General features: G+C 63.8%; 49 protein-coding genes and 2 pseudogenes. 24 read left to right on the top strand and 27 right to left on the bottom strand.

Annotated elements, in window-relative coordinates:
- Nucleotides 1-105: 105 nt before the first annotated feature.
- From E3374_RS09490 to E3374_RS09480, 3 genes are all read right to left on the bottom strand, one after another.
- Complete coding sequence (locus tag E3374_RS09490; RefSeq protein WP_136688847.1) at nt 106-2,016, bottom strand: hypothetical protein; 1,911 nt, start codon at nt 2,014-2,016, stop codon at nt 106-108.
- A 110-nt stretch (nt 2,017-2,126) separates the two neighbouring features.
- The gene (locus E3374_RS09485; RefSeq protein WP_136688846.1) at nt 2,127-3,527 is read right to left on the bottom strand and encodes a hypothetical protein; all 1,401 of its coding nucleotides are present in this window, start codon (nt 3,525-3,527) and stop codon (nt 2,127-2,129) included.
- Between the two features lies 1 nt (nt 3,528).
- A complete protein-coding gene (locus E3374_RS09480; RefSeq protein WP_136688845.1) occupies nt 3,529-3,936 on the bottom strand; it encodes a hypothetical protein in 408 nt (135 codons plus the stop codon).
- Between the two features lie 357 nt (nt 3,937-4,293).
- Between E3374_RS09480 and E3374_RS09475 the strand changes: the two genes are divergently transcribed.
- The 3 genes from E3374_RS09475 (at nt 4,294) to E3374_RS09465 (ending at nt 6,452) form a co-directional block, all read left to right on the top strand.
- Nucleotides 4,294-4,737 (top strand): hypothetical protein, encoded by a 444-nt coding sequence (locus E3374_RS09475; RefSeq protein WP_136688844.1) that lies wholly within the window; start codon nt 4,294-4,296, stop codon nt 4,735-4,737.
- 23 nt (nt 4,738-4,760) lie between these two features.
- The gene (locus tag E3374_RS09470) at nt 4,761-5,465 is read left to right on the top strand and encodes a DUF47 domain-containing protein (protein ID WP_136688843.1); all 705 of its coding nucleotides are present in this window, start codon (nt 4,761-4,763) and stop codon (nt 5,463-5,465) included.
- 174 nt (nt 5,466-5,639) lie between these two features.
- A complete protein-coding gene (locus E3374_RS09465) occupies nt 5,640-6,452 on the top strand; it encodes a BtpA/SgcQ family protein (RefSeq protein ID WP_136688842.1) in 813 nt (270 codons plus the stop codon).
- Between the two features lie 29 nt (nt 6,453-6,481).
- Here the strand turns inward: E3374_RS09465 and E3374_RS09460 are convergent, their stop codons facing one another.
- The 6 genes from E3374_RS09460 to E3374_RS09435 form a co-directional block, all read right to left on the bottom strand.
- On the bottom strand, nt 6,482-7,393 hold the full coding sequence (locus E3374_RS09460) for a carbohydrate kinase family protein (RefSeq protein ID WP_136688841.1): 912 nt from the start codon (nt 7,391-7,393) through the stop codon (nt 6,482-6,484).
- A 224-nt stretch (nt 7,394-7,617) separates the two neighbouring features.
- The gene (locus E3374_RS09455; RefSeq protein WP_136688840.1) at nt 7,618-11,199 is read right to left on the bottom strand and encodes a DNA polymerase II large subunit; all 3,582 of its coding nucleotides are present in this window, start codon (nt 11,197-11,199) and stop codon (nt 7,618-7,620) included.
- 33 nt (nt 11,200-11,232) lie between these two features.
- On the bottom strand, nt 11,233-11,655 hold the full coding sequence (locus E3374_RS09450; protein ID WP_136688839.1) for a PPC domain-containing DNA-binding protein: 423 nt from the start codon (nt 11,653-11,655) through the stop codon (nt 11,233-11,235).
- Between the two features lie 132 nt (nt 11,656-11,787).
- On the bottom strand, nt 11,788-12,573 hold the full coding sequence (locus tag E3374_RS09445; RefSeq protein ID WP_136688838.1) for an OapC/ArvC family zinc-ribbon domain-containing protein: 786 nt from the start codon (nt 12,571-12,573) through the stop codon (nt 11,788-11,790).
- Nucleotides 12,573-12,959, bottom strand: a complete 387-nt coding sequence (locus tag E3374_RS09440; protein ID WP_136688837.1) for a DUF2073 domain-containing protein — start codon at nt 12,957-12,959, stop codon at nt 12,573-12,575. The genes E3374_RS09445 and E3374_RS09440 overlap by 1 nt, the downstream gene beginning before the upstream one ends.
- A gap of 6 nt (nt 12,960-12,965) precedes the next feature.
- Entirely contained in the window at nt 12,966-13,607 is a 642-nt protein-coding gene (locus E3374_RS09435) for an Era-like GTP-binding protein (RefSeq protein WP_136688836.1), read from the bottom strand.
- Nucleotides 13,608-14,697: 1,090 nt separating this feature from the next.
- Between E3374_RS09435 and E3374_RS09430 the strand changes: the two genes are divergently transcribed.
- Nucleotides 14,698-16,248 carry a Cdc6/Cdc18 family protein gene (locus E3374_RS09430; RefSeq protein WP_248299435.1) on the top strand — a complete coding sequence of 517 codons (1,551 nt, stop codon included), beginning with the start codon at nt 14,698-14,700 and terminating at the stop codon, nt 16,246-16,248.
- A 114-nt stretch (nt 16,249-16,362) separates the two neighbouring features.
- Here E3374_RS09430 and E3374_RS09425 read toward each other — a convergent pair whose 3' ends face one another.
- Complete coding sequence (locus tag E3374_RS09425; protein ID WP_136688835.1) at nt 16,363-17,082, bottom strand: S26 family signal peptidase; 720 nt, start codon at nt 17,080-17,082, stop codon at nt 16,363-16,365.
- 476 nt (nt 17,083-17,558) lie between these two features.
- Here E3374_RS09425 and E3374_RS09420 point away from each other — a divergent pair, with 476 nt between their 5' ends.
- Nucleotides 17,559-19,163: a DNA-directed DNA polymerase II small subunit gene (locus E3374_RS09420; RefSeq protein WP_136688834.1), complete on the top strand. Its 1,605-nt coding sequence runs from the start codon at nt 17,559-17,561 to the stop codon at nt 19,161-19,163.
- Between the two features lie 129 nt (nt 19,164-19,292).
- Complete coding sequence (locus E3374_RS09415; protein ID WP_136688833.1) at nt 19,293-20,588, top strand: O-acetylhomoserine aminocarboxypropyltransferase/cysteine synthase family protein; 1,296 nt, start codon at nt 19,293-19,295, stop codon at nt 20,586-20,588.
- Nucleotides 20,589-20,712: 124 nt separating this feature from the next.
- On the opposite strand, the gene E3374_RS09410 is transcribed toward E3374_RS09415, so the two are convergent.
- On the bottom strand, nt 20,713-21,732 hold the full coding sequence (locus E3374_RS09410; RefSeq protein WP_136688832.1) for an alpha/beta hydrolase: 1,020 nt from the start codon (nt 21,730-21,732) through the stop codon (nt 20,713-20,715).
- A 114-nt stretch (nt 21,733-21,846) separates the two neighbouring features.
- On the opposite strand from E3374_RS09410, the gene E3374_RS09405 reads away from it, so the two are divergent.
- The gene (locus E3374_RS09405; protein WP_136688831.1) at nt 21,847-22,443 is read left to right on the top strand and encodes a sugar O-acetyltransferase; all 597 of its coding nucleotides are present in this window, start codon (nt 21,847-21,849) and stop codon (nt 22,441-22,443) included.
- 166 nt (nt 22,444-22,609) lie between these two features.
- Here the strand turns inward: E3374_RS09405 and serB are convergent, their stop codons facing one another.
- Complete coding sequence (gene serB / locus E3374_RS09400; RefSeq protein ID WP_136688946.1) at nt 22,610-23,242, bottom strand: phosphoserine phosphatase SerB; 633 nt, start codon at nt 23,240-23,242, stop codon at nt 22,610-22,612.
- 77 nt (nt 23,243-23,319) lie between these two features.
- A complete protein-coding gene (locus tag E3374_RS09395; RefSeq protein WP_136688830.1) occupies nt 23,320-24,561 on the bottom strand; it encodes an MFS transporter in 1,242 nt (413 codons plus the stop codon).
- 142 nt (nt 24,562-24,703) lie between these two features.
- Between E3374_RS09395 and E3374_RS09390 the strand changes: the two genes are divergently transcribed.
- Both E3374_RS09390 and tsaA read left to right on the top strand, forming a co-directional pair.
- Nucleotides 24,704-25,441, top strand: a complete 738-nt coding sequence (locus E3374_RS09390) for a beta-ketoacyl-ACP reductase (RefSeq protein ID WP_136688829.1) — start codon at nt 24,704-24,706, stop codon at nt 25,439-25,441.
- 56 nt (nt 25,442-25,497) lie between these two features.
- Nucleotides 25,498-25,986 (top strand): tRNA (N6-threonylcarbamoyladenosine(37)-N6)-methyltransferase TrmO, encoded by a 489-nt coding sequence (gene tsaA, locus E3374_RS09385; protein WP_136688828.1) that lies wholly within the window; start codon nt 25,498-25,500, stop codon nt 25,984-25,986.
- 40 nt (nt 25,987-26,026) lie between these two features.
- On the opposite strand, the gene E3374_RS09380 is transcribed toward tsaA, so the two are convergent.
- The 3 genes from E3374_RS09380 to E3374_RS09370 form a co-directional block, all read right to left on the bottom strand.
- Complete coding sequence (locus E3374_RS09380) at nt 26,027-27,076, bottom strand: ABC transporter ATP-binding protein (RefSeq protein ID WP_136688827.1); 1,050 nt, start codon at nt 27,074-27,076, stop codon at nt 26,027-26,029.
- Nucleotides 27,073-27,861 carry an ABC transporter permease gene (locus E3374_RS09375; RefSeq protein WP_211194945.1) on the bottom strand — a complete coding sequence of 263 codons (789 nt, stop codon included), beginning with the start codon at nt 27,859-27,861 and terminating at the stop codon, nt 27,073-27,075. Before E3374_RS09375 ends, E3374_RS09380 begins: the two co-directional genes overlap by 4 nt.
- A 104-nt stretch (nt 27,862-27,965) precedes the next feature.
- Nucleotides 27,966-28,919 (bottom strand): extracellular solute-binding protein, encoded by a 954-nt coding sequence (locus E3374_RS09370; protein ID WP_136688826.1) that lies wholly within the window; start codon nt 28,917-28,919, stop codon nt 27,966-27,968.
- A gap of 106 nt (nt 28,920-29,025) precedes the next feature.
- Between E3374_RS09370 and E3374_RS09365 the strand changes: the two genes are divergently transcribed.
- Nucleotides 29,026-29,706 (top strand): TOBE domain-containing protein, encoded by a 681-nt coding sequence (locus tag E3374_RS09365; protein ID WP_169051820.1) that lies wholly within the window; start codon nt 29,026-29,028, stop codon nt 29,704-29,706.
- An 89-nt stretch (nt 29,707-29,795) separates the two neighbouring features.
- Here E3374_RS09365 and E3374_RS09360 read toward each other — a convergent pair whose 3' ends face one another.
- The gene (locus E3374_RS09360) at nt 29,796-30,344 is read right to left on the bottom strand and encodes a DUF7529 family protein (protein ID WP_248299434.1); all 549 of its coding nucleotides are present in this window, start codon (nt 30,342-30,344) and stop codon (nt 29,796-29,798) included.
- A gap of 84 nt (nt 30,345-30,428) precedes the next feature.
- Between E3374_RS09360 and E3374_RS17860 the strand changes: the two genes are divergently transcribed.
- The 5 genes from E3374_RS17860 to E3374_RS09335 all read left to right on the top strand — a co-directional run bounded on the left by E3374_RS17860 (nt 30,429) and on the right by E3374_RS09335 (nt 37,418).
- Nucleotides 30,429-33,173 carry a dipeptide ABC transporter ATP-binding protein gene (locus E3374_RS17860; protein ID WP_136688824.1) on the top strand — a complete coding sequence of 915 codons (2,745 nt, stop codon included), beginning with the start codon at nt 30,429-30,431 and terminating at the stop codon, nt 33,171-33,173.
- Nucleotides 33,174-33,292: 119 nt separating this feature from the next.
- Nucleotides 33,293-35,020 (top strand): ABC transporter substrate-binding protein, encoded by a 1,728-nt coding sequence (locus E3374_RS09350; RefSeq protein WP_169051816.1) that lies wholly within the window; start codon nt 33,293-33,295, stop codon nt 35,018-35,020.
- Between the two features lie 76 nt (nt 35,021-35,096).
- Complete coding sequence (locus E3374_RS09345) at nt 35,097-36,110, top strand: ABC transporter permease (protein ID WP_136688823.1); 1,014 nt, start codon at nt 35,097-35,099, stop codon at nt 36,108-36,110.
- Nucleotides 36,107-37,030: an ABC transporter permease gene (locus E3374_RS09340; protein WP_136688822.1), complete on the top strand. Its 924-nt coding sequence runs from the start codon at nt 36,107-36,109 to the stop codon at nt 37,028-37,030. Before E3374_RS09345 ends, E3374_RS09340 begins: the two co-directional genes overlap by 4 nt.
- Nucleotides 37,023-37,418 (top strand): DUF7268 family protein, encoded by a 396-nt coding sequence (locus E3374_RS09335; protein ID WP_211194940.1) that lies wholly within the window; start codon nt 37,023-37,025, stop codon nt 37,416-37,418. The genes E3374_RS09340 and E3374_RS09335 overlap by 8 nt, the downstream gene beginning before the upstream one ends.
- Before the next feature lie 16 nt (nt 37,419-37,434).
- Here E3374_RS09335 and E3374_RS09330 read toward each other — a convergent pair whose 3' ends face one another.
- The 3 genes from E3374_RS09330 to E3374_RS09320 all read right to left on the bottom strand — a co-directional run bounded on the left by E3374_RS09330 (nt 37,435) and on the right by E3374_RS09320 (nt 41,958).
- Nucleotides 37,435-39,429, bottom strand: coding sequence for a MutS-related protein (locus E3374_RS09330; protein WP_136688821.1), 1,995 nt, complete (start codon nt 39,427-39,429; stop codon nt 37,435-37,437).
- A gap of 65 nt (nt 39,430-39,494) precedes the next feature.
- Complete coding sequence (locus tag E3374_RS09325; protein WP_136688820.1) at nt 39,495-40,865, bottom strand: sensor histidine kinase; 1,371 nt, start codon at nt 40,863-40,865, stop codon at nt 39,495-39,497.
- 64 nt (nt 40,866-40,929) lie between these two features.
- Entirely contained in the window at nt 40,930-41,958 is a 1,029-nt protein-coding gene (locus tag E3374_RS09320) for an LLM class flavin-dependent oxidoreductase (protein WP_136688819.1), read from the bottom strand.
- Nucleotides 41,959-42,091: 133 nt separating this feature from the next.
- On the opposite strand from E3374_RS09320, the gene larE reads away from it, so the two are divergent.
- Entirely contained in the window at nt 42,092-43,093 is a 1,002-nt protein-coding gene (gene larE / locus E3374_RS09315) for an ATP-dependent sacrificial sulfur transferase LarE (RefSeq protein WP_136688818.1), read from the top strand.
- 22 nt (nt 43,094-43,115) lie between these two features.
- Here the strand turns inward: larE and E3374_RS09310 are convergent, their stop codons facing one another.
- Nucleotides 43,116-45,047 (bottom strand): twin-arginine translocase subunit TatC, encoded by a 1,932-nt coding sequence (locus E3374_RS09310; RefSeq protein ID WP_136688817.1) that lies wholly within the window; start codon nt 45,045-45,047, stop codon nt 43,116-43,118.
- A gap of 106 nt (nt 45,048-45,153) precedes the next feature.
- On the opposite strand from E3374_RS09310, the gene E3374_RS09305 reads away from it, so the two are divergent.
- The gene (locus E3374_RS09305) at nt 45,154-47,325 is read left to right on the top strand and encodes a twin-arginine translocase subunit TatC (RefSeq protein ID WP_136688816.1); all 2,172 of its coding nucleotides are present in this window, start codon (nt 45,154-45,156) and stop codon (nt 47,323-47,325) included.
- Between the two features lie 23 nt (nt 47,326-47,348).
- On the opposite strand, the gene E3374_RS09300 is transcribed toward E3374_RS09305, so the two are convergent.
- The gene (locus E3374_RS09300) at nt 47,349-48,560 is read right to left on the bottom strand and encodes an inorganic phosphate transporter (protein WP_136688815.1); all 1,212 of its coding nucleotides are present in this window, start codon (nt 48,558-48,560) and stop codon (nt 47,349-47,351) included.
- A 99-nt stretch (nt 48,561-48,659) separates the two neighbouring features.
- Complete coding sequence (locus E3374_RS09295) at nt 48,660-49,226, bottom strand: flavodoxin domain-containing protein (RefSeq protein ID WP_136688814.1); 567 nt, start codon at nt 49,224-49,226, stop codon at nt 48,660-48,662.
- Between the two features lie 97 nt (nt 49,227-49,323).
- Here E3374_RS09295 and E3374_RS09290 point away from each other — a divergent pair, with 97 nt between their 5' ends.
- Both E3374_RS09290 and E3374_RS09285 read left to right on the top strand, forming a co-directional pair.
- Nucleotides 49,324-49,500: a ribbon-helix-helix domain-containing protein gene (locus E3374_RS09290; protein ID WP_136688813.1), complete on the top strand. Its 177-nt coding sequence runs from the start codon at nt 49,324-49,326 to the stop codon at nt 49,498-49,500.
- Complete coding sequence (locus E3374_RS09285; RefSeq protein WP_136688812.1) at nt 49,490-50,191, top strand: queuosine precursor transporter; 702 nt, start codon at nt 49,490-49,492, stop codon at nt 50,189-50,191. Before E3374_RS09290 ends, E3374_RS09285 begins: the two co-directional genes overlap by 11 nt.
- 23 nt (nt 50,192-50,214) lie before the next feature.
- Here E3374_RS09285 and E3374_RS09280 read toward each other — a convergent pair whose 3' ends face one another.
- Nucleotides 50,215-50,985 carry a 23S rRNA (uridine(2552)-2'-O)-methyltransferase gene (locus E3374_RS09280; protein ID WP_136688811.1) on the bottom strand — a complete coding sequence of 257 codons (771 nt, stop codon included), beginning with the start codon at nt 50,983-50,985 and terminating at the stop codon, nt 50,215-50,217.
- A 499-nt stretch (nt 50,986-51,484) separates the two neighbouring features.
- Here E3374_RS09280 and E3374_RS09275 point away from each other — a divergent pair, with 499 nt between their 5' ends.
- From E3374_RS09275 to priL, 3 genes are all read left to right on the top strand, one after another.
- Nucleotides 51,485-52,228 carry a DNA polymerase sliding clamp gene (locus E3374_RS09275; protein WP_136688810.1) on the top strand — a complete coding sequence of 248 codons (744 nt, stop codon included), beginning with the start codon at nt 51,485-51,487 and terminating at the stop codon, nt 52,226-52,228.
- A gap of 164 nt (nt 52,229-52,392) precedes the next feature.
- Nucleotides 52,393-52,998 carry a DUF7139 domain-containing protein gene (locus tag E3374_RS09270; protein WP_136688809.1) on the top strand — a complete coding sequence of 202 codons (606 nt, stop codon included), beginning with the start codon at nt 52,393-52,395 and terminating at the stop codon, nt 52,996-52,998.
- A 69-nt stretch (nt 52,999-53,067) separates the two neighbouring features.
- Entirely contained in the window at nt 53,068-54,153 is a 1,086-nt protein-coding gene (priL, locus tag E3374_RS09265; protein ID WP_136688808.1) for a DNA primase regulatory subunit PriL, read from the top strand.
- Here priL and E3374_RS09260 read toward each other — a convergent pair.
- Nucleotides 54,150-54,401: a DUF7472 family protein gene (locus E3374_RS09260; RefSeq protein ID WP_136688807.1), complete on the bottom strand. Its 252-nt coding sequence runs from the start codon at nt 54,399-54,401 to the stop codon at nt 54,150-54,152. The two genes, priL and E3374_RS09260, sit on opposite strands and share 4 nt — an antisense overlap.
- A gap of 158 nt (nt 54,402-54,559) precedes the next feature.
- Between E3374_RS09260 and E3374_RS09255 the strand changes: the two genes are divergently transcribed.
- Nucleotides 54,560-55,270 carry an SWIM zinc finger family protein gene (locus E3374_RS09255; protein WP_136688806.1) on the top strand — a complete coding sequence of 237 codons (711 nt, stop codon included), beginning with the start codon at nt 54,560-54,562 and terminating at the stop codon, nt 55,268-55,270.
- A 7-nt stretch (nt 55,271-55,277) separates the two neighbouring features.
- On the opposite strand, the pseudogene hjc reads toward E3374_RS09255, so the two are convergent.
- Nucleotides 55,278-55,715, bottom strand: a pseudogene (gene hjc, locus E3374_RS09250) (Holliday junction resolvase Hjc); the annotation flags it as partial.
- A 64-nt stretch (nt 55,716-55,779) separates the two neighbouring features.
- Complete coding sequence (locus E3374_RS09245; RefSeq protein WP_136688804.1) at nt 55,780-56,646, bottom strand: universal stress protein; 867 nt, start codon at nt 56,644-56,646, stop codon at nt 55,780-55,782.
- Nucleotides 56,647-57,052: 406 nt separating this feature from the next.
- Between E3374_RS09245 and E3374_RS17970 the strand changes: the two are divergent.
- Nucleotides 57,053-57,173 (top strand): annotated as a pseudogene (locus E3374_RS17970) (RNA-guided endonuclease TnpB family protein); the annotation flags it as partial.

Here is a 57,173-nt window from a genome sequence, read left to right as displayed (position 1 = left end):
TTACGTGTCTATTACCCCTCTCGTCAAACACCTCAACACCACAGTCACTTTCTTTGTGTCCGACCACTTCAGCACTCATCCTTCTTTTCTTTGTGTTATTTTCCATCATACGTAATCATCCCCATCAAATCCATCCGATTCGCTGCTCCCAGCCCCACTTTCGCCCGTCCGCCAGCCCGCCGTCTTCACCGAGCCCTCGTTGCCCCAGCCCTGTATCTCCGACTTGAACTCTGATAGCTCACTCGTGAGCGAGTTCTTCAGGTCCTTCCCCTGGCCGATTTTCGACGTGATCGATTCCATTCCAGTCCCAGCGATCCCCTGGCCAGCGCCGAGCACTGCTGCACCTGCTACCGCGCCAGCCGCTACCATCGGCGCCGCGCCACCCGCTGCTGCTATCCCTACTCCAGTCCCTACCGCCCCCTTCACTGCATCTCCACCGAGCCCACGCAGGTATTTGTTCCCGTCATCACCCTGGGCATTGTCCACCGTCCGTGATTTGTTCATCACGTCGTAGAGCAACTTACCCCGCTCTTCGTCGTCCATCTTCGTCATCGCTTCGCCCATCTCCTCGCGCTCGATCTCCTCGAAGTGGATATCCGACGCCTTCGGGTTCTCCAGATCCGACAGTGACTCCTCGGACCCTTCGGACGATTCGGTGCTCTCTGTCGACGCTGAATCGTCCTCGGTAGATGTCTCGGACTCGCTCTCCGGTGACGCGTATTCCCCACCGGTCGTCGGCTCGGTGTATCCCTGCCAGTCGCTGTCGCCCTCGACCAGGCGGTCACTATCGAGGGCCGACATTGGCGTCTGCTCCAGGTCTGGCGCGGTATCGTTGACCGTCTGAGACTGACCCTCCTCGTCACGACCGCCACCGCCGCCAGCGCCCGCTGGGGCCGGTGACCCACCGCCAAACTGGTTGTTGACTGCCGTCCGGTCGCCGCCGCCGGTCATCCCACCGACCATGCCGCCACCTGCGCCAGCCGACACCGCACTGCTCGCCTTGCTCGCCCCACCCTTCATCGCACTCTTCGCTTTGCCCGTCATCGCACTGGCCGCACCGCCCATCGCACCGCTCAACCACTTGACGACGTACGTGATCGCCACCAGATTCATCGCCGTCACCGCCATCAACGGCATCGCCGCCGCCAGCAACGGATGCATGCTACTCCCCGACGCGAACGCCGCGTCAACTCCGCCCGAGTCGACCGACCCGCCGGCCAGCATCGCCAGCGATCCCGTCGCAAACTCCATCCCGACCGCGAACACGCCCGCGATCAGGATGCCACCGGGGATCAACATCCCCGTCGCTTTGAACAGCTTCTCGGCCACCGCTTTCGCGTACTTGAGTGGGCCGAGTTCCCCGATCCAGAACACGATCAGCAGTGGGTACAGGCCGTACGTCAGGTAGACGATCACCTTCCGCGCGATCAATACGACGAACATGACCAGTTGCCCGACAGTGACGATCAACCCCATCACGACGCCGAACAACAACAGTACGAACGACCCCACCCCACCCGTGCTCGGACTCGCCGACACTGTGAACGTCGTCGACTCCAGGAACATGTCGATTGTCGCGTTCGATACCTCGAAGGCCGCCGCGAACAGTCCCCGACCCCACAGCGTCGGTCCCCACCCCGGCGGATTGACGATGAACAACGACAGCGTGGCCGCCAGCGCACGCCCGGCAAACCGGTACGGATCTGACTTCTTGTCGTCCGGGAAGAACTGAAACATCCCGAGGTGGGCCAGCGCAAAGATTGTCAACAGCGCGAAGTAAACGTACACCGACAGCTCCCACATGTCCTGGAACTGCTTGAGTGCAGTGGACTCCAGATGCAACAACGCCTGCATCGACCCGTTGAGGAGATACCCGAGCAGCGTGAACACCGCGTTGAAAATCTGCGTGTTGATCCACTCGACGAGCGCGTCGAGACCGAAACTGATCAACACGACGCCGTTGCTGGGGACACCGCCGAGCAACCACTGGATCGTCCCCGCCAACGGCACCCCCATTGGTGTACGTTACAAATACGTGCCATATGCGTACTTAATGGTTGCTATGTCTGTCAAAGCCGATGTCACTACGAGTGAATCGCGGTTCCGACTGTACGTCTCACCTGCCGTTATCGTCGACGGTATTTCGACCGGCCCGATGTCCCGTCATCCTCGTCGGTCGCTGATTCGTCGCCGTCAAACTGGTTCCCTGAGAGCTGGGACTGTTGTAGCTGGGGGGCGTTGCGCTTCAGGACCGAATTGCGATCGCCACTACCCGTCCGTCCGCTCCCCCTGTCGGCGGGATTCGCCCGCTCGGCGGCTGTACTTGCCGCGGACTTCGCCTGATCTTTGATCCCCTGTGTGGCCTTCTTTTTGCCCTTCTTGGCTGCCGATTTGGCCCCCTTCTTGACGCCTTTCTTGCTCATCTCCTTGGTAGCCATCATCGCCCCCGACGCAGCGACACTTGCGCCACCCGACGCGACGGCGGCACCCAGTCGTGCGACCGACGTGATGCCACTGCCAATTGCACCCAACATCTGGACCAGCATGAGAGTCGGTAACAAACACGTTGCACCGATGACCATCAGTTTGAAGACGATAGTCGTCAGGTAATCGCTCGAAGAACCTGTCGCGAACACGCCCTCCGCGACGGGGGCACCCCCACTCGCCCCCTGGGTCACTGCGCCACCACCGAAGACGTGACTATTACCACTGATGAGGGCGATGCCCGTCGTGAAGACGGCCGCGAAGAGGATACCGCCGACCAGTGCCGTGATGGCCGTTTTGAACAGCTTCGAGGAGAGTTGCTTGCCGTACCGCAGTGGACCGGCGTCGGCCACCCAGAACACGATCAACACGGGATAGAGCCCATACGTGAAGAAGATGATGACCTGCCTGGCGACGAGGAGGGCGAGGAGCACGAACTCGAATACCAGTATCGGTACGCCGATGAAGAGCGCGAACCCGAGGAGAATGAATCCACCACCCAGTGCGCCGGCGAGGGTCTCGCTCTGAAACGAGAAAGTCGTCCCGACCTGCTCGAGATACACCGTGCAGATCTCGTTCACGACGACGAACGCCCAGCCGAACGCGCCCTTCGAGAAGAGATCCGATCCCCACCCAGGGGGGTTGACGATCCACAGAGAGAGTGTCGCAGCGAGCGCTCTCGAAAAGAATCGGGCTGGGTCGGTCTGCTGAGCGCCTGGAAAAACCTGTGCCAATCCCAGCATCGAGGCAGCATACAAGGTGAGGAAGCTGAAAAAGACGAGTGTCCCCACTGTCCAGATGTCTTCGAACGGCTGTAGCTGGGCCGGATCGATCGTCAAAAAGGAACTCGTAATATCCCCAAAGAGTTCGAGCATGAAATCGAACACGGCGTTGAACAGGTCGTTGATGATCGATCGAACCGTGTCCTTGATGCCGAACAGAAGAACGACTGTCCGCACGTTTTCCAGGACAATCATGTGTCCCAATCCCCCCTGCTTGCAGACTGCTTGTAGTATTGACTGCTGGACGTACTGCAGGAGCATCTCAAATCACCTCCATCACGTACTGAAATCCGAGGAAATTGACGACCAACAGTGGCGTGACCAGTTTGAAAAAGTCAACTATCAGTGTCGAAATGCCGCCAGGCGACCCGAACTCCCCCGCTGGCGGTTGGACCTGATCTGTCGTGCCTCCGGCGAACGTCCCGCCCGACGAGTCGTATCGATCGAAGTCGATCATTATTGTACTCGCCCAGATAAGTGCCGTGATGAGCACCCCGAAGATGAGGAGTTTCCCACTCGCCGCGATGAACTTCTTACCCATCTGATTCACTTTCGACCAGGGGCCGACTTCGACGAGTTGGAACCCCATCAACACCGGTAACAACGCGAAGGTGACGTAGACGACGAGCATCCGGACAACCAGGAGGATAATAAATCCAACCCCGGCCACTAGTAATACGCCCGATGCGATCAAGCCCCACAAAAGTGCCACGAACATGCCGAACTGATCGACGAGCTGTGTACTGATCGATATATAAACTCGGAAGAACCACGACGAGCGGTATGGTTCCGAGCGTGACTAGCCCATTAAACGTCAGTCAAAAGAAGAGACTGGTTCGCAAGATCTCCCCCGGTATCGGTACTATCCTCATATGATACAGAGACAATTACACATATATGTTAAATTTTACTATCGAACCAGCCCTGATCATCGAGATCGAACGGTTGTACCGTGTATCCAGAACGAGCCCTCGAGAGAAATTGTGAAACGACAGTATTGAAGGGATGATAGCTAGTAACAAATTGTATGCACCTCCGCGACGCTGTCGAAGCCGACGCCGAACACATGGCGTCGCTCACGGAGTCACCACCCGACGTGATGCGTAATCTCGTCCACGATCGGACGGTCCGCGTCGCGGTCGAAGTAATCGAAGCCGACGACGCGGTCGAGAGCCAACGTGACGAGCAGATCATCGGGGTCGTGAGTTTCGACGCCCGGGAACAGACCGTTCACGTCACCCAGATCGCCGGCTCCGAGCGAGTCTGTCGACGATTGCTCGAGGAACCAATCAGGTTCGCTCGAACAGAGAGGATGGCAGTCGAACTGCTGGTCCCAGAGGACGAGCAGGCCGTCCGGACAGCGGCCGAAGCGAAGGGGTTCATGGAGACCGGAAACGGACCGCGATTCTCGGGTCAACCGACGACTCGATTTAGACTCGCTCCGAACGACGGCGGTCAGGAACGCTCTTAACCGTCTCCGTTCGAAGCTACGATATGAGCGAGGATTTCGGAGTGGAACTCGAACGACGGACGGACGAATACATGGACACCCTCGACGAATGTGTCAGCCTGCTGCCGACGCTGCTCGAACAGTACGCTGGTGGTGACGACGTTGAGGAAATCGTCGAGCGTATCGGCGACCTTGAGAGCGAGGGCGATCGGATGATCCGGAGTATCACCAGCGAAATCACGAACTCCGATCCGGAGGACATGGGGTTGCTCAATACGCGGTTCAACTACAACCAGACGGAACTCATCGAGTTCTTCAAAAGGATCGACGTCCTGGCGAACCTCACCGAACGGATCGCCCAGGAGTTGCCGATCATGCAGCCGGCCCACGACAACGCGTGTTTCGAGGGACTGGCCGAGATGGCCGACCACGTCGCGAACATGACAGCGACGCTCGAAGACGTCGTCGAGCGGTTGGTCAAAGCCCTCGCCAGAACTGACGAAACCGAAACGCTGTACGACGATATCAAAGCGATCAGGGACATGGAGAGTCGCTGCGACTCGATCAAAGACGACGTCATCGCGACCGCCTTCGCCGACGAATCGATCGAGCAACCGCTGCTGTATCGCGAACTCGCGATCCTGTTCGATGATCTCGCCAACACGATGGAGGACGTCACCGATCGGATCATCCTCATCGCCAGCGACGAACCCGGTCTCGTCACCGAGATCGACCCGGCCGACGAGTGAACGTGACGCTCCAGGTCGTAGCTCACCCAGACCCAGGTTCCGGGCGGAGGAGATCGACCGACTGAACATATTTCTGCGCGCGTGACGTGATGTGGATATGGTCCACGACGGCGGCATCGCCGAGGAGTACATGGGCGGAAAACCGGGTACTACGATGGGAGGGCGGATCGACCGATGAGTCTTGATTTTGGTGGCGATCGTGCGGTCATCGGGATGGTACATCTGGCACCGCTGCCCGGCGCGCCGGCCTTCGACGGCGACAGGAGTTCGATCCGGGACGCGATGATTCGGGACGCGCGACGCCTGGCGGCGGGCGGCGTCGACGCCGTGATGGTCGAGAACTTCGGCGACGCGCCGTTCTACGCCGAGGACGTGCCAAAACACGTCGTGGCATCGATGGCGGCCCTCGTCGCCGACCTCCAACGGGAGATCGATCTGCCCGTGGGCGTCAACGTCCTCAGAAACGACGCCGAGGCGGCCCTGTCTGTTGCGGCGGCGGCCGGCGCATCGTTCGTCCGCGTCAACGTCCACTCGGGAGCGCGCCTCACCGACCAGGGCGTCGTCACCGGCCGTGCGGCCGAGACAGTCCGCCTTCGCGAACGGCTGGACACCGATGTCTCGATACTCGCGGACGTCGACGTCAAACACTCAGCCCCACTCGCCGAACGGCCCCTCGAGGAGGAAGTCGCGGAACTGCTAGAGCGAGGTCACGCCGACGGCATCGTCGCCAGCGGCGTCGGAACGGGCGAAAAGACGGACCGCGAACACCTCCGGGGCGTCGTCGAGGCCCGGGATAAACTCGACGTTGAGGCGCCAGTATTCGTCGGGAGTGGCGTCAGGCAGGCAAGTGTGGCCGAGACGCTCGATCTCGCCGACGGCGCCATCGTCGGTACCGCGCTCAAGCAGGACGGGGAGACGACCGCCCCCGTCGACGAGCAACGGGTACAACGGTTGGTCGAGGCGGCCGAAACCGGCGACAGTCGCTGACGGCCTGACGTGTCGGCGGACAGCCGAAATTACAGCTCTGGGAGATCCTCGCGAGTGGGGAGCGCACCGCGGGGGCCGGGTGCGGTACAGTTCTGGGCCGCCGCAGCAGCTGCCACCTGGCCCGCAACGCCTGCTGTACGGTCGCCAAGCACCCAGGCGTCGATCAGTGCCGCCGTGAACGCGTCGCCTGCGCCAGTCGTATCGACGACATCGGTCTCGACGGCCTCGATGTGAGTCAGTTCGTCCTCGGCCAGGTACGCGCCGTCGGCACCGACGGTGACCGCGACGCGGGCGGCCCCCGCCTCACGCAGTCGCTCGGCGGCGTCCCGTGGGTCCGTCCCGAGATACGAGCGGGCGGCGACCTCACCCACGACGAATAGGTCAGCGGTCCTCGCGAGGCGGTCGATCGTCCCCGGCGCAGTCCCGCGACCTTCGAGTTCCTCGATGGGACCGGCGAGATCGAACGCGAGGGCCTCGATAGCTCCCGATTCACGGAGGTCCAGGAGGTCGGTCACGACGGCGTCGGGAGCGTAAGCACTCGTAAACACGCAGTCGGCCCCGCGTACCCGATCGCGATCGGTCGCCTGGAGTCGAAGCTGTGGGACGCTATCGCCCCCGGCGACGATCATGCGATCGCCGTCGGGCCCCCGGAGGACGAGCGTGTAGGAAGAAGCGCCTTCGCCCGCACGGACTCCGGAGGTATCGACGCCGTGATCGCGCAGGGAGTCGACGATCGTCTCGGCCGCGTCGTCGTCGCCGACCCGGGAGAGTACCCCGACATCGTGCTCAAGGGCCGCGAGCGCACAGCCAACGTTCGCTGCGACGCCACCTGCCCGTTCGGTGGCGTCGGTGACGAAGGCACCACCGTCGGGCTCCGGCAGGTTCGTGAGCGTGTAAACGCGGTCGAGTACCGCGCTCCCGACCGTTACAATCGCGACCACGCTAGGCCACCCTCGATCGACCGCGACGACAACGCGACCTGCGGATCGAACCAACGATACCGGCGGACCGAAACATATCTCAGTCCACGCGATCGCGTGGCAAGAATCCGTCGGCGATCCTCATACGAATTGCTCTAAGTCATTACCATATCGACCGTCCGCAATCGGGCGGTCGTCACGTGAAATAGTTAGAGCAATCCGTATCAGTCCCAGCCCCGCAGACATCACATGAAATCCGCGATCCCGGTCTGTTTGCTCGTATCGTCCTCGAAGACGCGCTCGATCGAGCGTTCGAGGATCTCCAAGCGCTGTTTGGTGTACTCCCGGGCGCCGAACTCCTCGGCGACACGGATCGCCGTGTCGATATACTTGTTGACCGAGCCCTCGTGGACGGTCAGGTTGACGTCGCCGCCACACTCCCGGCAGTCCCCGGTGAGAGGGACACGACGATACTTCTCGCCGCACCCCAGACATCGCACATCCTGGCGCGAGAAGGCCCGCAGATTGCCGATCAAGTCCGGCAGGAAGTGATACTCGATGATGCGCTCGGCGACGTCGCTCTCGTCGACCGCCCGGAGTTTCCGGGAGATCTCGAGCTGGGCGTCCATCTTGTCCTCCATCGAACCGAGGGTCTTGTAGGCTGAGAGATCCGGCCCGAGGGCAATATCGCTGGTGTCGTGGGTGTGGTTGAACCCCGTGTACTCGTCGTCGGTCCCCAGCGTATCCTCGGCAATCGTGACGTCGACGTCTTCCGGATGGGCCATCTCCCGGGTTGCCTCGTACAGTTCCAGGGGATACTCCTCGACGATGTCGATGTTGTGGGCCTCGTCGTCGATCTCTGCGGGATCGATGCGGGAGGACATGACCAGGGGCGCGTCCATCCTCCCACCCCGCTGATCTGGCAAGAATTTTATACTAAAGTTCAAAAGTCCATCAAGGAGAAGCATTACACAATCTTCATCTCCGTCACAATTCCGACGTTTCGCCGCGTGAAAGTACGGATGGGCGTACCCGACGGCAGCCGAGGTGAAGCCGACCACGCGACCGACAGTCGCCGCGCTGGTGTGTGGCGCCATCCCGAAGACGAGTTCGCCGACGAGATCGTCACGATCTTCGAGTTCGTAGTACGGTTCGAGCCCGTAATAAGAGGTGAGCAAGTCGTCGATGAAGTCAGCGGTCTTGAGCATGTGCTCGGCAGCACCGTCCGAGAGGACGATGTCCTGAACGTTGAGTTCGACCAGCTGGTCGTCGTGGGTGAGCGGATCGCCACGAATGTCTTCTTCGTAGCCCAACTCGCGGAACTGCTCGACGGTGACGTCGAGTTCGGCTGGTCGAACCGACGTGACGGGAAGGTCGGTCATGTCGTAGCGGACCGTCCCATCCTTGAACGCGCTGACGTCGTGTTTGGCCCGGAGGATTCCCTTCTCCATCGGTTCGGGCGTCTTCTCCTTCGAAGTAAGTCCCTTGACACCTTTGAGCACGTCGAAGGCAACCTCGCGCTCGCCGACCGCGTCCAGGGCCTGCTGGTACTCCTGACCCACGTCGATCGTGGTCTCTCGCGTCGGCGAGGCCAGCGTCTCACAGCGCGGACACTCTGCCCGCCCGGACTCGTCGGGTTCGACCTCCCGGTCGCAGTCCGGGCAGACGTACACTGACTCGGTGACGCCGCCACAGTCCGGACACCGTGGGCGGTAGGTGTCCGTCCCGCAGTCGACACAGCGGCGACGGCCGACTTCGAGTTCGACCTCGCCGGGTGCGTCACCCATCTCGTCGGCGTGGCCGGCGGCCTTTGCGACGTCACGCTGGTTGCCGCCGGCCTCACCGATCGGGAACAGCGTGTGGACGGCAGGCGAGAGTTCCCGCTCCTCGGACTTCTCGGGGCGACCCATCCGGTTGCCGATCCGCGTGGGGGCACGCTCACGCACTTCGAAGGAGGAAATCTCGTTGACGGCCCTGATCGCGTTCTCGCCGTCGTCGTAGGTTCGGGCCCGTTCGGAGAGGTCGTCGATCGTCCACGTACGCGTCAGGTCATCGTCGAACCCCAGTGTCTCGACGAGCGGTTGCCAGGCTGGGACGATGAGCGAAGCGTCGGTCTGGGTATGGTCGACCAGCAGCGATTCGAGGGTCTTTCGAACGGGATCGTCGTTCGCCAAAACGAGATCGCCAGTCGTGGCGTCCGCCGACTGACGACCCGCCATCGCCGCCCCGTCCCCGGTGATGACCTCGCCGTCGCCGATCGCATCGGCCAGCACGTCGATCGCTTCGACGCTCACGTCGTGATAGAGGTGGGTGTATTTCGGGTGCAGCGGCGCGTCGTACTCCCGGGCCCACTTCAAAGCCTCCTCCGGGCCGGGATCGTCGAGATCGACCGCCACGGAGTCCGCCATCGCCCGGACATCCGCGTCGGTCTCGGCGAACTCCTGGCGCCACCACTCGACAGTGTAGGACGCGGGGGCGAGCGGGTGGTTGTTCTCGACGAACTCGCCGTAATTGACCAGGTACTCGCCCAGGTCGAGGACCTTCTCGACACCGTTGCGGACTTCCTTCGCTTCCTCCGGGTCGTCGATCCGTCGGACATCTCCGTTGGCGAGTCTGACCGTCGGTCCCTCGATGGTGTCGACTGGGACGATCCCGGCTGCTTTCCCGGGACGTTCGGTCTTGATCTGGGTCCCCGTCGCGAGGAAGTCGTCGACGAGGTGCATCGTCGCCGGGTGGATGCCGGCGGTTGCATTACCGTGATTGCGCGCGCGACCGTACCGCAGTCGAAACCCACCCGATTCGCTGGGGTGTGAGAAGACAGGACGTCCGGCAATAAGGTCTCTCAGGTACTTTTTCGAGGGTTCTGCGCGTGGTGGCGAGTTCTTTTCTCCACGATTTTCAATCCCCTTTGTTTCGTCTGGAGTTCCGTCTTCTTCCCACTCATCCTCATCGCCGTCCACCGCGTCCTCGTCGCTTTCGTCGTCTTCGCCGATCGTTCCATCGATGAGGTCCTGGAGCCAGGGCCACTCGACCTCCTCGAGCTGGCGGGTATAGCGTTGGATCTTTGGGGCCTTGAGGGCGATTCCCTCGGCCATGACGAGACACATCCCGCCGCGGGCACTGTTGGAGTCGACTCGTTCGAGATCCCGGTAACCCGAGACCTCCTCGTCGCCGGTGGCTTCGCCGTCGAGCATGATCGGCATGTGCTCGGCGATGTGGCGAGTCTCCTTGTCCTTCGGCGAGTACTGCAGTCCGGTGTCCTCGTCGTAGAGTTCGATCTCCTCGACGTAGCGGCCGATCTCCTCCTTGCGGGCGTGGTATTCCTCGATGTCCAGCAAGGTTCGCGCGTAGTCGGCGACGAGCACGGAGAGGGCCTGGGCAGTCCCACCGGCCGAGCGGATCGGGCCAGCGTAGTAGACGTTGACGAACTGCGTGCCGTCGTCGTTGTCGAGAATTTCGACGCGATCGATGCCCTCGATCGGGGCCGCGACGACGCCCTCGGTGAGCAGGGCGACGGCGGTCCGGACTGCGCCCTCGATCTTGCCCGCTTTCGTGTCGTAATCGCCCACCGATCCCTCGACGAAGTCCTCGACGAGGGCGAGTGCGGCCTCCTCGCGGGACATCTCACCTTCGAGATCACGGACGCGCTCTGCGACGCCATCGATCCCGAGGATGTTCTCGACGCGGTCTGCCATGTCCTTCGCGACTGGGATCTCCACGTCGGTCGAAGGGTCGTCACCGCGTTGTCGAGCGGTGCGGGCAACCTCGAGGGCTTCGTCGAGCCCGGTTTCTAAGCGCTCGAAGTAGCGTTCGTCGGCCTCGCGCATCTATCGCACCTGACGATCCATGTCCCCAGGCATCTACAACTCCCAGAGGTCCAGATCGGTCTCGTCGTCGTGATGACGTTCGAGGGACGTCTCGAAGGCCCTGACGTACAGTTCACCGGCAAATGTCGTGGCAGCGTCGAGATGACCCGCGAGGGAAGTGCCATCCCGTCTCGAGAGGACCGCGTGCGTGTGCGCGAACGGCTCGTCATCGAGCAGTGAGACGTTACCGACACAGGACGCGACCTCCAGGGGTTCGTCGAACTCGGCTGCGTCGTACTCCTCGCGGTCCTGATCGTAGTACCAGATGGTTGCGTCCTGAACGGCACCGAGGCCGACGAAGAAGGCCGCCTCGATCCCCTCTTTGGCGGCGAAGTCCTCTATCTGGGCGCGCCAGTCTTCGCCGTGGGCCAGACGGGCGACGAACTCGCGGTCGCCTGAGACTTCCCGATAGTGCATGTACGGGGTCACGGCAGGGACTCCGATAAGGATTGCTGTGCGAACGAACAGACCGGGACGATACGTCCGCGGATTTATCCGGCCAGGAAATATGTCCGCGGATTTATCCGGCCGGGAAATATGTCCGCGGATTTACCAGGATTCGGGAACCTGAATCTGATAGCGCCCATCCTCCTGGAGGGCGATGATGTACTCCTCGCGCTCGTAAAGTTCCATCAGGTTGAGTTCGTACTGGCCGGGTTCGACGATGCGGATGGACTCGAACTGATCGTTGAGTTCCTCCCGGAGTTCCTCGAGACCCGGGCGATCGATTTCGTCGTTATCCGACGGTTCGGTTTCAGAGCCCTCGACCCGGGAATCGGACGGTGACGGAGAGCCATCGGCAGGAGGAGCACCGGCGGCCATCTCGGCGGTTCCCGATTCGGGGAGTTCCTCGGGAGCGACGACGGCCGATCGCGCGGAGGTCTGGGCCACGTCCTCCGCCCTGGAAGCCGAAGCCCGCCGTTGTCGATCGGCGGACGTGGACTCGGCTCCCGCAGTCGGGGTCGTCCCGTCCGGCTGATCGTCTGTCGGTCCCGGGCCTTCCTCGGGCCAGGGCTCGAGTGGATCGGCGGCCTCGGGGGACGTGCCCGGGCCGTCGGGATCACTCCCGACGATGTCCTTGACAGTTTTCGCCGCATTACCGACCGTTTTCGCGACTGAATCGCCCGGAGACGGGCGTTCCGACCGGTCGACGCTCGGCGCAGGTTCCGAATCGGGGGTCGGTTCAGGTTCGGCTCCGGAAGACTGGCTCGAGTCGCCTGCCGAACTTTCCGGGAGAAACTGGAAGGTGTTACCGCCACAGTCGGGACAGCCCGACAGCATCTCCGTCGAGCCGTCCGCGAACGTCGTCCCGCAGTCAGTACACTGGTGGGGCATTATTTCCGGGAGACGAGAGCACTAATGAGGGTTTCGTCCTTGTGTAACGTCTCGATCTGGTTGGCCGGCCCGATCACCGTCAACTTCTTCGTCGATTCCTTGCCCATGAGGCGATCGAGGAAGCTCTGGTCGGCAGTCTCAGAGCGCGGGTAGGTCTCGATCTCGATCCCGTTGAACTCGTCCGGGCTGATCTCGGTCATCGTCACCTCGATCAGTCGGGACTCCTCGTCAGGGGTTAGCCCTTCCTCCAAGACGACGATGTTACCGTCCCGGACGCCATCAAGGATCATCCGGATCTTCTCCATGCTGGCCAGCCCGTCCATCCGCTCAGCACTGATGAGGTCGATCTGGACGCCATCGCGTGGTTTACTCGTTGCTTCAGCCATCCTCGATCACCCGAAGTACTCCGCGATCTTGTCGTAGACCTCGTCCATGTTGTCACCCTCAAGCGCCGACAGCGGGACGGTCTCGTGTTGAGGATAGGCGTTACGGATGCGCTTGACGCTAGATTCTTCGAGGTCGATCTTGTTGGCGAAGATCAACACCGGCAGGTCCTGGCTCTCGATGATGCCGATCAGCATCGTGTTGACCTGTGTGAAGGGGTCTTCCGTCGAGTCCAGAACGTAGATGACGCCGTCAACGTCCTCCCGTAGCCAGTGCATCGCCTCGGCGACGCCCTCGGTGGCCTCCCGCGACCGGCGGACGGCGTCGTCTTTCTCCATGTCGTGATCGAGGAACTCCGTGTAATCGACCTTGGTCGTCACCCCGGGCGTGTCGACGATGTCGATCTGGACGGACTTGCCGTCGCGTTCGATCTCGACGTTCTCCTTGCGACGGGCACGCCGTGTCTCGTGTGGAATCGAACTCTCGGGGCCGACTGCGTCGCCGGTCCAGTCCCGGGCGATCCGGTTGGCTAGCGTCGTCTTCCCTGCATTCGGTGGTCCGTAAATTCCAATCCGTTTGGGATCCTGTTCGGAAAACAGGGTCGATGCCGCGCGTGATATGCTGTCTCTGAGTTCTGTGAGCAGTCCCATCCTATCCTCCCGCGCCCGAGCGAATCGGGGCATCTGACCGATGTAGCACGTCGAATCCACTTAACTGTACGTCAGACATATATAAATATACCGATATATTAGGGATTGGAAGTCGATCGGAGAACTAGCCCGATCCGCCATGACTCTCCTTGACCGCGTTCGAACGCCCCTTGTCTCTCTTCCAGAGGACGCGCTCCACCCCCCACCCCTTCGTTTCAGGTGGAACACCACCGAACAACGAGATCACGATCACGATCTCGACGTTCAGGGCGAATGAATTCCGACACACCGTCCACTCTTCGGTTTACTCTATTCACTCTTCGATTTCCCGCGTTGATGGGTCCAAAGGTGTGATGGAATTTCATAACGAATACGAGAGTGGATCCGGAAGAAAGTAGATAGAGGGGATATCGGGGTTAAGACGGACTAGCAGTGTCGTCTGACGTCCGTCTTCGCTAGTGGATTCGTCCCTGAGCGGATCCGTCTAGAAATCCCTAGATTATATCTTCTCTCTCTCTCTACATTGAGATTACTGCAGTACGGTTTTGGTTTTATCGTATATATCATAAAAGTACCGATTCTAGAAGGAGACTTGCGACTGAAGTATTCCCCACCACTCTTTTGCGGAGTTGCAGTTGAAACGAAGGGGTGTGGGGGTATCCTGTCGGAACTCCCGTTCGCCCCGTGTTTCTCATCGACAGGATCAACGAGACTGTGACGCGGTCACGCCTGCGACCCTTCGAGCTGGGAAACGTGTCGAACTGGCAGATTTCACCAAACCTGGTCGGTTGCAACTGAACTGCTGGTTTCAACTGGTAACCCTCGGATTATCGGGTCTGAAACTTCAATATCATCTACATTTCCGTTCAGACCGCTTCGAGATCGACGTTCAGCCAAAACGTGGGGATGATACGGACGGGTGACCAGCTGAACCGAAATTTTTAATACTCTTTCACCCACCCGTTGTTGTGGTTCAACTGGACGCAGCCGTTTGTCCGAAATCTCTCGATATCGCTGCTATCGACTGTCTCAGGCCGGAATATCGGATTTGCGGGCGCATCTCCACCCGAAAAAGGGGGCACGTACGAACATGCAAGATACGGACGAAACTGACCTCGATGCTGACGCGGAAGAGACCGACGAGTGGGAACTCGACCCATCGGAGCGACCGTCGTCGTTCACAGACCGGGAACGCGACGGGCAACTGCTTGACGACATCGTCTTCGAGGACGAAGATTCGGAAGCGGACGAGGCCTCGCGGGGGTTGTTCGATGACCTCCTGAGCGGGGAACCTATCTTCGAGAACAAGGAGGTCCTTCGTCCCTCATATACACCTCGGAAACTCCCCCATCGCGAGGAGCAGATCAACAACATGGCGACGATCCTCGTCGCTGCCCTCCGCGGGGATACGCCGTCGAACATCCTCATCTACGGCAAGACAGGGACCGGCAAGACCGCAAGCGCGAAGTTCGTCAGCGAGGAACTCGAACGTACCTCCCAGAAGTACGAGGTCCCCTGTGAGGTCCAGTATATCAACTGTGAAGTGACCGACACGCAGTATCGTGTCCTCGCCCAGCTCGCGAACAAGTTCATCGAGCAAAACGAGGCACACATCGACGATCGAATCGACGAACTGGGGAAACTCACCGATCGCGCCGAATCCGATCCGGATGTGCTTGGGGATACGGACTTCTCTTCGATCGAGGGCGTCGAATCTCGGATCGAATCCTTAGAGAGCGATCGCGAGGACTTCGAGGAGGTGCCGATGACCGGCTGGCCGACTGACCGCGTCTACAACACCTTCTTCGACGCCGTGGATTACACCGAGCGCGTCGTCGTCATCATGCTCGACGAGATCGACAAACTCGTCGAGAAGAGCGGTGACGATACGCTCTACAATCTCTCCCGGATGAACTCCGAACTCGAGAACTCACGGGTATCGATCATGGGGATATCTAACGACCTGAAGTTTACCGACTTCCTCGATCCCCGAGTGAAATCCAGTCTGGGCGAGGAGGAAATCGTCTTCCCTCCGTACGACGCCAACCAGCTCCGGGACATCCTGCAGGCGCGCTCGGACGTGGCGTTCAAGGACGGTGCCCTATCCGAGGACGTTATCCCCCTGTGTGCGGCCTTCGCTGCACAGGAGCACGGCGACGCTCGGCGTGCACTCGATCTCCTCAGGACGGCAGGGGAACTGGCCGAACGCGATCAGACAGATCTCGTCGCCGAGGATCACGTCCGTCAGGCCCAGGAGAAGATCGAACTCGATCGGGTCGTCGAGGTCGTTCGCACGTTGCCCACCCAGTCGAAACTCGTCCTGTTCGCGATCATCCTCCTGGAACAAAACGGTGTGCACAACATCAACACCGGCGAAGTTTACAATATCTACAAGCGCCTCTGTGAGGAGATCGACGCCGATGTTCTCACTCAACGCCGCGTGACAGATCTCATCTCCGAGTTGGACATGCTCGGAATCGTCAACGCCGTCGTCGTCTCGAAGGGCCGCTACGGTCGCACGAAGGAAATCAGTCTCTCGGTCCCCCTAGAGGAGACCGAGGCGGTCCTCCATTCGGATTCGAGACTCGGCGACATCGAGGACGTCCAGCCGTTCATCCAGGCGCGCTTCGATCAGCAGTGAATGTTCCGAAACGATCCCGTGAACTGATGGTGGCTCCTTGTTCGAACTGATGGTGGTTCCTAGTTCGAAGAATCCCTGGCCGTCCGTCCTCAGAAATCAGTAGTGACCCCGTTTTTAGGGACCGACAGCGGCGGCCGTCGAGTTCGTCCGTGCTTGCGATCTAGCCCCTGTCTGGCCGGTCAGCAATCGGATCTCTCCCAGTATCGGAACGCGAACTTCGGCGGTACCTATGACCCACTCCGGTCTGACGGGACTGGTGATACGCATCGCTTGATCGTAGTCTTGACTAACAGACGTGCTGTCGCCTTTCGTGATGAAGCCAGAGTGAGGAGCCGGACAGTTCGCCAGCTCTTCGCAGGAGTCAGCGTTACTGACGTATTCCGGGTCCGCCTCGTCGTACCAATTCTCACCCTCCTCGACCCAGAACATCGCTCGGTGAATGATCGGTGTCTGTTCGGTGCTTCCGTACGGCTGATAGACGATCACGTCGCCGTACCCCTCGAACATCCGGTAGCCCGTTTCCCGTCCTTCACGAGCGGTCACAACACCGGAGTCCCCCTGTGCCCCGCCACCAGGGAATCGGTGTTCCTCCATGACGAACACGAGATCGCCTTCCTGAATGTGTGGCTCCATACTTCCACTCTCGATGGCGACCAGCGGGGGCCAGACGCCACTGGCGGCGAACAGGAACCCGCCGATGGCTGCAACGATGAGGATGCTACTTGCGATATCGAAGACGTAGAGAACGAGTCCGGACCGTGAGGAATCGTCTGTCGATTCACTCCTGTTCGGTGGTGGGCCTCGGTCCGTTCGACGATCGTTACGGCCCCCCATTCGGTCGAGATCGGATCGCTCCGAAGAGTGCTTTCGACTCGAACCTATGGAGGTTCGTGGCGACTCTCCATCGACGGGCCGTCGGTCCTGTTCCGGTGGCCCCTCGGACGACGGCGGATCGTTCCGGGACGGAGGGCTTCGATCGGTCCGGTCTGACGGAGGAGCATCGTCCTGCGGTGAATCAGTAGCTTCGGGGTGGACTCCCTCGTCGGGGCCGTTCACCTCGGACCGCTCGGAGGGACGGTCGTCGTCGACTGACTCGTGGGACGGATCGTCCCGGTCGGACGATTGTTGTTCGTCGCGGGGATCGCTCATCCGGCCGTCCGTTCGACCCCGAGGACTACAACCCTTCGCTTCCGACGCCCGTGATAGGGTGACCGACGCGAGTCCGGTCAGGCTACACGACTCCCGTGCGGAAGCTCTAACGAGCATGGCGACCGCCATGCTTTTGCTGGCACGGTCGCTGTGAACGTAGTGTGCCTCGCGAGACGCCCGCCCAGATCGTCAACGAACTCGCGAGTAGGGGGTACAACGCGGACCGAGAAGCCGTCACGATCCTCGCGGGGGCAACCGACACCGAGACGGCGATCGAACGCGCACTCGAAGCGGTCCCCGAAGGTGCACTCAAACTCTCCGTCGATCACGCTCGTTCCGCCGTCGAAACCGAGGCACGGAAGTCGGAACCACCGGCTCCCAGTGCCCCCGGCGAACCGACGGAACCGACGTCCGGATCGACGGGCGATTCGACCCCCTCTATTTCAATTGGAAGTGACGATCCGGCACCACTCGAAGGGGGGAGGAGTTCTCCAGGTGAAACGAAGGGGGTTTCGAGCGACCTCAATGGCACCAGGGATCCCGTGGAACCGACGATCACCGGGGACGTAACCGGTCGGTCGACCGGCACCGGCGAGTACTCGGATTTCCTTTCGGTGTTCCGTGATCGTTACGAGCGACTCTCCCGGAAACTTCGGGGACGGGTCAACCACCGGCCGACCAACGCCGTCGAGTCGATGCCGGGAGGCAGTGAGGCGGCGATCGTCGGGATGGTCGCCGACATCCGCTCGACGGCCAGCGGTCACTGGTTGGTCGAACTCGAGGACACCAACGGGACGTTCCCGGCCCTGGTGATGAAGGACCGGGACATCGCCGATCTCGTCGAGGAACTCCTCTTCGACGAGGTGATCGCGATCGAGGGAACGCTGGCTGACGACGGTGGAATCCTCTTTGCCGACGCGATCCATTTCCCGGACGTTCCTCGGACGTTCGAGCCCTCAACGGCTGATCGGGAAGTCAGCGCCGCATTGATCAGCGATGTCCACGTCGGCAGCCAGGAATTCGACGCCGATGCCTGGCGGGCGTTCGCCGAGTGGCTCCACACGCCGGAAGCTGAGCGCGTGGAATATCTCCTGCTGGCCGGCGACATGGTCGAGGGTGTCGGCGTCTATCCCGATCAGGACGAGGAACTGGACGTCGTCGACATCTACGAGCAGTACGAGACCTTCACGGAGCATCTCAAGGACGTGCCCGGGGACATGGAGATCGTGATGATCCCGGGCAACCACGACGCTGTCCGGTTGGCCGAACCGCAACCGGGCTTCGACGAGGAACTCCGCTCGATCATGTCCGCCCACGACGCGACGATCACGGGTAACCCCTCAACCGTTACCGTCGAGGGTGTCGACATTCTCATGTACCACGGCGTCAGCCTCGACGAGGTGATCGCCGAACTGCCCGAGGAGAAGGCCAGCTACGACGATCCCCACAGAGCGATGGGACAACTCCTGAAGAAACGCCACGTCGCTCCACAGTTTGGCGGTCACACGCGGATCGCCCCAGAGGAACGAGATTACCTCATCATGGAGGACGTCCCCGACGTCTTCCACACCGGTCACGTCCACAAACTGGGTTACGGGACCTACCACAACGTGTTGACGATTAACTCAGCCTGCTGGCAGCGCCAGACGAGTTTCCAGGAGAGCGTCAATATCGATCCGGACGTGGGCTATGCGCCGATCGTCCACCTCGACAAACTCGATGGGAGCGACGCCAGCGATTTTCTGACGATCCGCAGTTTCGGCTAGACCTGACCGCGCTCCCGCCTCGAAATCCTCTTTGGATACCGGCGAATCTAGACGGCTGTCGTCGACGGCGGTGAATCCGGGTGGACGTACCGCACTTATACAGTGTCGGATACCGTAGACCCGATCGCTATGAGCGACGACGACCGCGGATTCCACACTGACGCATTGCACGTCGGCCAGGAAGAACCCGACCCGGCCACCGGCGCACGCGCGCCGCCGATCTATCAGACGACCAGCTACGTCTTCGAGGACAGCGAGGACGCTGCCGCGCAGTTCGCCTTAGAGAAGGAGGGCCACATCTACTCGCGGCTGATGAATCCGACCAACTCGATCCTCCAGCAACGCCTGGCGAAACTCGAAGGTGGCGTCGGCGCCGTCGCCACGTCTTCTGGGATGGCGGCGCTCAATCTCGCGACCTTCCTGCTGGCGGATGTCGGCGACAACGTCGTCACCGCCTCGGCACTGTATGGCGGGACCTACACCTACTACACGCACACGGCACCGCGCCAGGGCGTCGAAGCCCGCTTCGTCGACACCCTCGACTACGACGCCTACGAGGAGGCCATCGACGAGGACACCGCCTACGTCCACTTCGAGACGATCGGTAACCCTGCCCTGGTGACGCCGGACATCGAACGTATTGCCGATATCGCCCACGATCACGGCGTCCCGCTGCTGGTCGACAACACCTTCGCGACGCCGTACCTGTCCAATCCGATCGAGCACGGCGCGGATCTGGTCTGGAACTCCACGACGAAGTGGATCCACGGGTCGGGCACCACCATCGGCGGCATCCTCGTCGACGGCGGGAGCTTTCCCTGGGACGAGTACGCCGAGGATTACCCCGAGATCGCGGAGGACAACCCAGCCTATCACGGCGTCAACTTCCGGGAGCGCTTCGGCGAGGCCGCGTTCACCTACGCTGCGATCGCTCGCGGGCTACGGGATCTGGGCAACCAGCAAGCGCCTTTCGATGCCTGGCAGACCATCCAGGGTCTGGAGACGCTCCCGATGCGGATGGAGCGCCATTCGGAGAACGCCATGGCCGTCGCGGAGTTCCTCGAAGACCACGAGGAGGTCTCCTGGGTCAACTACCCCGGCCTGGAATCCCACGAGACCCACGAGCAAGCCAGCGAGTACCTCGATGGCGGGTACGGCGGGATGATCACGTTCGGCCTCGAAGAGGGCTACGAAGCGGCCCGTAACACCGTCGAATCGACGGAACTCGCCAGTTTGCTGGCGAACGTCGGCGATGCCAAGACGCTGATCATCCACCCGGCTTCGACGACCCACCAGCAACTCTCTGACGAGGAGAAGGCCGCTGCGGGCGTCACCGACGACATGGTCCGTCTCTCTGTGGGGCTGGAGGACCCGGCGGACATCATTCACGATCTCGAACAGGCGATCACTTGGTCGACGCGTTGAAGAGGAACAGGTAATCACTCGCTCGACGCGTTGAAGAGGAACAGGTAATCACTCGCTCGACGCGTTGAAGAGGAACAGGCGATCACTTGCTCGACGCGTTGAAGAGGGGGGGGATTTCTCTTCTTCAGCGGATCGTCCGGGTCAGGAACTGCTCGATCGTTTTGGGGCCCGCCGGCGGTACGGCATCCAGTAGCACGTCCGTGGTCGAACCCTTGTCGCCGTGGGCAGTCGCGGTGATAGACTGGGCCGGCCGGGGATCGGCTGTGAGTCCGTCCATGGCCGAACGTTCGGACTCCGCTCCGAAGACGTGACCCTCGTCGTGAATTTCATACAACGTGGCGTCGACCCCGTGTTCGGCGAGTGCGTCGGCGAAAATCCTGCTCTGCCGGATCGGAACCACGTCGTCTGCGCGCCCGTGCATCAGGAGCGCGGGCGGATTGTCCGGTGTGACGTGCGCTCGCGGACTCGCGACTCTCGCTCGCTCCGGGTTGTCGTCGATCGGACCCCCGAGCAGGATCGATTCGACGCTCTCGGCCTGGTGTGGGAGTTCCAGGAAATCGGTGACGGGATACCAGGCGACGAGTGCCTGGAGGGCACTCGATCGCTCCGGAGCGACTCGTTTCTCGACCGCGTGTTCCGGATACGCCTCACCTGCGAGGTCCTCGACGTCGTCGAGTGTAGCGGCCAGTGCCGCCAGGTGACCGCCGGCCGAAGCCCCCCAGACGGCGACTTTCTCGGCGTCGAAGCCGAAGGTTTCGGCGTTGTCCCGGAGCCACCTGATCGCCGCCTTCACGTCGATGATCTGGGCCGGGAAAGCACCTTTCGGCGTCGGGTTGTCCGGCCCCGGCTGAAATTCGGGATCGGCGTCCTCTGGGATCGGGGCGAGACGATAGCTGACACTGGCGAACGCGACCCCCCACTCGGCTGCGTACCGTTCGAGATCCGGTGTGTTCTTTCGCGTCTCCATCACCCAGCCGCCGCCGTGAACGTAGACGACCAGGGGCGGCCGCCGGTCGGTTTCGGGCACGTACAGGTCGAGTTTCATCGCACCCGCATCGCGCTGGGCGTAGATGACGCCCTCGCTGACGACGGTGTTCACTCCATCCGTAGCGTGATTGGATTGTCCGGTCGATGATCCGGTCATTGTGCCTCTGCGTGTACCTCCCGTGTCGCTCCGCCGAGAGCGTTCCGGACAATCACTCTATGTGTGAAGAAAAAAGATAACAATTATTTTCACCGATGAGGTGGTACGTGTCGTATGCCGAGTGAACGGCACAAGAAGCAAAACGGTGAGATGTACGATCCGGGCGAGGAGACGCTCGTCGAAGAGAAGCGTCGGGCACGGAATCTCACCCACGAGTACAATCAGACAGCCGATGGAGAGATCGAACGACGCGAAGAGTTACTGTCGGAGTTGTTCGGGACCGTCGACGAGAGCGCACACGTCAACCCGCCGTTCGAGTGCGATTACGGCTACAATATCCATGTCGGTGAGAACTTCTATGCGAACTACGATTGTGTGATTCTCGACGCGTGTCCGGTCGAGGTCGGGTCGAACGTCATGCTTGCGCCGGGTGTCCACATCTACACGTCGACGCACCCGCTCCCCGCCCAGGGCCGACGCATCGACGACGACTACGAGGAGTACGCAAAACCCGTCACGATCGGAGACGACGTCTGGATCGGCGGGCAGGCGACGATCAATCCCGGCGTGACGATCGGCGACCGCGCCGTCGTCGCTTCCGGCGCTGTCCTCACCGAGGATGTCCCGGCGGATGCACTCGTCCAGGGCAATCCGGCCGAAGTTGTCCGAAAAATCGACCAGGACGCCGACTACGGACCCGATAGTGCCTGAGCACGTCTGTACCCCACACGATGGCGAATCACATCAGTAGTTGTGTTACCATATCTCGCCGACCCAGTGATGACCGATCCGACTCATACGGATTATTGTCGTGATGTACCGGTATCCGTCGACCCCCGGGTCGGCGTCAGCCGGAAATAATCTACAATAATCCGTATCAGAGGACGCCTTCCGCTACGAGGACGTCACGTAATTCGTCCATCGACTCGACTACAACGTCACAGGCCGGTTCGACGGCCGGTTTCGGGTCGAATCCGACAGCCAGGCCGGCGACTTCCAGCATCGGCAGGTCGTTGGCGCCGTCGCCGACGGCGACCGTCGAATCCATCGGGACACCGACGTCCCCGGCGAGATCGGCAAGTGCGTCGTCCTTGGTACCCTCGATCAGTGGCCCTTCGACGTCTCCCGTGAGTTGTCCCTTCTTGACGGGCAACCGGTTCGCGACGATCCGATCGACTGTGATGCCGGCGTCATCGAGCGCCGCGCCGACGCCGCGCTCGAACCCGCCTGTCAGAATCGCCGTCTGTACGCCCGCATCGTTCAACGTCGCGATCACGTCGGCCGCGCCGGGCCGGAGGTGGACCTGCGAGAAGGCGTCCTCGGCCTCCTCGTCATCTAGCCCCTCCAGTAGCGCGCATCGCTCCCGGAGGCTCTGTGCGTACTCGATCTCACCGTTCATCGCCCGCTCGGTGATGGCGTCCATCTTCTCGACCACACCACACTTCTCGGCAAGGAACGTCGTCATCTCGTCCCTGGAGAGCGTCCCATCGAAGTCGAAAGCGACTATCATGGCTTCGGGTTTGCGAGCCATCCTTTCAAAAGGCGCGGTTCGACGGTGTCGCTGTCCCGGCTGTCACTCCTTGCTCGTCACCACTCCCGCAGTGCCCCACGGCCGTGCTGGACCAGGAGGATTCCGAGGAACAGACCGACGCCCGAGAGTGCGGCGGCCCCGCCGAGGAAGAACACCCATTCGATCCCGAACGCACCCATCAGCCAGCCGCCGGCCAGCGGCGCGAGGACGCTGCCGGGCTTCCAGACAAGCGACCGGATGCCGAAACTGCTGGCGATCCCCTCGCCCTTGCCCTCGTCGGCGAACAGCGCCATGCTCGCGGGTTCCCGGAAGCCGTCGGCGATCCCGAGCAATCCGTTCAGGCCGATCGCCGCCAGGACGGCGCCGGTGATCGCCCCCACGACCGGGGCCTGGATCGAGAACACCCCTTCAGCACCCGAAATGAAGGGGAACGAAAGGGCGATCAGTCCGTAGGCACCCCCGCCGAGGACGATGAACGGCGTTCGGCCGAACCGGTCGGAGAGCTGTCCGGTGAACGGCTGAGTGAGCATGTTCGTGAACTTCTCGGCGGAGAGGACTGCGCCGACGACGACCGACCCGTAGGCGAGTCCGCCCTGTGTTGCCCCAACACCGACGAAGATCGGCACCCACTTTCGAACGAGCGTGACTGCGACGGCGTACTGGGCCCGGAACGTAACCATCGTCAGGATGCGTCGGTTGACCGCCAGATCCGTGAACGCAAAGCCCTCGATCGACTCCTCGTCTTTCTGGACGAATAGCCAGACGCCGACGGTAGCCACAGCCAGTAGCGCCGCGACCACCACGAACACGCCCGAAAAACCGACCCAGGCGTACAGCGCCCCGGCGCTCAGCGGTGCGACGATTCCTGCAGCCATCCGGTAGGCGTTGAATTTCCCGATATACGTGGCTCGACCGTCTGCAGGCGCCAGATCGCCGATGACCGCAAGCCCCAGGAGGCCGACTCCGGTCATCCCTAGCCCCTGGAGTAGACGGGCGCCAAGAAACCCTTCAATCGTCGAAATGAGCGCAAACGCGACGTAGGCCAGGACGCTCGTCACGAGTCCGACCAGCAGGATCGTTCGCTTGCTGTAGCGATCCCCTGCCCACGCGATCGGGACGATCCCGACCGTCCGGGCCAGTTCCAGAACCGTCACGAACACACCGATAGTAATCCCTGTCGCGCCCAGCGCCTCGATATAGTCCGGCAGTAGCGTCATCACTGCCATGAAGCCGAAACTGCCGGCAAAGCGCATCGTGTACAGCGAGGAGAACTGCAACCGGTCCCGACTGAGGTCCATCCCTTCGTCGGTCGCCGCCACCAGCAAAAACGTCTTACGAACCAGTTCTTCCGAATATAGAACGATCGGTCGTCATCGATCCGGCCCGGCCAATATTGCGTCACGCCCAAAAGGTTTCTCGCCCGCTCGCGTCGATCGATCCATGGAACCGAAAACGTGTGTGGTGACGGGGGCGTCGCGGGGAATCGGTCGCGGGATCGCCGAACGCTTCGGCGAGGCTGGCTGTTCAGTTGCCGTCAACTACCACAGCTCGGCCGAGGCGGCCCGGGCGGTCGTTTCGGCGGTCGAGGACGCGGGCGGGGCGGCCATCCCCGTCCAGGCCGACGTGACCGACCCCGAGCAGGTCGAACTGATGTACGAAGACGTCAAGGAAGCCTTCGGCTCGATCGACGTGCTGGTCAACAACGCCGGGATCAACCAGGATGTCTTTTTCGAGAACATGACTCACGAACAGTGGGGGGCCGTCCTCGATGTCCACCTCGACGGTGCGTTCAACTGCACGCAGACCTTTTATGACGACATCGTTGGGGCCGAGTCCGGCCGGTTGATCAATATCTCAAGCATCGTCGCCAAGGGCGGCAACCTCGGGCAAGCGAATTACGCGACCGCGAAGGCTGGTATCTTCGGCTTTACTCGCACGCTGGCCCACGAACTCGCCCGCGAGGGTTCGACGGCCAACTGCGTCGCGCCGGGGTTCATCGAGACCAGCATGGTGACCGATCTGCCGGAGGAGATCATCGAGCAGGTTCGGGAGGACACGCCGCTGGGCCGGATCGGTGACGTCGAGGAGGTCGCCGATGTCGTCGCCTTCCTCGCGAGCGAACGCTCGTCGTTCATCACGGGCGAGGTCATCGACGTCAACGGCGGCATGGATCTGTAAGTCGCCCCGAAACGCGGACCGTTCCATTGATCGGATGGGGAAACGATCGATCGCCCATGACGAACGATCATGTCACCTACGAGCCGATCGGGACGATCCACTCGCCGTTCGAGTCGGCGGTGGACATGCCGATCCAGCCGGCCGGGACCGACGCGCGCGGAACGGTCGAACTCCGGGACGCGTACGCCGAGGGTCTGGCCGACCTCGACGAGTTCTCCCACTGTATCCTGCTGTATCACTTCCACGAATCACCCGATGACGCAGCTCTTTCCGTCGAACCGTTCCTCGATGATCGGCCGCGTGGCCTCTTTGCCACGCGTGCCCCCACTCGACCCAACAACGTCGGCCTCTCGGTCGTCGCGATCCAGGCAGTCGCGGACGCGACGATCGACGTCACCGGCGTCGACGTGGTCGACGGGACGCCCTTACTGGACGTGAAACCACTCGTGGGGGCCTTCGACGTGCCCGAGAGTGTCTCGGACGGCTGGATCGCGGACAGCGACGACGCAGTCGCGGACCGGCGTGCGGACGACCGGTTCCGGTGAGGTGACGATCACCGGGCGCTCGAAATGATCTGGCCGTCGCTCACCGACCGTCGGCCCGACCGCGCGGGAAGACGTGTATCGCGGTCGGGTCGATCGCGACTGTCGTTCGTTCGCCTGCGGTAACCGCCTCGGCGGTCCGATCGTCGGTTCGGGCCGTGAGTCGCCCGAGTCCGTCGGCCGCGAGGAGGACCGTCGCGCCGTTCCGTCCCGGAACGACGCGCTCGACGTCGACGGCGAGGGTGTTCTCCCAGTCTGGCCCTCCCACGAACTCGATCGCCGCTGGTCGCAGGCCAATGGTCGCCTGCTCGATGCCAGCGTCGACCGCTTCTTCGACGAGTACCGTGCTTTCCCCGATCTCGACCGTTGTCACCTCACCGTCGTGCCGCTCGCGGACGGTCCCTTCGAGGAGGTTCTCGACCCCCAGAAAGCGCGCGACCGTCGGTGTCGCCGGGTCGTCGAAGACGTTCCCGACGGTCCCCGTCTGGCAGATCGTCCCGTCGAGGAGAACGGCGACGCGGTCGCCGACGACTGCCGCTTCCTCTTGGTCGTGAGTGACGTAGACGACCGGAACATCGAGATCGGACAAGACGTCCCGGAGGTCGAGGCGCAGCCGTCGTCGGATCGGGGCGTCCAGACTCGACAGCGGCTCGTCGAGCACCAGCGCGTCGGGATCGGTCACCAGCGTCCGCGCCAGGGCGACCCGTCGGCGCTCCCCGCCCGAGAGGGTCGTCGTGTCACGATCCAGCAGGTCGGCGATCCCCAGGGTCCGGACTGTTCCCTCGACGTCTGTCCCTTCGGGCGCGCCGAACCGGAGGTTCTCGGCGACGCTGAGATGCGGAAAGAGCGCGGCATCCTGGAAGACCATCCCGACGTTTCGCTTCTCCGGGGGCAGTCCGTCGATTCGTTCGCCGTCCAGGGTGACGGTGCCCGATTCGGGAGTTTCGAAGCCGGCGATCAGTTCGAGTAACGTGGACTTCCCCGCGCCCGAGGGACCCAGGACCGTCGTGATGCCGTCCTCGACTGTCAACGAAAGCGGGCCCAGCGAGAAGTCCCCGCGGGTCGTCTCGATGCCGGCCAGCGCCAGGCTCATGGCGAGAACTCCAGGGGCCCAGCCAGCAGTCGAAGGACCAACACGACCGCCAGCCCGGCACCCAGCAGTGCGACCACGAGCGGGACCGTCGCGTCAGTCCCGTGGGCGACGAACGCAACCCAGATACGCGTCGGCATTGTCTCTGGGGGATGGCCCAGTAGCATCGTCGCGCCGAACTCCCCGAGCGCCCTGGCGAACGTCAAGACGATCCCGGCGACGATACTTCCCCGCGTCAGCGGTAGCGAGACCTCCCGGAACGTCGCCAGTGGCCCCTTCCCGAGATTCCGGGCGGCCCGCTCCAGGTCGGCGTCGATCGACGCGAACCCCGAGCGGGCGGTGACCACGAGAAAGGGCGCGGCGACGAACGTCTGGGCGAGGACGACCCCGGCGTAGCCCTGCGTCAGCGGCACGCCCAACGCCGCCGCGGCCTTCCCGATCGGCGTCAGCCGGCCGAAGGCACTCACCAACACGACCCCGCCGACGACCGGCGGTGTCACCAGTGGCAACACCACCAGCGCTTCCAGGAGTCGCTTCCCCCGGAAGCTGTACCGTGCGAGGACGTATGCCAGCGGCACGCCGAAGACCGTCGCCAGCAGCGTCGCCACCGGCGCGGTCACCAGTGAGGCGACGATCGCCGACCGGACGGCCGGATCGGCGAAGGCACCGGGCGTCGGGAGGCCATGTTCCAGGAGGAACGCGACGAACGGACCGAGCAGGTACGCCACCAGGACGGCCCCCAGCAGTGCAATGACGGTCCGCTGGCCGGTCGCGCCCGGCGTCGACAGGGTTCGATCCCCGCGCTCGGTGATGGATACCGGGACGCGATCGGCGACGCTTGCGACCGGGCCGTCCCGTCTGACGCGGTTCAGGAGCCATGGACCGGGGCCGGTCACGGCATCACCCCTTCCGGCACGTCGCCATGGCCGTTCGGAACCCCGTCGGGCACGACTAGCCCCGATTCCCGAAGCAGGGCCGGCCGCTCGGCGAGGAACCGGACGAATCGCCGTCCTGCCTCGGGGTGGTCGGCGTTCTCCGGAACGGTCGCGTTGTACCGGATCGGCCGTCCGGACAACGTTGGGCCGTCCGCAGTCGTGTAGGTTGCGGTGGCGTAGTGGTCTGCCAGCCGGGGGTCGGCGAAGTTCAGTTTCGGCGGTAGTTCGACGGCGGGTACGTCCCAGTCGTGGGCCATGTTCCGGTAGGCGACGGCGGCGGCCCGCTCGCCGCTCTCGACGGCCGCGAGCAGTTGTGGTTCCTCCGGCTCGATCACGGTATTGGCCCGGAGGGCCCCAGCCAGGCCCGGTTTGTCGTAGTAGCGCTCCGCGAGATCGAACAGCTGGATCGCCCGGTAGCCAAGCGGATCCAGGTCGGGATCGGTCCGAGCGACTCGGCCGTCCGCCGACTGGAGGACCGCATGCCAAGGTTCGCCGTCCGCGAGTCGCTCCCCAGCTTCGGTTTCGGGATTGTACGCGATCACGAGCGCGTTCGTCGCGAAGACCACGTCCCAGGTTGTCGTCGCCGGCCGGAGGCGATCACGCAACAGAGTTGCGTCAGCACTGACCACTACGTCCGGGCGGCGCTGGCCATCGACGACCAGCCGCATGACTGCACGGGACCCGTAGTAAGTTCCCTGGAACTCGAGGTCGGTCGCCCCGGCGAAAGCCGACCCGATCCGCTCCTCGAAGGCTGCCGCCAGACTCCCCGCCGAGAGGACCGACACCGTGCTCGCGCCGCTGGCGAGACAGCCCCCCAGCGACCCCCCTAGGGCCGCCGCCCCTGCGAGGAATCCCCGGCGCGAAACCCGCCCCGGATTCCCGGTACCCGGGTGATTGTCGCGTTGTGTCATCCGAGATATAACGACGATATGTCTTCTCGGACATAACGATTGTGCCGAACGCAACAGTTACCCCGTGGTGGAAACCTCTATGCCGGATCCGGGGCTAGTCGGCGGCATGGACGCGGGCTTTTCCGCCCACCTGCGGATTGACGGGGTGACCTTCGACGGCGAGGACGCCGCGCTGTTGCGGGCGATCGAGGATCATCGGTCGCTCAACGCCGCCGCGGACGCCCTCGGACGGTCGTACTCGCGGGCCCACCAGCGGGTGACCGATCTCGAATCGGCCGTCGGGCCGCTAGTCGAGCGTCGCCGTGGCGGGGCCGAGGGCGGCGGCAGCGAACTCACGGACGACGCCCGGGACTTGCTGGCACGGTTCGCCCGCCTGCAGGCCACACTCGAGGGAACGGCCCGGACCGAGGAGGTCGTGCTGTCGGGGACCGTCCGCGAGCGCGACGGCGAACTCGCCACGATCGAGACCGGTGCGGGAACGGTCCGCGCCCTGCTGTTCGAGGACGCGACGGAGGTCGAGGTGCTGTTCCGGGCCGACGCGATCACGCTCCACCGCCCCGACACGGCCCCGCCCGCTGCGGACACCAGCGCGCGCAACCGCTTCCGTGGCACCGTGACCGACATCGAGCGCGGCGAAGCGATCGCCCACGTCTCGGTCTCGGTGAGCGATGAACTGACCCTGCAGGTCGTCGTCACGCTCGCCAGCGTCGAATACCTGAAACTGGCGGCCGGTCGTCCCGTCGTCGCGACGTTCAAAGCGGCCGCGACGCGGGCAGTCCCGCGGTGAGTGGACGCCAGTGCCGGTGCGGACGTCGGGCGAACGGAGCGGGACTGTCCGTCACGGTACCGGGTCGTCGGGTGACGTCGCCCGCCGGTTCACTCCTCGGCGGGCAGGAACGGCGCGGGGTCGTCGTGACAGAATTCGACGTAGTCGTCGTCCAGTCGGCGACAGAACAGCCGGATCTTCCCGGCAGTCCGGACAGTTTCGAGGGCGTCGCTGGCCCGGGTACGATCGTAATACGCTGGCACCAGCACGGCGATACCCTCCTCTCGGGCTCGTTCGACGATCAGGAGATAGACTGTCGGTCCCTCGACCGCACGGAAAACCTCGACCTCGTCGAACCCGTGATCGGCGGCCATTGCTTCCAGGCGCTCGTACTCCGGGCCGGACAACAGGACGTCAAGTCCTGTCCGGTCCTCGCTGTCGACGAACACCGAGTCCCCCGGGTGGAGTTCCAGCGTTTCCCAGCCGTCCTCTCGGTAGGACTCGGCAGTCCCCGCCTGTTCGTCGAGTACCGTCTGCCAGCCGTCCCCAGCCTGTACGTTCCGCGGAACGCCGTCCACGGTCGGATCGCCGGTCGCCGTATCGAGCGACTCCTCGTCCGCGCCGCCGGGCGGGTCGTCGTCCGTCGAACCGTTGGGCATGTGCCTACACGGACGGTCACGGGGAAAAACGTTGCTCGTCCGCTCCCGCAAGGTATTTTTCCGCCGGTGCGCCAACTCATCCCAGTGACCGATCTCCTATCGATCTCGAACCTGCGGACGCAGTTCGAGACGGAACGTGGTACCGTCAAGGCCGTCGACGGCATCGACCTGACGATCGATGAGGGTGAGACAGTCGGCCTGGTCGGGGAGTCGGGCTCCGGGAAGAGCGTCACCGCCCTTTCGACGATGGACCTCGTCGACGATCCCGGCGAGATCGCTTCGGGCCGGATCACCTTCCGGGACACCGAACTGGCCACGGAGCTCGCCTCGACGTTCGCGGACGCGGTCGTCCCGTACCCTCTCGAAACGATCGGGGAGCTCCGTGACTGTGTCGCCGATCTCCGGTCCGACGGCCGGACGCCCGCTATCGCGGACCGTCTGCGCGACGCGACGTCCGTCCTCGGGAGCGATCCTGCGGATCTGGAAGCGGCGGTCCGGACGGCGACGAACGATCTCTCGGCGGGAAAGGATACTGGTCTCGTCGCCGCCGATCTCGAAGCGGCGCTGGACGCCGCGGCCGACGGGTTCGTCTACGTCGACGACGCGGCTCGCGAGCGCATCCGAACGGGAGTCGATCCCGCCGACGTCACGATCGAGACAGGTATCGTCGACCTGACGGCGGCCCCGGAGTCCGCGATGCGGGAGGTCCGCGGCGGCGAGATGGGGATGATCTTCCAGGATCCGATGACGTCGTTGAACCCCGCAGTGACTGTCGGCGAGCAGGTCGCCGAATCGCTGCGCCTTCACCAGTACGGCGAGCGTACGGCGGACACCTGGCTCAACGGGATCCGGGAAATCCTCCCGACGATCGGCGGTCGCGAATACGACGAGGAGGTGGCCGCCGAGGTGATCGAACGGCTCGACGAGGTCGGTATCCCGGAAGCCGCAGCGCGGGCCAAGGAGTATCCCCACGAGTTCTCCGGTGGAATGCGCCAGCGCGTCCTGATCGCGATCGCGCTCGCCTGCCAGCCGGACCTGCTGATCGCCGACGAACCGACGACCGCCCTCGACGTGACCATCCAGGCCCAGATTCTCGATCTCATCGACGACCTCCAAGACGACCTCGGGATGTCCGTGTTGATGATCACTCACGACCTGGGGGTCATCGCGGAAGTCTGTGACCGCGTCGCCGTCATGTACGCCGGTGAGATCGTCGAGGAAGGGCCGGTCGAGGAGATCTTCGCCGACCCGAGCCATCCCTACACCTACACGCTTCTGGAGTCCATTCCCACTGAGGACACCGATCGGCTGACACCAATCGAGGGTAACGTCCCGGACCTCATCGACATGCCCGAGGGCTGTCACTTCGCGCCGCGGTGTCCGTGGGCCAAAGAGGAATGTCTATCCGGGGAGATCCCGTTCGCCCAGCACGGGTCCGCGGACGTCGATCATCGTTCGAAGTGTATTCTCGACGACTTCGATCGCAGCGAATACGGTGTCTCGGGGGTCGCTTCAGCGGCTCACCACGAGATCGGGGACGTTCTTCTCGAGACCGAGGGTATGCAAAAGTACTACCAGCAGGATTCCGGCTACCTCGATCGGGTGTGGGGCGGCGGTCGGCCCAGCGTCAGAGCTGTCGACGGGATCGACCTCACCATCCGGGAGGGTGAGACCCTCGGGTTGGTCGGGGAGTCCGGCTGTGGGAAGTCCACGGCCGGCCGGGCGCTGTTGTACCTCGATCCGCCGACCGACGGGCGGGTCGTCTTCGCCGGTGACGACCTGGGCGATCTCTCGAAGGCCGAGCTACGCGAGCGCCGCAAGGACATGCAGATGGTCTTCCAGGATCCGATGTCGAGTCTCGATCCCCGAATGACTGTCGGACAGACGATCATGGAACCGTTAAAGATCCACGATCTCGCCGAGGGACGGCGCCGTGAGCGTGTCATGGAACTCATGGAGGCTGTCGGTCTCGAACGCGCTCAGTACGACCGCTATCCCCACGAGATGTCCGGCGGGCAGCGCCAGCGGGTCGGTATCGCCCGAGCGCTGGCGGTCGATCCCGACTTTATCGTCGCCGACGAACCCGTCTCGGCGCTCGACGTCTCCGTGCAGGCCCAGATCATCAACCTCATGGAAGACCTCCAGGAAGAGTTCGGCCTGACGTACCTCTTCATCGCCCACGACCTCTCGGTCGTCCGTCACATCTCCGATCGCGTCGCCGTCATGTATCTCGGCCAGATCGCCGAAGTCGCCGAGACCGAGGCCCTGTTCGAGAATCCGAAACACCCCTACACGCGTGCCCTGTTGTCGGCGATACCCGAGCCGGATCCGCTGGCGGACACGGAGGCCCGAACGATTCTCAAAGGCGACGTCCCGTCGCCGATCGATCCGCCGTCGGGCTGTCGGTTCCGTACGCGGTGCCCCGCGATCATTCCACCGGACGATCTGGACATCGATCAGGAGCGGTATCGCGAACTCATGTTCTACCGCCAGCGCGTGGAGGACCGGGACATCGACCTCGAAGCGATCCGGGAGGAGGCCGCAGTCGTCGGGGCCGGCGGTGCGGGATCCGGATCCGAGGCCGTCCCGGATGGCGGTGATGATCTCTCTGCGGTCCTGTTCGACCAGTTCTTCGGCGGTCCGCTCCCGACTGACGTCCGCGAGACAGTCGAACGTTCGTTCGACCGTCTCGTCGACGGCGACTGGGACGCCGCCGCCCGGATCCTGACTGAGTCCTTCGAGAGCGTTTGTGAATACGACGAGCCGACTCTGTCCGTGGAGAATGACCACCCTGTGGCTTGCCATCTACACACTTCTTCGGGAGAATAACTGACTGTCTGTCAAATATCAGTTTTTGTTGTGATCGAACATCCAGGAAACTACGATATTTGTGGAATAGATGCAGTGTCTGCGTCATGCTTAAGGGGTTTGGTTGATAGTGGTGTTGTATGGTACACGAAGACGATCAACAGTCCCGACGGGAATTCATGCGGGCTGCCGGCACTGCGACGGTCGCAGTGACGGGCGTCGGCACGACTGCCGGCTGCCTCAGCGGCGACGCCGACACGACCGAGGACGAGACTGCCGATGCGGGTGACGGTACCGGGTCCGATGAGGGGACCGAGACCGGCGGCGACACCGAGACGGAACCCACCGGGGCGACACTCAGATACGGACGGGGGGCACACTCGGAGACGCTGGATCCCCAGAACACCACCAGCGGCGAGGTGGCGAAGGTAACCAACCAGGCCTACGAAGGATTGATCGCCTTCCAGCCCGGCGAGGCTGCACTCACCGAAGCCCTGGCGACAGACTGGTCGATGGAGGGGGACTCGGTTACGTTGACCCTGCGCGAGGGCGTGACCTTCCACGACGGGACCGAGTTCACCGCGGCCGACTTCGTCGCGACCTATCGGCGCTTCGTCGACGAGGACTACGAGTACTACTTCGAGGACGCCTCCGCGTACGGCCCCTTCACGCTGGGCAACTGGATCGACAGCGTCGAGGCCGCCGGCGACTACGAACTCGAAATCACGCTCACCCAGTCGTATGCCCCGTTCCTCCGGAACCTGGCGATGTTCCCCTCGGTGGTCATCTCACAGGAGGCCATCGAGGGTGACGTCGACCTCGACCAGGAGATGGTCGGGACGGGCCCCTTCGAGCTGGCCAACCTCGACGACGCGAACGGCCGCATCCAGCTGACGGCGTTCGACGACTACTGGGGAGAGAGTCCCGACCCCAGCGAGGTGCTGTTCCTGACTCGCGGCCAGAACAACACCCGCGCCCAGGCCTTGGTCGAAGGCGAGATGGAGATAATCGACGGGCTCGACCCCAGCAGCATCGACATCGTCGAGGGCTCGGACTCCGCCGAGGTCCGCACGATCGAGGGGATCAATATCGGGTACATGGCCTTCAACATGTCCCGGATCGAGGCGTTTCGGGACCGCCGCGTCCGGCAGGCGATCAGCTACGCCATCGACACCCAGGCCATCGTCGAGAACATCTACGAAGGCATCGCCACGCAGGCCGACCAGCCCATCCCGCCGGCCCTGTTCGGCCACAACGACGACCTCAGCCCCTACGAGACCGACCGCGAACAGGCCCAGTCACTGCTGGAGGAGGCGGGTTACGGCGACGGCTTCTCGTTCTCGCTGACGACCTTCCAGAACCCCCGGGGGTACAACCCGGCCCCGATCCGGACCGCCGAGACCATCCGGACGAACCTCGCCGAGATCGGCATCGAGGTGACCATCGACGACCGACCGTTCTCGGATTACCTCACCTACACTAGCGAGGGCAACCACGAGGCGACCCTGTCGGGCTGGTACACCGACAACGCCGACCCCGACAACTTCTGTTACGTCCTGTTGCACCCCCAGTGTGAGGTCCCCGACGGCCAGGACTGGGTCTCCTGGGACACCGAGGGCTTCAACACGTCGAACTACGCGGCGTGGGCCAACAGCGAGTACATGGGCCTCGTCGAGGACGCCCAGACCACCGCCGACCAGGGCGAGCGCGCCGACCTGTACAGTCAGGCCGCGGCCATCGCCCACGAGGAAGCCCCCTGGGTCTACATCGACTACGCCCAGGAAGTCCGGGGCGTCGCCTCGACCGTCTCGGGGTATACCGTCGCCGCGATCGGCGGCCCGTACCTCACAAACGTCTCCGTCGAGTGAGCTAACCCATCAACACTGTTTCACGTAGCGATCCACGACGGGACCTTTTTGTCCATCGGCGTATCCCCATCGAACAATGGTATCGAAGCGGTTCGTCGCGAAACGACTCCTCCTGCTGGTGCCGGTGCTGTTCGGCGTTTCGACGCTCGTGTTCGCCATCCTGCACCTCTCGCCGGGCGATCCCGCGGTCGCGATCGCCGGCCAGCGGGCCAGCCAGGCCTTCATCGAGCAGGTCCGTTCGGACCTGGGGCTGGCCGATCCGCTCTGGCAACAGTACGTCCGCTTTCTGGGCGACGTCGTGACCTTCGACTTCGGGCAGTCCTACCAGATCCAGCGCGGGACGCCCGTCAGCTCGATTCTGGCCCAGCGACTCCCCATTACGATCGAACTCGCCGTTCTGGGCCAGATCGCCGGGCTGGTCTTCGGTCTGCCGCTCGGCATCCTCTCGGCGGTCAAACAGGACACGGTGACCGATCACCTGACACGGATCGGTGCGCTCAGTGGCATCTCGATCCCGATTTACTGGAGTGGCCCCCTGCTCATCCTGCTGTTCGCACAGTTCCTCGGATTATTGCCCACGAGCGGCCGGATCGGCTCCGAGTACTTCCTCGAACCCATCACCGGTCTCATCCTGGTGGACACGTTACTGACGTGGGAGTTTGACGCGTTCGTCTCCGCGGCGACCCACCTGCTGTTGCCCGTCGTGGTCCTGGGTATCTACCAGATGGCGCTGATTTCCCGGATGATGCGCTCCTCGATGATCGAGGTGTTGCGCCAGGACTACATGCGAACCGCCCGCGCGAAGGGCCAGGGCGCGAAGATCACCGTCATGAAACACGGCCTCCGTAACGCCTTTATCCCCGTTATCACGATCGTCGGGATCCAGTTCGGGACGCTACTGGGCGGGGCCGTCCTGACCGAGACGGTCTTCGAGATCAACGGCATCGGCACGCTGCTGGTCGATGCGATCAACCGCAGCGACTACCCGGTCGTGCAGGCGACCGTCCTCGTGTTCGCGGTCCTGTACACGCTGGTGAACCTGGTCGTCGACCTCACCTACTCGGTTCTCGACCCACGGATCGAACAATGAGCACCGAAACAGCCACCGGATCGACCGACGTCGAACGCTCGCTCCTCGAACGACTGCGTGCCAGCCCGTTCCTCTCGCAGTTGCTAGCCAACCGCCTGGCCGTCGTCGGGCTCTCGATCATCGGGTTCGTGGCGATACTGGCGATCTACGCGCGGTTGACCTACGACCTGGAGGGGCTGATGGCGACCCAGTACGGGGTCAACCCGGCCGAAACCCCGCCCAACGCCGAGTACTGGTTCGGGACCGACGGCCAGGCCCGAAACATCTTCCCGCGGGTCATCTACGGCGCCTGGTACGCGATGCTCTACGGGACCGTCACCGTCTTGGCCTCGACGGTGCTCGGGATCTCCTTTGGCATCCTCGCGGCCTACTACGGCGACCTGGCGGACAACGTCATCATGCGGACGATGGACGTGCTCTTGTCGTTCCCGTCGCTCCTGCTTGCGCTTGCGCTGGTGACGATCTTCCCGGAGGAACTCGGTCTCTGGCGGGCGGTCGCCGCATTGACGCTCGTCTACACGCCCCGCTTCGCCCGCGTCGTCCGCGGGGCCGCGCTGAAGGTCCTGGAGGACGAGTACATCGAGGCCACTCGCGCGCTGGGGGCGACCGACCCGCGACTGCTCGTCCGGCACGTCCTCCCGAACTGCCTGGCGCCGATCACCGTCCAGTCGACGCTGAACTTCGGGTTGGCGATCATCGACATCGCCGCACTCTCCTTTCTCGGGTTCGGTGCCAGTCCCGGCGAACCGACCTGGGGGATGATGCTTTCCAATGGCGTCGAGTTCGGCCTGTTCTCGGGCATCTGGTGGTGGTCGTTCTTCCCGGGATTCGTGCTCGCACTGACGGTACTCGGGTTTAACCTCCTGGGCGACGGCATGCGCGACGCCCTCGACCCTCGCATGCGTGAGACCGTTGACTGATCGTCCCGCCGGGGATTCGGCCGCCCGCTCCTCGACCGGGCGGGATCCGGCCCGCGATCCCGGCCGGTCCGTTCGTGCCGCCGCCCGGATCGTCCTTGCCGGGATCGCCGTCGGCGTCGTCGTCTCCCTGGCGCTGGTATCGATCGACACGCCCAAGGGCGCGACAGACACTGCCTTCGCCCTCGGCGCGCTCGTGTTCGGGTTCGGCCTCACGACCTGGGCCGGCGCGGTTGGCCTGGGCGAGACGATCGAGCGAATGCACGAGTACGCCGACACCACTTCGAGGTGGACCGAGGCGGGTGCCAGACGTGCCTTCGCCACGCTGACGTGGTTCGGGAGCGGTTGGCTGTTCGGTGCTGTCGGGACTGCGATCGCGCTCGGCGTTTGAGATTCCCCGGGACCCCCTACTCGAACTTCTCTAACAGTCGCCCGTAGAAGTCACCCTCACCGTCCCCGCGGTCATCGTCGTCGGCGAGTTTCTCGACGATCAACTCGGGCGTCGAGCGGGCCAGGGTGTCCGTTCGGGGCGTGCGATCGACCTGCAACTCGCCGTTTTCGAGACCTAGCGCCTGGATGCCGTCGACCCCAATCTCTCGATCGGCTGTCTCTTTGATCTCCCGGGCCAGATGAGAGACGAACACGGCCGTCTGGTTACGTTCGGCCAGCGCTTCCAGAATGCCGGCCATGATCTTCGCGCTCGCACCCGGTTCGGTGATGCTCTCGAGTTCGTCGACCAGCACCAGCGTCTCTCCCTCGCTCGCGGCGTCGGTGACCAACTTGCCAAAGGACCGGAGCGTACTCTCGAAGGCCCCCGCGTCGAGTGTCCCCTGGGTCTTGGCATGGTAGTGGAGCGCGTCGAAACGCTGGAGTCGAACCTGTTCGGCGGGTACCGGCAGCCCCATGTGTGCGAGGATTACGACCAGCGCAAGCAGGTCGAGCGTCGAGGTCTTCCCGCCGCTGTTGACTCCCGAGAGAAGTCTGACGCCCCCGACGTCGTACTCGACCGGCTCGACCTCCTCGAAGGTCACGTCCAGAAGCGGCGACCGCCCACCCTCGATGGTGACGCCGCTCCCATCGAAGTCCGGCAGCGTCGCTTCGAAGTCGGCGGCGAAACGCGCGATCGCCAGTTCGACGTCGAGTTCTAGCGCCGCCTCGACGAGTTCCTCGGCAGGGCCGCGCATCGACGCCAGGTCCTCGGCCAACTCCGCTTTGAGTCGCTCTGCCCGGCGGTCCCGGGCGGCCGTGAGCTCTTCCCGAAGTCGGGAGACGACACTCTCCTCGCGCTCGACGGGAAACGTCGGTTCCTCAGGAAAGGCTCGTCGCGCGACGTCGGTCACATCCCGGAGATCGAGCCCCTCGATCACGTGGTCCCGGGCTGCCTCGACGGCGTCTTCGTACTCGTCGGCCAGTTCCCGGGAGAGCACTTCGTCGACGCCAGCACCGCGCTCGACTAAGGACAGCAGGTCCGCGCCCTCGATGGTGACGTCCCGCTGTTCGATCGCCTCCCGGAGCTTGTCGTTGGCGACCGACTCGGCCTCGCTCACGGCAGCATCGAGGTCGTCGACGGCGGTCTGGAGCCGCTTTAGTTCCCCGTCGCCGGTCGGCGTCCCCTCCTCGTCGAGCCGATCCAGTGCGGCTTTGAGTGCGTCGAGGTCGCACGGGGGATCGAGGTCTGCCGCCCGGTGGACCGAAATCGCAGCCAGCAACCGCTCGCGGTTGTGCGCGAAGAAGGCGAGCGGGCGCTCGGGCACGACCGAGACCGGATCCTCGAGGGCGTCGGGCTCGACGCGGACGTCACCCTCGACGTCCACCCCGGCGAAGGAGTCATCGAGCGCCACCACGGTCGCGTACCCGCGGGCGAGTTCCGCCAGATCACGGCTGTCCTCGACGACCTCGACGCTCAACTCGGGGACGGCGTCCCGGGCCCGAGCGTAGGTCTCGCCGTCGGTCGTCGCGAGACATCGGTCCCGGACTCGCACGTCTCCCGGCCGCTCCAGCGGCTCGACGTCTGCCAGCGCCGCGAGGACGCCGTCGTCGGGGTCGCGCTCCATCGCGCGTTCGCTCAACTCCCGGACCTCCCCGATCCGGGACTCACTGGTGCTCGGATACAGCGTCTCTAAGCGGGCGGCGGCGTAGTCGGTGACGGTTCGCTCTTCGAGCAAGTTCAGCACCTCCCGGTAGACCTCCCGGGCGCGGGGCGTCGCGAGGAACCGCCCCTCGTCGTCGTGTCGCTCTCGGATCGCCGCCCGGACGATCCGTGCCGCCCTGCCCTGGCTGACGTCGGGTGCCCGCGCGACCCTGGCGACGTCGCCGGACTCTATGGCGCCCTCGGGGTCCTCGAGTTCGGCAAGCGAGGCTGCGGTCTTCTCACCGACGCCCGGGATCGCCGTGAGATCCATCTACTGACCTCTCGACGCCCCGTGAGAAAAAACCTCCCGGCCCGCCGGCGCCCGGTCCGGATCGATCAGGCCACGATGTCGACGTCGTCGAACTCGAAGCGCGCGCCCCCCTCGGTCCCGGCGGTCGCCGTCACCGTCCAGCCGTGAGCCTCGGCGATCCCCCGGACGATCGTCAACCCGAACCCGGTCCCACTCTCGACCGTCGTATAGCCCGGTTCGAAGATCGACTCCCGGTCGCCGTCCGGGATCCCTGGGCCGTCGTCCTCGACGTAGAACCCGCCGTCGGTCCGACCGATCCGGACGGTGACGTTCGGGCCGCCGTGAGTGACCGCGTTCCGGAACAGGTTCTCGAAGACGTGTCGCAGGCGATCACGGTCGGCCCAGATCGTGAACCGCTCGTCGAAGGACAGGGCCGCCTCGCCGGTCGCCACCGACACCCAGCACTGCCCGATCACGTCCGCGACCGCCACCGACTCGGTTTCGCCGACCGTCTTACCCTGTCTGGCAAGGGTCAGCGTGTCCTCGATGATCACCTCCATCCGTTCCAGCGACCGGTCTATCGGCTCGATGTGATCGCTGTCGATCTCCTCGGACAACAGCGCCAGTCGCCCCTGGGCGACGTTCAGCGGGTTGCGCAGGTCATGGGAGATGACACTCGCGAACTCCTCTAGGCGCTCGACCTCCCGGCGGAGCTGTTTGGATCGCTCTTTTCGGTCGGTGACGTCCTGTAAGGCCGCCACTGCCCCCTGGATCGTGTCGTTCTCGGCTTCCAGTGGAAAGTACTGAACATGAAAGGTCCGCTCGTTCCCGTCACGATCGACGCGTTCGGTCTCGTATTCCAGGGACTCGCCGTCGAGTGCCCGGTCGATGTAGGGCTTGACCTCCGCAAACTGCTCGGGATCCAGCACGTCCGCGACCGACCGGTCGTCGGCGCTCGCCCCTTCGATGCCGTAGAACTCCCGATAGCGCCGGTTGGTCAGGACGTACGTGTAGTCCTGGTCGATCGCAGCTAGCAGGTTCGTCGAACTCTCGATGGCCTGCTCGTACCGCCTGAGGCGGCGCTCGGTCTCGACGCGATCGGTGACGTCAGACCCGGAGACGAGCAGGTCCGTGACCGTCCCGTCGTCATCTCGCAGTCCGGCGACGTGCCACTTGATCCACCGGATCTCGCCCTCGCTGGTCCGGACCGTGTTCTCGTGGACGTCACTCTCTTCGCCCGACCGGACCCGATCCAGAACCTCGGTCAGTCCGACGTCGCTGCCGTCCGGGACGATCGTCTCGAACCACTCCGCCCCTTCCAGTTCGGACCGGTCGTAGCCCAGCACCTGACACCCCCTGTCGTTGATCCGTCGAACGACCCCGTCGGCGTCGAGGACGACCATGATCGTGGCCGCGGTCTCGAAGGCCTCCCGGGCGATCGCCTCGTCGGTCGCCATTGAGTCCTTTTGGTCCTTCCTCTCCTTTAAGCCCCCCTCTCTGGATCGGACTCGAAGTGCCCGTTCAGGACGACGTGAGCCCGATGCGCTCTGCCAGTAATTCGTGGGATCGCAACGCGTCGGCGTGATCGGAGACGACTTGCTGGATCATCACTTCCCCGACGCCCACTCGGTCGGCGAGTTGGTCGAGCAATCCCGTGAGGGTTTCCGGGCTCCCCGAGATCGCCCGCGGCCACTCGCCCGCGTCGAGGGTGGCTGGCGTCGGCTCGGGTACGCCGCCGAGTTCGTCGATCGCTTCCTCCACGGAGGGCGTCGAGCCGACGACCCCGCGGGCCATTCGCTCGAAGGACGCTTCGGCCACTGCCCGCTTGCGCGCTGCCTTCTCGTCGGTTTCGGCGGCGATCGCGTTTACTGCCACCATCCCCTCGGGTTCATCGAGGCCGCCACCACGTTCCGAGGGCTCGAAGTGCTCACGATAGGTCTCGAAGGCACGCGTCGCGAACTGCGGCCGGATGAACGCCGCAAAACAGTATCGCAGGCCGAGTTCGCCCGCGATTGTCGCGCTGGACGGACTCGAACCGAGTACCCACGGAACCGGGGTTCTCTCACCGGAGCGCGGGATCTCCAGATCGCTGTAGGGATGTTCGTCGGGATACTCCTCATAAAGGTGGGAGATGACTGCGTCGATCTTCTCGTGGTGATCTTCGTCGGGGTTCTCGACGCGGCGGTCGGTCCCGAGGGCGCGGTCGGCAGCCGGCGAGCCGTTCGCCCGCCCGAGACCGGCGTCGATCCGGCCCGGTGCGAGTCCATCGAGCGTGCCGAACACTTCCGCGACCTTGTAGGGACTGTAGTGGTTGAGCAGGACGGCACCCGATCCAAGTCGGATCGTGTCGGTCTCTGCGGCGAGGTGACCCAGCAGCACTTCGGGGGTGGTTCCCGCGAGAGTATCGGCCATCGCGTGGTGCTCGGCCACCCAAAACCGCGAGTAGCCGAGTGCTTCGGCCTGCCGTGCGGCGGCGACGGTGTTCTCGTAGGCGTCGGTCGCAGTGCCACTATCGGGGACCGGCGAGAGGTCGACGAGCGAGAGATCCATAGTGGAGTTGAGGGACGTCACGGGGTAATCGTTCGGTAACCAGCAGATTCTGACTGGGCGGACGTCGATCACCGATAGCGACTGGGTCCCCTGGACAACGGGCTTTTGCGCGTCCAATCCCTACCGCACGGCGATGGAATCAAGCCAGCGGACCGTCGAGGACAAACTCGCGGCGGCCCGTGCAGACCTGGCCGAGCGCGACAGTGTCTTGATCGCGTTCTCCGGCGGGGTCGATTCGAGCGTCGTCGCCGCCATCGCCGCCGATGCGGTGGGCGATGACGCCGTCGCCTGCACGGCCAGAAGCGAAACGCTCCCGGAAGCGGAACTCGACGAGGCCGGTCGCGTCGCCGAGGAGATTGGCATTCGCCACGACGTGGTGACGTTCTCCGAACTCGACAGCGACGAGTTCGTCGCCAACGACGGCGATCGGTGCTATCACTGCCGGTCGATGCGCCTCTCGGCGATGTTCGACCGGGCTCACGAACTCGGCATCGGCACCGTCTGTGACGGCACAAACGCCTCTGATCCCGGCGATGGTCATCGTCCGGGCCTCCAGGCCGTCGACGAACTCGACGCTTACTCGCCCCTGCTCGAACACGGCATTACCAAGGAGGAGGTCCGGGAAATCGCCGAATACTACGATCTCTCTGTGGCCGAGAAACCGTCGATGGCCTGTCTGTCCTCGCGCATTCCGACTGGACTGGAGGTCACCGAAGAAAAACTGACGCGCATCGAGAAGGCCGAGCGTGTCCTGCGGACGTGGGGCTTCGAGCAATTCCGTGTCCGCGATCACGACGGCATCGCCCGGATCGAGGTTGGTGCCGAGGAACTGGAGGCGGCCCTGGATCCCGAGTTCGTCCGGGCGGCCCGTGAACACATCGGCGATCTGGGCTTCGAACACGTTACTCTCGATCTCGAAGGGTATCGCACAGGGAGCGTCAGCCCGGCCAGCGAGGTTGAAGGAAGTGACCCCTCGGAAACCACGAGCGGGGAGGAACGACCCGCGAGTAGCGAGATCGAGCGTAGTGAGGTCTCGGAAACCACAAGCGGGGAGGAACGACCCGCGAGTAGCGAGTCCTCCGACGCGCTCACGGACGTCTTCTCCGCGGAGTACCCGGCGGCTGGCGATCAGTAACTGATAGCCGGCGGTGAGTGCGTCACCGTTCTAGGGGTAACTGCTCGTCCTCGTCCGGGCGGAGATATCGCCAGACGACGAGGGCAACTTCGAAAGTGACGATCAGGCCGACCGTCAGTGCCGCCGCTTCGATTGGTTCGAGCCCGACAGTCCCGGCCCGGTCCAGCAGGAACGGGTTCGGACTGGCGAGATAGCCGATCACCAGCGAGACGATCCAGACTGGCGTTCGGACGCGGAACAACGACACCCGACCGGAGAACAGTTTCCGGCGCCACGCGCCCACGGGGAGATACCGGCGTAACACGAACACGGCGAGTTCGTAGACGGCGATGAGCACTCCGCCCACGACGAGGGGCGTCATCCCGACCAGATCGTTCCCTTCGATGAATCCACGGAGGAGGCCGGGCAGTTGTTCGTAGTAGCCCTCGGGGACCGGTGTGTCACTGGCGAGGTATCCAGCTACGCCCGCAAGTACCCAGACGTACGGTCGGTGGGCAGCCACTGCGTCCGGGGAAGGAAGCAGTCCCTCGCTACCCGTCCAGGACAGCAACAGCAGCGTCCCCTCGAACAGCGCGATCATCGTCGCGGCGATGATGAACGGCGCCATCCCCGTTGGGTCCGGATTGAAGATGAAGGCGATCCCGGCGAAGGCAGCCCAGAACAGCAGCCGACGGTCGGCCAGCCACTGCCGGGAGGTGACGCCCATCATGATCGCGAGCATGATGAAAAGCGGGATCTGGAAGATCGCGGCGAAAAAGCCCATCATCAGGACCATCAGATCGAAGGTCTGGGTCAGGCCGAAGGCGATGTCGGCGGCGCCCTCCGAGTAGTACAGGAAGTACGTGAAGATCGCCGGCAACACGAGCAGGTACGCGAAGGCGATGCCGACCGTCGCCAGGATCAGGCTGGTCGGCACCGCGGCGAGGTAGTACCGGCGTTCGCGTGGATAGAGGCCGGGACGCATGAACAGGTACGTCTCGTAGACGAACGCCGGCAGTGCGATGACGAACCCCGCCAGGGTCGCCACCTTGAACCGGGCGAAGATAGTCGCCAGCGGTTGGTAGACGCGGGGACATGCCGGTTTGATCGTCGCCCCCTCGGCCATCGTGACGCCGGGGCCCGCGCCGACATCGACCATCGCGGCGGTAATCACGCCGACGGGATCGGTCGGTATCTGACTCGTCGTCGGACACAGCTCGTAGGTGCCCGGCAGGAACGAGTACCAGATCACGTTGATAATCTGCTCGCCGAACGGGAATATCACGGCACTCACCCCGGCCATCAACACGAGGACGACACCCAGCCGACGCACCATCTCCTCGACGTGATCCGCCAGTGGCATCTCCTCGTCGTCGGGTGCGTGTTCTCCGGCCTCCTCGAGTGAAGGACTCTCTCCGACCGGAGCCTCTCCCTCGGGGGGACCGCGATACGCCCGCCCTTCGGCGCTGGCGGCTCCCTCTTCACTCGGCCCTTCGGCATCCGGGACCAGACTCGGTCCCGTCTCCCGTCGGGGAGCATTCTTCCGGGTCGACTTCTCGTCCGCATCGTCGCTCCCTTCCTCTCTCCCGTCTCCTGCTTCCCCATCCCCGCCTTCCTCGTCGGTTTCTCCGTCGTCGTCTTCGGCTGCCCTTCCACCGTCCCCCTCACTGCGGTGGTCTTCGGTTGAGTTCTGCCCGTCGTCCCTCGTTGCTCCTTCGCTGTCGTCCTGAACCGTTCTCTCGTCGCCGCTCTCGCGTTGCTCGTCGGATTCGAATGCTTCCGGTCGCTCCTCGTTCGAGTCGGCGGGGCGGTCAGGATCCCGATCGTCGGGTTCAGTTCTCTCTTCGCCGGTGTCGGTATTCGTGTCCGTCGGTTCGTCGGCGACGCCGTCCCCGGGTTCGTCGGCCCCTTCCGACCCCTCTCTCGGGGGATCGGAGCCCCCATCACCGTTCCCGGAGCCGTCGCCGTCGGTCATCGTTCCGGCGAGTTAGCCCCCACCCGTTGTAAGCCTTCTTTTCGCCAACGCGGGCAGGGCGATGGATAAATTGATAACGAGGGTTCTGTTACCCACATCGAACGCCATGTCCGGCGCGCTCGACGATGGGACCCGCCGCACGCTCGCCAACGGCCGGGAGACCATGGGTGCGATGCTTCGATCGGCCCAGAAGGACCTCCAGAAGGTATTCATCGCGTTCGTGCTCGGACTCGTCGGCTCGATCTGGTTCCTGCGGGTGTACGTCTGGGACCGACTGAAGGCCGATCTGTTCTCCCAGATGGGCGTCGAGACCCGTGAGGCCACCCGCGTCATCGCTGTCACGCCCTTCGACGTGATCCTCCTGCAGGTGAAGATCGGGCTCGCAGTCGGGATCCTGCTGGCCCTCCCGCTTTTCGTCTACTTCTCGCGGGGCGCCCTCAGACGCCGGGGCTGGTGGCCCCAGACGCCGATCGCCCGCTGGAAACTCGTCATGCTGGCGCTGGCAATGGTACTCCTGTTCGTCGGCGGGATCTTCTACGCCTACACTGTCTTCTTCCCGATCATGTTCGCCTTCCTGGCGAACAACGCGCTCAACGCCGGGCTGACGCCGACCTATCACATCGTCAAGTGGGCACAATTCGTCTTCCTGCTCGCGCTTTCGTTCGGCATCGCGGCCCAGCTTCCGCTCGTGATGAGCACCCTCGCTTACAGCGAGATCGTCCCCTACGAGACCTTCCGCGACAAGTGGAAGTACGCCGTTCTCGGGCTATACGCCGGCGGCGCGGTGTTCACGCCGCCGGATCCGCTCACCCAGCTCATGTGGGCGACGCCGCTGGTCGGGCTGTACGCTATCAGCCTCCGGATCACGCGGACGGTCGTCGTCGCCAAGCGATCCAGCGAGCGGATCGACGTCACCGCCGCCCTCGCTGACCGCTGGAACGTCCTGGCCGGCGGCGGCCTTCTCGCCGCGGCCGTCGTCTTCGGCTTCTTCGCTCGCGGCGGTATCGCGGCCCTCAACGACGGCCTCGCCGTCCTTCCGTTCGACATCGGAGTCCCCACGCTGGGGGAGCTGACGGGACTGAACAACGACCTCGTATCTGCGCTGGCGGCGGGACTCGTGGCCGTCTTCGTCGTCGCCTGGCTGGGCTACCGGATCGTCAACCGGCAACTCAGCGAACTGGCCGGGCCGGCCGCCAGGGCGCTGGGCGATCCGAGTTCGATCGACCTGGACAACTTAGACCGGGCCGGCGTCGAGGCCGCGCCGCCCGAGGCGTTCGAGTCTCTCTCCGAGGAGGAGGCGCTGACTCACGCCCAGCGAGCCATGGACGACGGCGAGGCCGAGAAGGCCGAACTCATCCTCGAACGCTTCGACGAGGCGACCGAGCGGGCCGAGAGCGACGAGAGTGGGGCCGAAGCCACAGACGATGGCGGGAACGTCGTCTCCGAGACGACGGCGGGCGTCGTCGACGCATTCACCGAGGAGGAGACCACCGAGGACGACATCGGCGGGTACCTCTATGACCTGCGGTTCATCGTCGACTCGCTCACGTCCAAGGCCTTCCGGATCGTGGCCGTCTTCGGGGCCGTCCTGGCCGCGTCGTTCATGTACCTCTACTCCGGTGGGATCGGTGACATCCGCAACGACTTCGTCTCACGGCTTCCTCCGGAGATGGCCGTAGACGTCGACATCGTCGCACTACATCCCGTCGAGCACCTCATCTTCGAGATCAAGTTCTCGACGTTGCTGGCGATCGTGGCCGTTCTGCCGCTCGTGTTATATTACGTCTGGCCGGCCCTGGAGGAACGCGGTTTCGTCACCGGCGACCGTCGCGTGTTGCTCGTCTGGGGTGGCTCGATCGTCCTCGGACTGACGGCTGGCAGTTACGTCGGCTACACGTACGTCGCTCCTTCGGTGATCTCCTGGCTGGCCGCCGACGCCCTGGGAGCGCACATGGTCGTCGCCTATCGGATCAACAGCTTCGGCTGGCTGGTCGTGTTCACGACTGTCGGGATCGGCCTGCTTGCCGAGATCCCGGTGACGATGCTGTTGTTCGACCGCGGCGGCATCGTCCCATATCGGGCCATGTACAAGCGCTGGCGCGTGGTCGTCCTCGCGTTCTTCGCCGTGGCGGCACTCATGACGCCGGGCGGAATGTTCTCGATGCTACTGCTGGCGGTTCCAGCCTCGCTCGCGTACCTCTTCGGACTCGCCGTCCTCTGGGTAGTCACGCTCGGCGGCCGCCGGGGCGGCGGTCGACAGTTGGACGTGGCGGGCTGAGCCGTCGCCGATCGACCGCCCGCTCACAGCGCGAAAACGAGTTCGAACGTCACCACGGAGGCGACTGTCGCGAGTACGGGGACGATGTTCTGCATGAGGAGCACGCGCCCGGTCGTTTTCGGATCGAACAGTTCCGAGGCGTCCGGGATGTCGTCGTCGGCCCCTTCCTCGATCGGTTCCGGTTCCGGGTGGTCGGGGTCGGTCAGGCCCGGCTCTCCGACGGTGGCTTCGTCTTCGTCAGCGGCCAGCGCACCCACGGACACCTGCGGGGCCTCCCCGTCGGTGACGGCGTCTTCGAGGGTGACGGCGCGGGTCGCCCGCCCCCATCCCAGCCCGACGATGCACGTCGTCGCGATCACGACGAAACTCGCCGGGATGCGCGCCGCCGACAACGCGATGACGATCGACGACGCGACGACCGCGACGACGATCGCTGCCGTCAGCGGCAGGTCCGTAATGTCGTTGCCAAGCGTCTCCATCGTCCGGCGGGCGATAGTGAACGCCCCGACCGCCACCGCTACTGACCCGATGACGATTGCGACGTCCATGTCGAGTTCGCCCGCGGCTACCAGTGGTGCGACCGCGTTGGCGATGTTGCTCGTCCCCGAGGAGAAGGCCATCAGACACCCGATCGCCACGAGGACGATCGTCCCGAGGAGTTCCCGGCGACTCGTTCCCGATCCGGCGACCGGACGCGGGAGGACCCCTCGCCACTCGATGACTACGAGCGGCCCGTCGGACTGGTCGATCGCGATCAACCGTCGTAGGTGCGGGTAGAAGTACCGACCGACCACTGCCGAGATCCAGAAGCCGAGTATCGGCGAGGCGAGCCACCAGGAGACGATCCCGCCGACGACCGCCCAGTCGAGCGTCCCCGAGGCGACCCCCAGGCCGGCGATCGCGCCGACGGCCGTCATCGACGTCGAGGCCGGCGCACCCGAGACGTTGCCCAGCAGGAGTGCCCCACCGATGAAAAAGAGGACGACGATGCTGACCGGCAGGGTGAACACGCCCGGATCGGTCAGCAGGTCCCGTCCCAACGTGTCCACGACCCGGCGACCGATGGTGAACGCACCCAGGAAGAAACTTACCGACATCAGCCCGGCGGCGGCGACCTTTCCGATCGCACCCGCGCCGACGGCCGGCCCGAATGCCGGGCCGGTCGTCGCGCCGCCGACGTTGTACGCGACGAAGCTAGCGATCAGAACTCCGACGACGAGTAGTACTTCGACCATACTCTCACCAGTGCTCGTTTCGTCACTCGATACTGCTCTAGTCCCCATCAATCGCTCGGTCACAGCGGTGGCCGAGCCGTCACCGTCCGTGACTGATCTTCACTCCTCCCCTGGCGATCGTTCTCCGAGCCGCCCCTCCACGAACGCTGCGAAGTCGGCGGCGAAGGCGTCGACTTCTCCCCAGTCCGTGTACTCGTAATCCCGCGAGGTATCCGTATCGCCGCTCGATCGCTTTGCGATCTGTTTCATTAGCAGTCGTTTGAGGAATCCGTACTTCGAGTACCGCAACGCACCGCCGAACAGTCCGACGCGGTCGGGATGGAACCCGGTCGACTCCTCGAAGTCTTCGACGTAGTTCGCGGCCTCGGCACGCTCCCCAGGATCGTCACTGGCCGCCGAGAGCGATACCTGGAAGAACCCTGTCGGAAGCGCCCCGAGTACCTCGAGGTTCTCGGTGATGAACGTCTCGACCGGCGACTGGTGGCCGCCCATATGGATCGACGAACCGATCAATACGGCGTCGTACCCGCCGGGATCCGGATCGCTTTCGTCGACGTTCCTGACCGGCGCGCGATGGCCCCGTTCGGAGAGCCTGTCGCCAATCCGCTCGGCGATCTTCTCGGTCTGCCCCTCGCTGGTCCCATAGCACACGAGAATCTGTGCCATAGTGGATGTACGCAACCCATCGCAAAAAGGTTGGATGGTTGAGGGGTGTTCCGAACGAAAACACGACGCTGAAGTACTCCAGAGAGAATCTTCCAGTATGCCCAAGATAAGCGTCGAGGTGCCCGAGGAACTTCTCGCGGACTTAGACGACCACGTCGGCGAGGACGGCAAGTTCGTCAACCGCAGTGAGGCTATCCGGGCGTCGATCCGCAAGACGCTTGACATCCTCGACGAGATCGACCAACGACAGGGGAGGTTCGACGATGAGCACTGACCGGTCCTCACCACTCCCGCTCCCGCGGCTCGGGTTGATCGCGCTGTTCGTCACTGCCCTGGTCACGTCACAGGTCACTGCGAGCAAGATCGTCGGGATCGACCTGCCCGTCTCGATCCCGCTCGCCGGGGCGTCGGTACTCGTCCCCGCGGCAGCCTTTGCCTACGCGGTGACGTTCTTCGCCTCCGACTGCTACGCCGAACTGTATGGCAGGCAGGATGCGACCCGGCTGGTCAACGTCGCCTTCGCGATGAACTTCGTCCTGCTGGCGCTGGTCTGGCTCGCGATCGAAGCGCCGGTCTCTGGGGCCTCCCAGATCGACCAGTCGGCGTTCGCCGACGTACTGGGATCGAGTACCGGCATCGTCGTCGGAAGTATGCTCGCCTACCTCGTCAGTCAGAACCTCGATGTCTTCACCTTCCACTGGCTGCGCGACCGGACCGACGGTCGACTCCTCTGGCTGCGTAACCTCGGGTCGACGCTGACCAGCCAGGCCGTGGACACGGTGATCTTCATCACGGTTGCGTTCGTCGCCTTCCAGGGCATGCCCGTCGGCGACGCGCTCGGACTGATCGTCGGCCAGTACCTCGTCAAACTCGGCGCCGCGCTGCTGGACACGCCATTTGTCTACGCCGTCGTCGGGTTCGTCCGCCGCAGTGACCGCTCACCTTCGCCCGTGATGGGTGACTGATCGGCTTACCCACCCCTCTTCTCTCATTCGACTGGCTGAGCGAACGCATACCGCGGTTTGACGTCGTCAATCCGGACCGTCACGGTCTCGCCCTCACTCGCGCCCGCGACGAACAGCGTGAACCCATCGACCTTCGCGATCCCGTCTCCCTCGCTGCCCTCGTCGACGATATCGACCTCCACGGTGTCACCCTCCCGAACGGGTGCCGTCAGGCGACTTTTCCCCACGAGATACAGTTCCGAGGACGAATCACGTGAGGCATCCGGGCGTACCTCCCGGACGTACTCGAACTCCGCTTTGACGTCCTCTTTCAGGGCCTCCAGATCCCGACCGTCAAAGACTTTGACCGCGAGGTCACCGCCCGCGTCGAGTATTTCGAGGGCCACGTCCAGTGCCTGGCGGGCCAGGTGGACCGAGCGGGCGTGATCCAGTTCGTACTCGCCGGTGACGTTCGGCGCCATGTCCGAGAGGACGAGGTTAGCCGACCCGACCGCGTCGGTGATCGATTCGACGGTCGACTCTTCGGTGATGTCCCCCCGGATCGTCTCGACCGGGGTGTCGGAATCTTCGAGTGGGTCGATGCGCTGGCGATCGACGCCCACGACGCGGCCGTTTTCGCCGACGCGTTCGGCAGCCACCTGTAGCCATCCGCCGGGAGCCGCTCCGAGGTCGACGACGGTCCGGCCCTCGCCCAGCAGATCCGCCGTTTCGTCGAGTTGCTGGAGCTTGTAGGCTGACCTGGCGCGATACCCCTCCTGTTTGGCCCTGTTGTAGTATTCGTCTTTCCCACTCATGTGTCTCTTCTCCCGTCCGGATCCGGGATGATCGACGGCGAATCCGCGCTCATACGTGTCCAGACGCCGTCGAACGGGAAATGCACGTCGGATGGAGACGCTGTGGACTCGTCCGGAGCACGTCAGGCATTGCTCGTTCCGATGTCACCGACGACGGACACCACGTCGACGAAACCGAAACCCACAGGGCCGAAACAAACTCTATGCGGTGGTCCCGGTCAGCTACCTGGCCGCAGTCGAGACCCACTTCGCCCCCCTTGCTGTGATCTCCTCGGAATGGTCTTCGCCTGGCCGCTCGCGGGTGCACACACCTGGGCCCAGTCGATCGGTGGACTCCTCCTGGGCGTAGTGTTCCTGGGTGGGCTTTTGCGGCCGTGGCCCCGTCCAGGGGACTCGACGAACCGCCTGTGATCTGCCGACCATCTCGCCGGGGGACCGGCGATCGTCGCTACCGGAACATGAAGTCTTTTTAAATGATGCGATCGTACCCCGCTTCAAGATGTTCAACGCCATCGTGAGCGCGGACACGTTGCGGGCGGCGCTGGATTCGGTCAGCGTGTTGGTCGAGGAGTGCAAGTTACGGCTCGAAGACGACGGGTTGCACATCCGGGCCGTCGATCCGGCCAACGTCGGCATGGTCGACCTCTTTCTGGAAGCGGCGGCCTTCGAATCCTACGAGACCGACGGCGGCGTCATCGGCGTCAATCTCTCGCGACTGGAGGACATCGCCGGGATGGCCGAGACTGATCAGCTGATCCACCTCGAACTCGACGAGGAGACCCGAAAACTCGAGATAGCCATCGACGGGCTGGAGTACACGCTGGCGTTGATCGACCCCGACTCGATCCGCCAGGAACCCGACTTGCCGGATCTGGATCTAGCCGCCGAGATCGTCCTCGAAGGCCGTGACCTCGATCGGGCCGTCACGGCCTCTGACATGGTCAGCGACCACATCGCGCTGGGGGTTGAGGAGACCGACGAGCTGTTCTACGTCGACGCCGAGGGCGACACCGACGACGTCCACCTCGAACTAGACCGCGGGGACCTGATCGACCTGACAGCCGGGCCCGCCCGGTCGCTGTTCTCCCTGGACTACCTCAAGGACATGAACAAGGCGATTCCGAGCGACGCCGAGGTCAGGATGGAACTCGGCGAGGAGTTCCCTGTGAAGATGCATTTCGACATCGCCGAGGGCCAGGGCTCGGTCACCTACATGCTCGCCCCGCGCGTCCAGAGCGACTGACTGCCCGGTGCTCTCGTACGTCGATCATCCCGACTGATCGGGGTCGACCTCGCCCGACCGATCGCGCTCACCGCTCGTTTTCGCGGTACTTCCGCGTTCGCTTCCGGTCCAGTCTTGCGCCCGTCTGACGTATCGTTTTGTGTGATGGTCACGAACTCCCGGGTATGCCGAGTCTCGGTGACGCCTACGGTGATTCCCGGTGGGGCGATCGCGATCCCCGGGCGGTCTATGCGGGGATCGTCGTCTTCGCCGCCGCCGCGATCGCCATCGTCACCGCGATCGTCCTCGTCGCGACGCCGCTATCCGACACTCTCGGCCTCGGGAAGGTCGGTTCCTACCGAATCGCCGGCGTGATCGCCGGCCTGGGCGTCCCCGCGGCGCTGCTGGGCGTGGTCGCCGGGTTACCGGCTTCCCGACGTCAGCGCGTCGGCGTCGGGATCGGCGCGCTCGTCGCCGTCGCGGGTGTCGTACTGTACTGGCACGCTTACCCCGCTCACTGGACGGCCAGCGAGTCGTCGCTGGCGTTTCACACCGCCGTGGTCTACTTCCTGGGTGGGTGTCTCGCCCTGTGGTTCGTCTTCTCGGCGCTGGCGAGTTATCACGTCCGCAACAACCCCCACGGGACGGTCAGCCTGCGTCTCACCCGGCAAGGCGAGACCAGAACCGTCGAGGTCAGTCGCGACGAGTACCAGCGCTACGCCCGCGCGGTCAGTGACGGCGGTGAGGACGAAAGCGTCATCCGGGAGATCGAGTCGAAGTACGAGGAGTAGCTGTCACGCTCGCGTGTGACGCATCCGCTCCCGAGGGTTTATTCGCCCGCGGTTGGTACCCCTGCGTCGATGGAGCCGTTGCACGCGCGCTATCCGTTCCTGGGGAGTGCCCGCGAGGCCGTCGAGGCAGCCGATGTCGATCTGGCGACCGTCGTCGCCGAGCGTGGTCCGGCGGTCGATCGCGGTCGCGAGCGCGTCGTCTCGGCGCTGTTCGAAGGAACGGTCGGCGATACCCACCGTCGCCCGCGCGTGGAATTGCTTTCCTATCCGGTCGCCCGCGTCCTCGTCTCGTTGATCGATCAGCCGGCGCTCACCCATCGGTACGCGCGCGGGGAAGCCGCGACGGCTCACGAGCGATTCCAGGAGGACCTCGAAGCGACTTCCTTCAGGACCACCGAGCGTCGTGGTCTCGATCTCTCGACGTTGCTGGCCGAGTTCGATCGCCGGGATGCGGTCGAACCGATCGGAACCGGTGGGCTGAACGAGGCCGAGCGGTTCTCGGTGGCCGTCGCCCCATATCTGGAACTGGCCGCCGGCCAGTACGGCGAGGAGTGGGCCCTGGTCAACCGCTCGCTGGCCGACGGTCGCGTGCCGGTCGAGCGCGAAGAACTGCTCGAACTCCTCCGGCAAGCCGTCGAGGACAGGATCCTTTCGGGGCTGCCGCTTACCGTCCCCGACGCGATCGCCGAGGCGTTGACCGAAGACGTCGAAGCGATCGAGGAGCGCCTTGACGAACTCGACCTGACGCGGGACATCGACGCGGTCGTCCCCGAGTTGTTCCCGCCGTGTATGACCGCGTTGCTCGATCAGATCCAGAAGGGCGAACACCTCGCCCATCACTCCCGCTTTGCGATCACTTCCTTCCTGGCGTCGATCGGCATGTCCACTGACGAGATTGTCGACCTCTACGAGGTGAACCCGGGGTTCGGTGAGGAGATGACCCGCTACCAGACTGACCACATCCGCGGGGAGACCTCGCCGACGGAATACTCCCCACCAGCCTGCGCCACGATGCAGTCCTACGGCGACTGCGTCAACATGGACGATCTCTGTGAGGAAATCTCCCATCCGCTCGGCTACTACGAGGCGAAACTCGAGGACACGGACGAAGCAGAGATGACCGACTGGCGCGAACGCGAGAGCGGTGACGATTAGCTGTCGTCGTCGCCGTTCTCGTCGTCACTGTCGTTTTCATCCTCGTTGCCCCCGTAGCGCGTCACCAGGAGTCCGGCGGCGGAGATGACGACGACGAACCCGAACAGCGCGCCGACCAGGGCGTAGCCGCCGGTCCGCGTCAGCGTGTCGTCCGTCGTGAACGAGCTACTCAGAACGGCCAGCACGCCGATGAAAAGCAGGACGACGACGGTAGAGACGGCGACCTGCAACAGCGTTTCCCGATCCATGTTCGTTGCTAACCGTTCCGCTGGCCGGTGCAAAAGCGCTTCGAAGCGTCACCGGATTCCGAACGCCGTTCGTGTGCCGGACCGCCGCATGATTTAGGGGCTTCGAGACCGTAGTTTCAGGTGGACGCAGTCAAGAAACGAGCCGCGTCCGAGCCCCTATGACCGATATTGACCACTCTGTCCGGGACGATCGTGTTCCACTCGCACCGGACCCTCGTTCGATGGACGAGCGGGCGGCCCGGGCCTGGACCGAACCGATGGCCGTCCGTTCGATCGGCGACGGGCGCTACGCTGTCGACAGCGCGAGCGGCGCCACCTACGTCGTCGATCTGCCCGGTCAAACGTGTACCTGTCCCGACCACGAGATCCGCAAGCAGCGCTGCAAGCACCTCCGCCGGGTTGCTCTCGAGGTGACTCTGGGGCGTGTCTCGCCGCCCGGACAGCGCCGCGTCGCCTGTGACGCCTGCGGAACGGAGACGTTCGTCCCCGAGGACGCCCCCAACCCACAGCTCTGTCCGCACTGTCGCCTCGAACCCGGCGATCGAGTCGTCGATCGCGAAACCGGCGACTGGCTACACGTCGTCGATGTCCAGTCCGACACTGCCGAGGGGGTCTGGCTCCCTGATGCCGACTGTACTGTGGCGGAATACCCCACCAACCGGGCGTATCCCGGCGACGACCCAGTGGTCGAAGCCGTCTACGTGGGCGATGTCGCCAGAGAGACTCAGCCGAAACGCTACGCGTTCCCGCTCTCCCGGCTGGAACGCCGTCAGGTCGAGACGCGTTCGGCCGCTGAAGGGGACGAACGGCCGACAACATCGATGCTCGGTGACGGATCAAACGACGAGTCGCCGCTCGCTCTCGAGTGACCGATCACTCCTCGTTGCCGTCGAATTCCGTCAGGCTCGTCCGTTCGGACTCTCCCACGAGTTCGGCGAAGTCAGTCCCCTCGGACAGCGCTGTCTCCTTTTTGACGCGGTAGCTCCCGGCGTCGGTCGTATAGAGGTCGGCAGGATGGAAAAAGTACCAGTCCTCGCGATCGAATCGCACGCCGATGCGGGGTTTGGCCCCGAAATTTTGCGCGAAGTATACCAGATTCTCGACCTCTTCTCCGTCGAGGTAGATCGGATCGCCGGCACTTGACTTGGCCTCGATCGCGTAGAAGTCCTCGCTGTCGCCCGCGAGCACGTCCGGTAACTCCCGCTCGGTGGCCGACCCGCTGGCCGGTGCACGCATCACCGCGAAGCCTGCGCCGTCGAGTTCGTTGACGAGTTCGCGCTCGCGGCGATCTCCCTTCGCGTTCGAGCCTGCCATTGTCGAAATCTCGCCGTCCGCGGTCTTGAACGCGTCGGCTCCGGTCCAGTTCGGCGGTCCGCTTTCATTCATCCACCCGGACAGTCACGACCGGAACGGGAGCCGAGCGAACCGTCTTCTCCGCGACGCTGCCGAGCAGGATCCGGTCGACACCGCGGTGGCCGGTCGTCCCCATCACGACGGCCTGACAATCGCGTTCGTCGATAGCCTCGAGGATCTCCTCGTCGGCAGACCCGGTCTCGACCCCCGTCGTGGCGTCGATACCCCGAGATTCGGCCCTGGCGGCGACGTCGGCGACCGCCTCCCGGGCACCCTGATCGAACTCGTCGCTGGTCGCGTCCGAGCGGACGTCCGGGCCCAGCGCGGCCGTCTCCACGACTGAGAGGGCGTGGACGGTCGCGTCGGAGAGCTCCGCAAGATCGAGTGCATGCTCGGCGGCCCGCTCCGCAGTGTCGCTCCCGTCGGTCGGGATCAGGATACGGTCATACGGGAACGCGAACGTGTCCCCTTCCTGCATGCGTGCAGTTAGGACCGGCACGTCCGACAATCTGACGACCTTTTCGGTGACGCTGCCCAGCAGGAACCGCGAGAGTCCCTCACGGCCGTGCGTGGACATCATGATCAGGTCCTGGTCGAACCCCTCGGCGTACTCGACGATCGTCTCGGCCGGCGTCCCCTGGACCACGTCGGTGCTGTGTGCAACGCCGAGCGTTTCCAGGGTCTCGCCAGCCTCCGCGACGATCTCCTCGCCGCGCCGGACGAGGCCGTCGACGACACCCTCGTCGGTGAGTGTCACACTGTGCTGTTCGGTGTCGGCAACGTGCAACAGCCGGATCTCGCTGTCGAGGTAGTTCGCGATCTCTGCGGCGTGATGGAGCACCTCGGCGTTGCCGGTCGTGTCGTCGACCGGGAGGAGGATTTTCTCGTACATCTCTCTCCATAGATATTTTCCCGGCAGCAAGATAAATTCGATCCCGCCTGTAATAGCGCGAGAGTCCCGCCCTTCCCGTGAGGGAAGAGTGTTCCGACACCTGGTCGGAACCGAGGACCGAACAGGGGCATGGCAAGACCTTCGGTCTTGCTGCAACCGAAAATCTTCGATTTTCGAGGACGGGCGTGAAGCGCGTAAGCCCAGGTAAGAAACCGCCGCGTTACTGCTGGTCCTGTGTCTCCAATGCATCCAGACCTGCATCTAAAACCTCTGTATAGGCTTCCGAGAGGTCCAAATCGTTCGCTTCCGCGTAGTCTTTGACTCGCCCGCCGAGCGTGTGTGAAATATCGATGTTAGGTCTCATGACGAAAAGACTTTAAGACTGAAAGTATAATAACCTGTCGTCGTGAAGCGCACCAACACGTTCGGCGTGCGACCGCTCTCCGATACCGGAGAGCAACTGCTCCGGGACTTGTTGGACGCTTCCGCCGCTCTCTGGAACGAAGTCAATTACCAGCGCCTCATGC

Source organism: Halorhabdus amylolytica (assembly GCF_004944975.1).
Classification (GTDB): domain Archaea; phylum Halobacteriota; class Halobacteria; order Halobacteriales; family Haloarculaceae; genus Halorhabdus; species Halorhabdus amylolytica.
Note: the sequence above shows the minus strand (reverse complement) of the source record. Positions and strands in the feature narration are given on the sequence as shown.

Bases quoted from the DNA above. Each gene is read 5' to 3' on its own strand.
- E3374_RS09490 (WP_136688847.1), bottom strand. From the start codon at position 2,016: ATGGGGGTGCCGTTGGCGGGGACGATCCAGTGGTTGCTCGGCGGTGTC.
- E3374_RS09485 (WP_136688846.1), bottom strand. From the start codon at position 3,527: ATGCTCCTGCAGTACGTCCAGCAGTCAATACTACAAGCAGTCTGCAAG.
- E3374_RS09475 (WP_136688844.1), top strand. From the start codon at position 4,294: ATGCACCTCCGCGACGCTGTCGAAGCCGACGCCGAACACATGGCGTCG.
- E3374_RS09470 (WP_136688843.1), top strand. From the start codon at position 4,761: ATGAGCGAGGATTTCGGAGTGGAACTCGAACGACGGACGGACGAATAC.
- E3374_RS09465 (WP_136688842.1), top strand. From the start codon at position 5,640: ATGAGTCTTGATTTTGGTGGCGATCGTGCGGTCATCGGGATGGTACAT.
- E3374_RS09455 (WP_136688840.1), bottom strand. From the start codon at position 11,199: ATGCGCGAGGCCGACGAACGCTACTTCGAGCGCTTAGAAACCGGGCTC.
- E3374_RS09450 (WP_136688839.1), bottom strand. From the start codon at position 11,655: ATGCACTATCGGGAAGTCTCAGGCGACCGCGAGTTCGTCGCCCGTCTG.
- E3374_RS09445 (WP_136688838.1), bottom strand. From the start codon at position 12,573: ATGCCCCACCAGTGTACTGACTGCGGGACGACGTTCGCGGACGGCTCG.
- E3374_RS09440 (WP_136688837.1), bottom strand. From the start codon at position 12,959: ATGGCTGAAGCAACGAGTAAACCACGCGATGGCGTCCAGATCGACCTC.
- E3374_RS09435 (WP_136688836.1), bottom strand. From the start codon at position 13,607: ATGGGACTGCTCACAGAACTCAGAGACAGCATATCACGCGCGGCATCG.
- E3374_RS09430 (WP_248299435.1), top strand. From the start codon at position 14,698: ATGCAAGATACGGACGAAACTGACCTCGATGCTGACGCGGAAGAGACC.
- E3374_RS09425 (WP_136688835.1), bottom strand. From the start codon at position 17,082: ATGGGGGGCCGTAACGATCGTCGAACGGACCGAGGCCCACCACCGAAC.
- E3374_RS09415 (WP_136688833.1), top strand. From the start codon at position 19,293: ATGAGCGACGACGACCGCGGATTCCACACTGACGCATTGCACGTCGGC.
- E3374_RS09410 (WP_136688832.1), bottom strand. From the start codon at position 21,732: ATGACCGGATCATCGACCGGACAATCCAATCACGCTACGGATGGAGTG.
- E3374_RS09405 (WP_136688831.1), top strand. From the start codon at position 21,847: ATGCCGAGTGAACGGCACAAGAAGCAAAACGGTGAGATGTACGATCCG.
- serB (WP_136688946.1), bottom strand. From the start codon at position 23,242: ATGATAGTCGCTTTCGACTTCGATGGGACGCTCTCCAGGGACGAGATG.
- E3374_RS09395 (WP_136688830.1), bottom strand. From the start codon at position 24,561: ATGGACCTCAGTCGGGACCGGTTGCAGTTCTCCTCGCTGTACACGATG.
- E3374_RS09390 (WP_136688829.1), top strand. From the start codon at position 24,704: ATGGAACCGAAAACGTGTGTGGTGACGGGGGCGTCGCGGGGAATCGGT.
- tsaA (WP_136688828.1), top strand. From the start codon at position 25,498: ATGACGAACGATCATGTCACCTACGAGCCGATCGGGACGATCCACTCG.
- E3374_RS09380 (WP_136688827.1), bottom strand. From the start codon at position 27,076: ATGAGCCTGGCGCTGGCCGGCATCGAGACGACCCGCGGGGACTTCTCG.
- E3374_RS09370 (WP_136688826.1), bottom strand. From the start codon at position 28,919: ATGACACAACGCGACAATCACCCGGGTACCGGGAATCCGGGGCGGGTT.
- E3374_RS09365 (WP_169051820.1), top strand. From the start codon at position 29,026: ATGGACGCGGGCTTTTCCGCCCACCTGCGGATTGACGGGGTGACCTTC.
- E3374_RS09360 (WP_248299434.1), bottom strand. From the start codon at position 30,344: ATGCCCAACGGTTCGACGGACGACGACCCGCCCGGCGGCGCGGACGAG.
- E3374_RS09350 (WP_169051816.1), top strand. From the start codon at position 33,293: ATGGTACACGAAGACGATCAACAGTCCCGACGGGAATTCATGCGGGCT.
- E3374_RS09345 (WP_136688823.1), top strand. From the start codon at position 35,097: ATGGTATCGAAGCGGTTCGTCGCGAAACGACTCCTCCTGCTGGTGCCG.
- E3374_RS09340 (WP_136688822.1), top strand. From the start codon at position 36,107: ATGAGCACCGAAACAGCCACCGGATCGACCGACGTCGAACGCTCGCTC.
- E3374_RS09330 (WP_136688821.1), bottom strand. From the start codon at position 39,429: ATGGATCTCACGGCGATCCCGGGCGTCGGTGAGAAGACCGCAGCCTCG.
- E3374_RS09325 (WP_136688820.1), bottom strand. From the start codon at position 40,865: ATGGCGACCGACGAGGCGATCGCCCGGGAGGCCTTCGAGACCGCGGCC.
- E3374_RS09320 (WP_136688819.1), bottom strand. From the start codon at position 41,958: ATGGATCTCTCGCTCGTCGACCTCTCGCCGGTCCCCGATAGTGGCACT.
- larE (WP_136688818.1), top strand. From the start codon at position 42,092: ATGGAATCAAGCCAGCGGACCGTCGAGGACAAACTCGCGGCGGCCCGT.
- E3374_RS09310 (WP_136688817.1), bottom strand. From the start codon at position 45,047: ATGACCGACGGCGACGGCTCCGGGAACGGTGATGGGGGCTCCGATCCC.
- E3374_RS09305 (WP_136688816.1), top strand. From the start codon at position 45,154: ATGTCCGGCGCGCTCGACGATGGGACCCGCCGCACGCTCGCCAACGGC.
- E3374_RS09300 (WP_136688815.1), bottom strand. From the start codon at position 48,560: ATGGTCGAAGTACTACTCGTCGTCGGAGTTCTGATCGCTAGCTTCGTC.
- E3374_RS09295 (WP_136688814.1), bottom strand. From the start codon at position 49,226: ATGGCACAGATTCTCGTGTGCTATGGGACCAGCGAGGGGCAGACCGAG.
- E3374_RS09290 (WP_136688813.1), top strand. From the start codon at position 49,324: ATGCCCAAGATAAGCGTCGAGGTGCCCGAGGAACTTCTCGCGGACTTA.
- E3374_RS09285 (WP_136688812.1), top strand. From the start codon at position 49,490: ATGAGCACTGACCGGTCCTCACCACTCCCGCTCCCGCGGCTCGGGTTG.
- E3374_RS09280 (WP_136688811.1), bottom strand. From the start codon at position 50,985: ATGAGTGGGAAAGACGAATACTACAACAGGGCCAAACAGGAGGGGTAT.
- E3374_RS09275 (WP_136688810.1), top strand. From the start codon at position 51,485: ATGTTCAACGCCATCGTGAGCGCGGACACGTTGCGGGCGGCGCTGGAT.
- E3374_RS09270 (WP_136688809.1), top strand. From the start codon at position 52,393: ATGCCGAGTCTCGGTGACGCCTACGGTGATTCCCGGTGGGGCGATCGC.
- priL (WP_136688808.1), top strand. From the start codon at position 53,068: ATGGAGCCGTTGCACGCGCGCTATCCGTTCCTGGGGAGTGCCCGCGAG.
- E3374_RS09260 (WP_136688807.1), bottom strand. From the start codon at position 54,401: ATGGATCGGGAAACGCTGTTGCAGGTCGCCGTCTCTACCGTCGTCGTC.
- E3374_RS09255 (WP_136688806.1), top strand. From the start codon at position 54,560: ATGACCGATATTGACCACTCTGTCCGGGACGATCGTGTTCCACTCGCA.
- E3374_RS09245 (WP_136688804.1), bottom strand. From the start codon at position 56,646: ATGTACGAGAAAATCCTCCTCCCGGTCGACGACACGACCGGCAACGCC.